The following is a 50,631-nucleotide window of genomic DNA, read 5'->3' as shown; positions in this document are numbered from 1 at the left end:
GAATTTCTTGACGACCATAGAGCGTTGGAACCACCTGATCCCATCCCGAACTCAGAAGTGAAACGATGCATCGCCGATGGTAGTGTGGGGTTTCCCCATGTGAGAGTAGGTCATCGTCAAGATTAAATTCCGAAACCCCAATTGCGAAAGCAGTTGGGGTTTTGTTTTGCCTGCAGGAAAATGGATCGTTTGAATTCTATGCAGCGGCCTGGTGCATGGCTATTATTCGGGCCTCATTTTGAGGCGAGATCAGCATGCTGACGTTGTTGAACCTTCTGAAGGATGGTCGATTCCATTCCGGTCAGGCCTTGGGTGTTGCCCTGGGAATTAGTCGAAGTGCGGTGTGGAAGCAGCTTCAGCATCTGGAAGCAGAGCTTGGGTTATCCATACATAAAGTTCGAGGGCGGGGCTATCAATTGGCCTCGCCGCTGACGCTGCTTGACTCGCGCGAAATAGAGGAAAGTATTGCTGACTGGTCTGTCAGTGTCTTTGATTCCATCGACTCAACTAATGCGGAATCGCTGCGCGCGATAGATCGAGGACGGGTGGCGCCCTTTCTTATACTGGCTGAACGGCAGAGTTCCGGGCGAGGGCGCAGGGGGCGTAAATGGGTGAGTCCATTTGCCGAAAACCTTTATTACAGTCTCGTGTTGCGCATCGATGGTGGGATGCGTCAGCTCGAGGGGCTAAGTCTTGTTGTCGGTTTGGCGGTCAGGCAGGCCTTGCATGTGCTAGGGGTGCCAAGTGCAGGGCTGAAGTGGCCCAATGATGTATTGGTCGGACGAAAAAAAATCGCCGGGATCCTGCTAGAGCTGGTTGGTGATCCAGCAGACGTTTGCCATGTAGTGTTGGGCATAGGCATCAATGTCAACATGCAGGCTACGGACGAAGTCGATCAGCAATGGACTTCAATGCGCCTAGAGTCGGGCAAGTCTTGTGATCGCAATGCTCTGGCGGTTGAGCTGAGTAAGCAGTTGCAACTCTATCTGCAGCGTCACCAATCGGGCGGCTTTTCTGCGCTTCAGGCGGAGTGGGAGGCGAGCCATTTGTGGCAAGGGCGGCCGGTTTCTCTCACTGCCGGTGTCAATAAGGTAGATGGTGTGGTGCTGGGAATCGATAATCAAGGCGCGCTGCGGCTAAAGGTGGATGGTGTGGAAAAGGTCTTTAGTGGTGGTGAGCTCAGCTTGAGGTTGCGTGATGATTCTTGAGCTCGATTGTGGAAACAGTTTTATTAAGTGGCGGGTACTGAATGCCGAGCTGAGAGTCTTGGTCGCGGAAGGTGTGGTCGATTCTGATGGGGCATTGGTTGAGGGGCTTCGATCGCTTGAGAAAATATCTCTCGATAAATGTCGCCTTGTCAGTGTAAGAACTGAAGATGAAACTAATTTGCTGATTGGCTTGCTCAGGCGTGAATTCGGCATTTCCGTCGTCTGTGCGGCGCCTGCTCGCGAGATGTCCGGTGTAAAGAATGGTTACGACGATTATGAGCGTCTTGGCCTCGATCGCTGGCTGGCGATGCTTGGTGGTTTTCACTTGGCTAAAGGGGCTTGTCTTGTTCTAGATTTCGGGACAGCGGTGACTGCCGATTTCATCTCGGCGGACGGTGATCATCTGGGGGGCTTCATTTGCCCTGGCATGCCGCTAATGCGTAATCAGCTACGTACTCATACTCGAAAAATCCGCTATGGGGATCTCGCGGCGGAGCGAGCGTTGACCAGTCAGGCTCCTGGGCGCAACACGGCTGAGGCTGTAGAGCGTGGCTGTTCGTTGATGCTCAGAGGGTTCGTATTGACGCAGCTGGAGATGGCGCATTCCTACTGGGGTGATGACTACAGTGTCTTCATTACGGGGGGTGATGCCGAACTGGTCTCGGATGTTGCGCCTGGCGCTCGGGTTGTTTCCGATTTGGTGTTCGTGGGTTTGGCTATGGCGTGTCCTTTGTCCTGAGGTTTGTATGCGTTGGTTGTTCCTTCTGCTTCTGGTACTCAATGTTTTTTATTACGTCTGGCATCAGCAGGAGGCCCCGCTACGCGCAAAGGATGTCACGCCGCTCAGTCTTTATCGTGGCTCGCAACAGGATATTCGCTTGCTGAGTGAGGCTGGTGGTGATGCTCCCCGTGAAAAAAGGACTGGTGGAAAGTCTGATGAGCAGTGTCTTTACGTAGGTGGTTTGGCGCGTCCCGAGTCCGCTCGGGCGTTAGAGCAGCGTTTGACGGAGCTTGGAGCAAAAGCTCTTCCTTCGTCAAAAGAGTCTTCCGGCGGCTCATATTGGTTCCAGCTTGCGCCCGAAACCCAGCGTTTACTGGGTGATGCTCAGCTACGAAACCTTTCCAAGGAATTCAATGGGTTAAAACATAAAATAATGCCGTGCGAGGGGGTTGCACCTACTGAATAGTTTGCATAGAATGGCGCCCGCTCCACAGCGAAGACCTGAAAAGGTTGATGTGATAGAGTGATGTCAACGCAGCTAACCTCAGGTTTTTAAATGAGAAAATGCTTGACAGAGGGTTGGCATAGTATAGAATGCCGGCCTGATTAGGAGGGGTTCCCGAGCGGCCAAAGGGATCAGACTGTAAATCTGACGTCTACGACTTCGAAGGTTCGAATCCTTCTCCCTCCACCAGATTTTAGCGTGAGCTGCAGGCTCCGCGGGTATAGTTTAGTGGTAGAACCTCAGCCTTCCAAGCTGATGATGCGGGTTCGATTCCCGCTACCCGCTCCAAGTTTGCAGGTTGTGCAAAGTGTTACGCTCTTGTAGCTCAGTTGGTAGAGCACACCCTTGGTAAGGGTGAGGTCAGCGGTTCAAATCCGCTCAAGAGCTCCATATAACAAGGCAGATATGAAAATATCTGCCTTTGTTTTAATGGCTTAAGTTGTTTGCTCAATTTCTTCTGTTAGGGGTGATATCGATGGCTAAGGAAAAATTTGATCGTTCCCTGCCGCACGTCAACGTTGGCACCATCGGTCACGTAGACCACGGTAAAACCACGTTGACCGCTGCTCTGACTCGCGTCTGCTCCGAAGTTTTCGGTTCGGCCGTAGTTGAGTTCGACAAGATCGACAGCGCGCCAGAAGAAAAAGCTCGCGGTATCACCATCAACACCGCGCACGTTGAGTACAACTCGAACATTCGTCACTACGCTCACGTTGACTGCCCAGGTCACGCTGACTACGTGAAGAACATGATCACTGGTGCTGCGCAGATGGACGGCGCGATCCTGGTTTGCTCGGCCGCTGATGGTCCGATGCCACAAACCCGTGAGCACATCCTGCTGTCCCGTCAGGTAGGCGTTCCGTACATCGTGGTTTTCCTGAACAAGGCTGACCTGGTAGACGACGCTGAGCTGCTGGAACTGGTTGAGATGGAAGTTCGCGACCTGCTGTCCACCTATGACTTCCCAGGCGACGACACTCCGATCATCATCGGTTCTGCTCGTATGGCGCTGGAAGGCAAAGACGACAACGAAATGGGCACCACCGCTGTTAAGAAGCTGGTGGAAACTCTGGACAGCTACATCCCAGAGCCAGAGCGTGCTATCGACAAGCCGTTCCTGATGCCAATCGAAGACGTGTTCTCGATCTCGGGTCGCGGTACTGTTGTAACTGGCCGTATCGAGCGCGGTATCGTTCGCGTTCAGGACGCCCTGGAAATCGTTGGTCTGCGTGACACCACCACCACCACCTGCACCGGTGTTGAGATGTTCCGCAAGCTGCTGGATGAAGGTCGTGCTGGCGAGAACTGCGGCGTTCTGCTGCGTGGTACCAAGCGTGACGACGTTGAGCGTGGTCAGGTTCTGGTTAAGCCGGGTTCGGTTAAGCCGCACACCAAGTTCACCGCAGAAGTTTACGTTCTGAGCAAGGAAGAGGGCGGTCGTCACACTCCGTTCTTCAAAGGCTACCGTCCACAGTTCTACTTCCGTACTACTGACGTGACTGGTAACTGCGAGCTGCCAGAAGGCGTTGAAATGGTAATGCCAGGTGACAACATTCAGATGACTGTTACCCTGATCAAAACCATCGCGATGGAAGACGGTCTGCGTTTCGCAATCCGTGAAGGCGGCCGTACCGTTGGTGCTGGCGTCGTGGCTAAGATCATCGAGTAAACAGTTGTAATGTCTTTTTCAGGCCGGCATAATGGTCGGCCTGATTTTGTTTTAGGTCAGTAGCTCAATTGGCAGAGCGACGGTCTCCAAAACCGTAGGTTGGGGGTTCGATTCCCTCCTGACCTGCCAGATTCACTTGGTGTGTCTGGCTTTCTTTTCACAGGATCTTCATAGATGACTCCTAAAGCTGAAGCTCAAGGCTCTCGCTTCGATTTACTCAAGTGGCTCGTCGTAGTCGCTTTGGTAATTGTTGGCGTTGTCGGTAATCAGTATTACGCTGCTTCGCCGATCCTGTACCGTGTACTCGCATTGCTTGTCATTGCTGCTGTAGCCGCCTTTGTAGGTCTGCAGACTGCCAAGGGCAAGTCTTTCTTTGTACTGGTTAAGGAAGCTCGCACCGAGATTCGTAAAGTCGTATGGCCAACTCGCCAAGAAACCACGCAGACCACGCTGATTGTTGTGGCTGTTGTTCTGGTTATGGCGTTGCTGTTGTGGGGGCTTGATTCCCTGCTCGGCTGGCTTGTTTCCTTGATTGTCGGCTAAGGGTGTCCCGTGGCTAAGCGTTGGTACGTTGTGCATGCTTACTCGGGTTACGAGAAGCATGTAATGCGTTCGTTGATCGAGCGTGTAAAGCTGGCTGGCATGGAAGATGGCTTCGGCGAAATTCTGGTTCCCACTGAAGAAGTGGTTGAAATGCGTAATGGCCAGAAACGCAAAAGCGAGCGCAAATTCTTCCCAGGTTATGTGCTGGTTCAGATGGATATGAACGAGGGTACTTGGCACTTGGTCAAGGATACTCCTCGGGTGATGGGTTTTATCGGCGGTACTGCTGATAAGCCGGCACCAATCACCGATAAAGAAGCTGAGGCGATTTTGCGTCGCGTTGCCGACGGTAGCGACAAGCCGAAGCCGAAGACGTTGTTCGAGCCAGGCGAAACCGTTCGAGTCAATGACGGGCCGTTCGCTGACTTTAACGGCGTTGTTGAAGAAGTTAACTACGAAAAGAGCCGGATCCAAGTGGCAGTGCTCATTTTCGGACGCTCTACTCCGGTAGAGTTGGAGTTCAGTCAGGTCGAAAAGGTCTAGCTGAGCAAGCATCCCAACCCCGCAGCCCTAGGCTGTGGGGTTTTGTCGTCACTGGGATAAACGCGCAAGTAACCGGGGAGCCTTTCGAGGCGTTCGAACCCGTAATTGGAGTGCCTCATGGCCAAGAAGATTACCGCTTACATCAAGCTGCAAGTGAAGGCCGCTCAGGCTAACCCAAGTCCACCTGTTGGTCCTGCTCTGGGTCAGCACGGCGTGAACATCATGGAATTCTGCAAAGCTTTCAACGCCCGTACCCAGGGTCTGGAAGCTGGTCTGCCGACTCCAGTGATCATCACGGTCTACAGCGACCGTAGCTTCACTTTCGAAACCAAATCCACCCCTGCTTCGGTTCTGCTGAAGAAGGCGGCCGGTCTGACCAGCGGTTCCGCTCGTCCGAACACCGTTAAGGTTGGCACTGTTACCCGTGCTCAGCTGGAAGAAATCGCGAAAACCAAAAACGCGGATCTGACTGCAGCTGATATGGATGCAGCCGTGCGTACTATCGCCGGTTCTGCTCGTAGCATGGGCCTTAACGTGGAGGGTGTGTAATGGCTAAGCTGACCAAGCGTCAAAAGGCTATCGCCGGCAAAATCGAAGCAGGCAAGGCTTACAACATTGTAGACGCCGCTGCACTGCTGGCCGAGCTGTCGACTGTCAAGTTCAGCGAGTCGTTCGACGTAGCTGTAAACCTGGGCGTAGACCCGCGTAAATCCGACCAGGTTGTTCGTAGCGCTACTGTGCTGCCACACGGCACTGGCAAGACTGTTCGCGTTGCTGTGTTCACCCAGGGTCCAGCTGCTGAGGCCGCTCTGGCTGCCGGCGCTGACCGTGTAGGTATGGACGACCTGGCTGCCGAAATGAAAGGCGGCGACCTGAACTATGACGTAGTGATCGCATCCCCGGATGCCATGCGCGTTGTAGGTCAACTGGGTCAGATCCTCGGTCCACGTGGTCTGATGCCTAACCCGAAAGTCGGCACTGTTACCCCAGACGTCGCTACCGCGGTTAAAAATGCCAAGGCTGGTCAGGTTCGTTATCGCACCGACAAAAACGGCATCATTCACACTTCCGTTGGCAAGATCGGCTTCGATGCCGTCAAGCTGAAGGAAAACGTTGAAGCCCTGATCGCTGATCTGAAGCGTATCAAGCCAGCTTCTTCGAAAGGTATCTACGTCAAGCGCGTTACCCTGAGCACCACTATGGGCCCAGGTCTGGTCATCGATCAGAGCTCGCTGGACGCATAAGACAAAAATTGGCGCAGTTGACTGCGCCAATTGAAAGATTGGGGTCCCTGCCTGGCGGGGGCTATCCAAGACCGTAGGCGACGCAAGTCTTAAACCTCAAGCCTACGCAGATGGTGCTCCCGGTTCCTTACCGAATCAGACACCAAAACGACATTCGGTTTCGATCGAATGAAACGGTAACAAGCAGGAGTTAAACCCGTGGCAATTAATCTCGAAGACAAGAAGGCCATCGTCGCTGAAGTCAACGAGGCTGCCAAAGTCGCTCTGTCCGCTGTCGTGGTTGATGCCCGTGGCGTAACAGTAGGCGCAATGACCGGACTCCGTAAAGAGGCTCGTGAAGCTGGCGTTTACGTACGTGTTGTACGTAACACCCTGCTCAAGCGCGCTGTTGCTGACACTCCTTACAGTGTCCTCAACGACGTGTTCACCGGCCCGACCCTGATTGCATTCTCCAACGAACACCCGGGCGCTGCTGCTCGTCTGTTCAAGGAATTTGCCAAGGGTCAGGACAAGTTCGAGATCAAGGCAGCTTCGTTCGAGGGCAAGTTCCTCGCAGCGAATGAGATCGACGTGCTGGCAAGCCTGCCAACTCGCGACGAAGCTATTGCGAAACTGATGAGCGTGATTCAAGGCGCTACCAGCAAGCTGGCTCGTACTCTGGCGGCAATTCGCGATCAGAAAGAAGCAGCTGCAGCCTGAGGCTGAGCGTTTCCACTCTCGCGTATTTTTGTTTATTTCGACGGCCGTACAGGCTGTCCACCAAATCAGGAATTGAGTCATGTCTCTGACTAACGAACAAATCATCGAAGCAATCGGCCAGAAAACCGTTCTGGAAGTTGTTGAGCTGATCAAAGCAATGGAAGAAACCTTCGGCGTGACCGCTGCTGTTGCTGCTGCTGGTCCAGCTGCTGCTGCCGCTGTTGTTGAAGAGCAAACCGAGTTCAACGTTGTTCTGGTTGAAGCCGGCGAGAAGAAAGTAAACGTGATCAAGGCAGTTCGTGAACTGACCGGTCTGGGCCTGAAAGAAGCCAAAGAGAAAGTCGACGGCGCTCCTCAGGTTGTAGCTGAAGGCGTTTCGAAAGAAGCTGCTGAAGACGCTAAGAAGAAGCTGGAAGAAGCAGGCGCTAAAGTCGAGCTGAAGTAAGCATCGACTTTGCTCCTCCAGCCCGAGCGTCAAGCGACAGGCTGATGGCTGGTGGCTCTTGCCACCGGCCTTTTTCCGTTATTGGCAGCCGACTGGGTCGGTGTCGATAACGAGCTGTAACCACCCGATGCGGTGGCGCAAACCATGGGGTTTGCACGATTTTCTGGCTGCTCCCGTCGGGAGGGGCCAAACAAGCAGGTGACCAAGCTGGGGAACGCTGATGGCTTACTCATATACTGAGAAAAAACGTATCCGCAAGGACTTTAGCAAGTTGCCGGACGTCATGGATGTGCCTTACCTCCTGGCCATCCAGCTGGATTCGTATCGTGAATTCTTGCAAGCGGGAGCGACTAAAGATCAGTTCCGCGACGTGGGCCTGCATGCGGCCTTCAAATCCGTTTTCCCGATCATCAGCTACTCCGGCAATGCTGCGCTGGAGTACGTCGGTTATCGCCTGGGCGAACCGGCATTTGATGTCAAAGAATGCGTATTGCGCGGTGTAACTTTCGCCGTACCTTTGCGGGTAAAAGTGCGCCTGATCATTTTCGACAAAGAATCGTCGAACAAAGCGATCAAGGACATCAAAGAGCAAGAAGTCTACATGGGTGAAATCCCATTGATGACTGAGAACGGTACCTTTGTAATCAACGGTACCGAGCGTGTTATCGTTTCCCAGCTGCACCGTTCCCCGGGCGTGTTCTTCGACCACGACCGTGGCAAGACGCACAGCTCCGGCAAACTGCTGTACTCCGCGCGCATCATTCCTTACCGCGGTTCGTGGCTGGACTTCGAGTTCGACCCGAAAGACTGCGTATTCGTGCGTATCGACCGTCGTCGCAAGCTGCCAGCCTCGGTACTGCTGCGCGCGCTTGGTTATACCACCGAGGAAGTGCTGGACGCGTTCTACACCACCAACGTATTCCACGTGAAAGGCGAAGGCCTGAGCCTGGAGCTGGTGCCTCAGCGCCTGCGTGGTGAAGTTGCTGTTCTCGACATCCAGGACGACAAAGGCAAGGTGATTGTTGAGCAGGGCCGTCGTATTACTGCCCGCCACATCAACCAGCTGGAAAAAGCCGGGATCAAAGAGCTGGACGTGCCTCTGGATTACGTTCTGGGTCGTACCACCGCCAAGGCGATCGTGCACCCGGCTACCGGTGAGATCCTGGCAGAGTGCAATACCGAGCTGTCGACCGAGATCCTGGCGAAAATCGCCAAGGCCGGCGTCGTACGCATCGAAACTCTGTACACCAACGACATCGACTGCGGTCCGTTCGTCTCCGACACTCTGAAGATCGACTCCACCAGCAACCAATTGGAAGCGCTGGTCGAGATCTATCGCATGATGCGTCCAGGCGAGCCGCCAACCAAAGACGCTGCCGAGACCCTGTTCAACAACCTGTTCTTCAGCCCTGAGCGCTATGACCTGTCTGCGGTCGGCCGGATGAAGTTCAACCGTCGTATCGGTCGTACCGAGATCGAAGGTTCGGGCGTGCTGTGCAAGGAAGACATCGTCGCGGTACTGAAGACTCTGGTCGACATCCGTAACGGTAAAGGCATCGTCGACGACATCGACCACCTGGGTAACCGTCGTGTTCGCTGCGTAGGCGAAATGGCCGAGAACCAGTTCCGCGTTGGCCTGGTACGTGTTGAGCGTGCGGTCAAAGAGCGTCTGTCGATGGCTGAAAGCGAAGGCCTGATGCCGCAAGACCTGATCAACGCCAAGCCAGTGGCTGCGGCGGTGAAAGAGTTCTTCGGTTCCAGCCAGCTGTCGCAGTTCATGGACCAGAACAACCCGCTGTCCGAGATCACCCACAAGCGTCGTGTCTCTGCACTCGGCCCTGGCGGTCTGACTCGTGAGCGCGCGGGCTTCGAAGTCCGTGACGTACACCCGACTCACTACGGTCGTGTCTGCCCGATTGAAACGCCTGAAGGTCCGAACATCGGTCTGATCAACTCGCTGGCTGCTTACGCTCGCACCAACCAGTACGGCTTCCTCGAGAGCCCGTACCGCGTGGTGAAAGAGGGTGTGGTCACCGACGACATCGTGTTCCTGTCCGCCATTGAAGAAGCCGATCACGTGATCGCGCAGGCTTCGGCGACCATGAACGAGCAGAAAGTACTGATCGACGAACTGGTTGCCGTACGTCACCTGAACGAATTCACCGTCAAGGCGCCGGAAGACGTCACCTTGATGGACGTTTCGCCGAAGCAGGTTGTTTCGGTTGCAGCGTCGCTGATTCCGTTCCTCGAGCACGACGACGCCAACCGTGCGTTGATGGGTTCGAACATGCAGCGTCAAGCTGTACCAACCCTGCGCGCTGACAAGCCGCTGGTCGGTACCGGCATGGAGCGTAACGTGGCTCGCGACTCCGGCGTTTGCGTCGTGGCTCGTCGTGGCGGCGTGATCGACTCTGTTGATGCCAGCCGTATCGTGGTTCGCGTTGCCGATGACGAAGTTGAAACCGGCGAAGCTGGTGTCGACATCTACAACCTGACCAAATACACCCGCTCGAACCAGAACACCTGCATCAACCAGCGTCCGCTGGTGAGCAAGGGTGATCGTGTTCAGCGTGGCGACATCATGGCCGACGGTCCGTCCACCGACATGGGTGAACTGGCGCTGGGTCAGAACATGCGCATCGCGTTCATGGCATGGAACGGCTTCAACTTCGAAGACTCCATCTGCCTGTCCGAGCGTGTGGTTCAGGAAGACCGTTTCACCACGATCCACATTCAGGAACTGACCTGTGTGGCTCGTGACACCAAGCTTGGCCCAGAGGAAATCACTGCGGACATCCCTAACGTGGGTGAAGCTGCACTGAACAAGCTGGACGAAGCCGGTATCGTTTACGTAGGTGCTGAAGTCGGCGCAGGCGACATCCTGGTAGGTAAGGTCACTCCGAAAGGCGAGACCCAACTCACTCCGGAAGAAAAACTGCTGCGCGCAATCTTCGGTGAGAAAGCCAGCGACGTTAAAGACACTTCCCTGCGTGTGCCCACCGGCACCAAAGGTACTGTCATCGACGTACAGGTCTTCACTCGTGACGGCGTTGAGCGTGATGCTCGTGCCCTGTCGATCGAGAAGTCCCAGCTGGACGAGATCCGCAAGGATCTGAACGAAGAGTTCCGCATCGTTGAAGGCGCGACCTTCGAGCGTCTGCGTTCCGCTCTGGTAGGCCACAAGGCTGAGGGTGGCGCGGGCCTGAAGAAAGGTCAGGACATCACCGACGAAGTACTCGACGGTCTTGAGCATGGTCAGTGGTTCAAACTGCGCATGGCTGAAGATGCTCTGAACGAGCAGCTCGAGAAGGCCCAGGCCTACATCGTTGATCGTCGCCGTCTGCTGGACGACAAGTTCGAAGACAAGAAGCGCAAACTGCAGCAGGGCGATGACCTGGCTCCAGGTGTGCTGAAAATCGTCAAGGTTTACCTGGCAATCCGTCGTCGCATCCAGCCGGGCGACAAGATGGCCGGTCGTCACGGTAACAAAGGTGTGGTCTCCGTGATCATGCCGGTTGAAGACATGCCGCACGATGCCAATGGCACACCGGTCGACGTCGTCCTCAATCCACTGGGCGTACCTTCGCGTATGAACGTTGGTCAGATCCTTGAAACCCACCTCGGCCTCGCGGCCAAAGGTCTGGGCGAGAAGATCAACCGGATGGTCGAAGAGCAGCGTAAAGTCGCTGAACTGCGTACTTTCCTGGACGAGATCTACAACCAGATCGGCGGTCGTAACGAAGATCTGGACAGCTTCTCCGATCAGGAAATCCTGGATCTGGCGAAGAACCTGCGTGGCGGTGTTCCAATGGCCACTCCAGTGTTCGACGGTGCCAAGGAAAGCGAAATCAAGGCCATGCTGAAACTGGCAGACCTGCCAGAAAGCGGCCAGATGCAGCTGACCGACGGCCGTACCGGCAACAAGTTCGAGCGTCCAGTTACCGTTGGCTACATGTACATGCTGAAGCTGAACCACTTGGTAGACGACAAGATGCATGCGCGTTCTACCGGTTCGTACAGCCTGGTTACCCAGCAGCCGCTGGGTGGTAAGGCGCAGTTCGGTGGTCAGCGTTTCGGGGAGATGGAGGTCTGGGCACTGGAAGCATACGGTGCTGCTTACACTCTGCAAGAAATGCTCACAGTGAAGTCGGACGATGTGAACGGCCGGACCAAGATGTACAAAAACATCGTGGACGGCGATCACCGTATGGAGCCGGGCATGCCCGAGTCCTTCAACGTGTTGATCAAGGAAATTCGTTCCCTCGGCATCGATATCGATCTGGAAACCGAATAACACGTGACGCGATCGAGAGCGGGGCAGGATTGCCCGCTCTCTGCTCCGCCAGGAGGAAAGGCCTTGAAAGACCTACTGAATTTGCTGAAAAACCAGGGTCAAGTCGAAGAGTTCGACGCCATCCGTATCGGATTGGCCTCGCCTGAGATGATCCGCTCGTGGTCGTTCGGTGAAGTTAAAAAGCCGGAAACCATCAACTACCGTACGTTCAAACCTGAGCGTGACGGTCTGTTCTGCGCCAAGATCTTTGGCCCGGTAAAGGATTACGAGTGCCTGTGCGGTAAGTACAAGCGCTTGAAGCACCGTGGTGTGATCTGCGAGAAGTGCGGCGTTGAAGTTGCACTGGCCAAGGTTCGTCGTGAGCGCATGGCGCACATCGAACTGGCTTCGCCGGTTGCCCACATCTGGTTCCTGAAATCGCTGCCGTCCCGTATCGGCCTGCTGATGGACATGACCCTGCGTGATATCGAACGCGTTCTCTACTTCGAGAGCTATGTCGTTATCGATCCGGGCATGACCACTCTTGAAAAAGGTCAGTTGCTGAACGACGAGCAGTACTTCGAAGCGCTGGAAGAGTTCGGTGACGATTTCGACGCCCGCATGGGTGCTGAAGCTGTCCGTGAACTGCTGCACGCTATCGACCTGGAACACGAGATTGGCCGTCTGCGTGAAGAGATTCCGCAAACCAACTCCGAAACCAAGATCAAGAAGCTGTCCAAGCGTCTGAAGTTGATGGAAGCCTTCCAGGGTTCCGGCAACCTGCCAGAGTGGATGGTGCTGACCGTTCTGCCGGTTCTGCCGCCAGATCTGCGTCCACTGGTCCCGCTGGATGGCGGTCGTTTCGCGACTTCCGACCTCAACGACTTGTATCGTCGAGTGATCAACCGTAACAACCGTTTGAAGCGCCTGCTGGATCTGTCCGCTCCGGACATCATCGTGCGCAACGAAAAGCGTATGTTGCAGGAAGCTGTCGATGCACTGCTCGACAACGGTCGTCGTGGCCGCGCTATCACAGGTTCCAACAAGCGTCCTCTGAAATCCCTGGCTGACATGATCAAGGGTAAGCAAGGTCGTTTCCGTCAGAACTTGCTCGGTAAGCGTGTTGACTACTCCGGTCGTTCGGTAATTACCGTAGGTCCGACCCTGCGTCTGCACCAGTGCGGTCTGCCGAAGAAGATGGCTCTCGAGCTGTTCAAGCCATTCATTTTCGGCAAGCTGGAAATGCGTGGTCTGGCGACCACCATCAAAGCGGCCAAGAAAATGGTCGAGCGCGAGCTGCCGGAAGTTTGGGACGTTCTCGCTGAAGTTATTCGCGAACACCCGGTTCTTCTCAACCGTGCACCGACCCTTCACCGTCTGGGTATCCAGGCGTTTGAACCGGTACTGATCGAAGGTAAGGCTATCCAGCTGCACCCGCTGGTCTGCGCCGCGTACAACGCCGACTTCGACGGCGACCAAATGGCCGTGCACGTACCGCTGACGCTGGAAGCCCAGCTCGAAGCGCGTGCGTTGATGATGTCGACCAACAACATTCTGTCGCCAGCCAACGGTGAGCCAATCATCGTTCCGTCGCAGGACGTTGTATTGGGTCTCTACTACATGACTCGTGAAGCGATCAACGCCAAGGGCGAAGGTCGTGTGTTCGCGGATCTGCAGGAAGTTGACCGTGTGTTCCGTGCCGGCGAAGCCGCACTGCACGCCAAGATCAAGGTTCGTATCAACGAAACCGTGAACGATCGTGACGGCAACAGCGTGAACAACACCCGTATCGTCGACACCACTGTCGGCCGTGCGCTGCTGTTCCAGGTTGTGCCAAAAGGTCTGTCGTTCGACGTCGTCAACCTGCCGATGAAGAAAAAGGCGATCTCCAAGCTGATCAACCAGTGCTACCGCGTGGTTGGTCTGAAAGAGACCGTGATCTTCGCTGACCAGTTGATGTACACCGGTTTTGCCTACTCGACCATCTCCGGCGTTTCCATCGGTGTTAACGACTTCGTTATCCCGGACGAAAAAGCCCGCATCATCGGTGCTGCCACCGACGAAGTGAAAGAAATCGAGAGCCAGTACGCCTCCGGCCTGGTAACCCAGGGCGAGAAGTACAACAAAGTGATCGACCTTTGGTCGAAAGCGAACGACGAAGTCTCCAAGGCGATGATGGCCAACCTCTCGAAAGAGAAAGTCATCGACCGTCACGGCGACGAAGTCGAGCAAGAATCGTTCAACTCGATGTACATGATGGCCGACTCGGGTGCGCGGGGTTCCGCAGCACAGATTCGTCAGCTGGCCGGTATGCGTGGTCTGATGGCCAAGCCGGACGGTTCCATCATTGAAACGCCGATTACTGCGAACTTCCGTGAAGGTCTGAGCGTACTCCAGTACTTCATCTCGACTCACGGTGCTCGTAAAGGTCTGGCGGATACCGCGTTGAAAACTGCGAACTCCGGTTACCTGACTCGTCGTCTGGTAGACGTGGCGCAGGATCTGGTCGTGACCGAGATCGATTGCGGCACCGAACACGGTCTGCTGATGACTCCGCACATTGAAGGCGGTGACGTTGTAGAACCGTTGGGTGAGCGCGTATTGGGTCGTGTCATCGCCCGTGACGTATTCAAGCCGGGTACCGAGGACGTTATCGTTCCTGCAGGCACTCTGGTAGACGAGAAGTGGGTTGAGTTCATCGAGCTGAACAGCATCGACGAAGTGATCGTGCGTTCGCCGATCAGCTGCGAAACCCGCTATGGCATTTGCGCCAAGTGCTACGGCCGTGACCTGGCTCGTGGTCACCAGGTGAACATCGGTGAAGCGGTCGGCGTTATCGCTGCCCAGTCCATCGGTGAGCCGGGTACCCAGTTGACGATGCGTACGTTCCACATCGGTGGTGCGGCAAGCCGTACTTCCGCAGCCGACAGCGTTCAGGTGAAGAATGGCGGTACCGTCCGTCTGCACAACCTGAAACACGTTGAGCGTGTGGATGGCAACCTGGTTGCTGTGTCTCGTTCCGGTGAGCTGGCAATCGCTGACGACTTCGGTCGTGAGCGCGAGCGTTACAAGCTGCCGTACGGTGCCGTGATTTCGGTTAAAGAAGGTGACAAGGTCGACGCTGGCGCAATCGTGGCCAAGTGGGATCCGCACACTCACCCGATCGTTACCGAAATGAAAGGTACCGTGACCTACGTGGGCATGGAAGAAGGCATCACGATCAAGCGTCAGACTGACGAATTGACCGGTATGACCAACATTGAAGTACTCGATGCCAAAGACCGTCCGGCTGCCGGCAAGGACATCCGTCCTGCGGTGAAGATGGTTGATGACAACGGCAAGGATCTGTTGCTGCCAGGCACTGACGTTATCGCTCAGTACTTCCTGCCAGCCAACGCCCTGGTCGGTGTTGCGGACGGTGCGAAGATTGCGATCGGTGATGTTATCGCTCGTATCCCGCAAGAAACTTCGAAAACCCGTGACATCACCGGTGGTCTGCCGCGTGTTGCCGACCTGTTCGAAGCCCGTCGTCCGAAAGAAGCGTCGATTCTGGCTGAAGTCAGCGGCACCATCGCGTTCGGTAAAGAGACCAAAGGCAAGCGCCGTCTGGTCATTACCCCGAACGACGGTAGCGATCCGTACGAAGAGCTGATTCCGAAGTGGCGTCACCTGAACGTGTTCGAAGGCGAACAGGTAAACCGCGGCGAAGTTATCTCCGACGGTCCGAGCGATCCGCACGACATCCTGCGTCTGCTGGGTGTGAGCGCGCTGGCCAAGTACATCGTCAACGAGATCCAGGACGTTTATCGTCTGCAAGGCGTGAAGATCAACGACAAGCACATCGAGACCATCCTGCGTCAGATGCTGCGTAAAGTTGAGATCTCCGAGTCCGGCGATTCCAGCTTCATCAAGGGCGACCAGATGGAACTGACTCACGTTCTGGTAGAGAACGAGCGTCTGAATGCGGAAGACAAGTTTGTTTCCAAGTTCACCCGCGTTCTGCTGGGTATCACCAAGGCGTCGTTGTCGACCGAATCGTTCATCTCGGCGGCTTCCTTCCAGGAAACCACCCGCGTACTGACCGAAGCGGCGGTAACCGGCAAGCGCGATTACCTGCGCGGCCTGAAAGAAAACGTGGTCGTGGGTCGTCTGATCCCGGCCGGTACCGGTCTGGCTTATCACAGCGAGCGCAAGCGTCGTCGTGATGCGGACAAGCCGTTGCGCGTAAGCGCCAGTGAAGTGGAAGCTGCACTGACCGAAGCGCTGAACTCGAGCGGTAACTGAGTTCTGCGAAAAATGAGCTGAGGCCCTGATCAAGCCGTTCATCGAATCGAGACAATTTGTCGAGGTTCGACGAGCGGGGAGGTCGGGGCCTTGCCTTGACTGGGGGCAAGATCCTCTTTAGACTCTTGATCCCCTAAATTTGGCGGGAATTCGTTCCTGCCATTTTGCTTTTCTTGCAAGACAATAGCGTCGCAAGACAACAGTGGAGCTAGTAGATGGCAACTATCAACCAGCTGGTACGTCAGCCGCGTAAGCGTATCGTCGAGAAATCCGACGTGCCTGCGCTGCAGAACTGCCCGCAACGTCGTGGCGTGTGCACCCGTGTGTACACCACTACGCCGAAAAAACCTAACTCGGCACTGCGTAAAGTATGCCGTGTGCGTCTGACCAACGGTTTCGAGGTTTCCTCGTACATCGGTGGTGAAGGCCACAACCTGCAAGAGCACAGCGTGGTACTGATCCGCGGCGGTCGTGTAAAAGACTTGCCAGGTGTTCGTTACCACACCGTTCGCGGCTCCTTGGATACTTCCGGCGTTAAAGGCCGTAACCAGGGTCGTTCGAAGTACGGTACCAAGCGTCCGAAGTAATCGGCCGTTTTGCAGATTTTCATTTTATTGAGTCGATAAGAGTAAGGTCGGGCGCGCATCCACTGGATCTGTCCCGAGCTAACCTGAAGACCGTTTGAGGGCTTATCAATGCCAAGACGTCGCGTAGCAGCAAAGCGTGAGATTCTGGACGATCCGAAATACGGAAGCCAAATCCTCGCCAAATTCATGAACCACGTTATGGAAAGCGGCAAGAAAGCCGTTGCCGAGCGTATCGTTTATGGTGCCCTGGAAACCGTTGCGGCTCGCAAGACCGGCACCGATCCCCTGGAACTCTTCGAAAAAGCACTCGACGCCATCGCTCCGCTGGTCGAAGTGAAGTCGCGCCGCGTTGGTGGTGCTACTTACCAGGTTCCGGTCGAGGTTCGTCCGTCCCGTCGTAACGCTCTGGCAATGCGCTGGTTGGTAGACTTCGCCCGCAAGCGTGGCGAGAAGTCTATGGCTCTGCGCTTGGCTGGCGAGCTGCTGGATGCTGCTGAAGGTAAAGGTGCTGCTGTTAAGAAGCGTGAAGACGTGCACCGTATGGCCGAAGCTAACAAAGCTTTCTCGCACTACCGCTTCTAATTTTAGCTTCACTAATTTTGCGAGGGCTTTATGGCTCGTACTACTCCGATTAGTCGCTACCGTAACATCGGTATCGTCGCTCACGTGGATGCTGGTAAAACCACCACCACCGAGCGCGTCCTTTTTTACACTGGCAAAAGTCACAAAATGGGCGAGGTGCATGATGGCGCCGCGACCACAGACTGGATGGTTCAGGAGCAGGAGCGTGGTATTACCATTACTTCTGCTGCCATTACCGCCTTCTGGAAAGGTTCCGAGAAGCAGTACCCACACGAGCATCGCTTCAACGTAATCGATACCCCGGGTCACGTAGACTTCACCATTGAAGTAGAGCGTTCCCTGCGCGTACTCGACGGCGCTGTCGTTGTGTTCTGCGGTACTTCGGGTGTTGAGCCTCAGTCGGAAACCGTATGGCGTCAGGCCAACAAATACGGCGTTCCACGTCTTGTTTACGTAAACAAGATGGACCGTGCTGGTGCAAACTTCCTGCGTGTGATCGGTCAGATCAAACAGCGTCTGGGTCACACTCCGGTGCCGATCCAGCTGGCTATCGGTTCGGAAGACAACTTCCAGGGCCAGATCGACCTGATCAACATGCAAGCTGTCTACTGGAATGACTCTGACAAGGGTATGGTTCCGGTTCGCAAGGAAATCCCTGCGGACATGCTCGAGCTGGCTGAAGAGTGGCGCAACAACATGGTTGAAGCCGCCGCCGAAGCCAACGAAGACCTGATGAACAAGTACCTGGAAGGTGAAGAGCTGTCGATCGCTGAGATCAAGGCTGCTTTGCGTGCACGTACTATCGCCGGCGAAATCGTTCTGGCTGTTTGCGGTTCTTCGTTCAAGAACAAGGGCGTTCCCCTGGTTCTCGACGCCGTTATCGACTTCCTGCCTGCTCCGACCGACATTCCTGCTATCAAGGGTTCCAACCCTGATAACGAGGAAGAAGAGATGGAGCGTCATGCAAGCGACGACGAGCCGTTCGCGGCCTTGGCGTTCAAGATCGCTACCGACCCATTCGTGGGTACCTTGACCTTCGTCCGCGTTTACTCGGGTGTGTTGAACTCCGGCGACGGCGTGATCAACTCGGTTAAAGGCAAGAAAGAGCGCGTGGGTCGTATGGTGCAAATGCACGCAAACGCCCGTGAAGAGATCAAGGAAGTGCGCGCTGGCGACATCGCGGCCCTGATCGGCATGAAGGACGTCACCACTGGTGAAACCCTCTGCAACGCTGACAAGCCAATCATCCTGGTTCGCATGGACTTCCCGGAGCCGGTTATTTCGGTTGCCGTAGAGCCTAAAACCAAGGATGACCAGGAAAAAATGGGTATCGCTCTGGGCAAACTTGCTCAGGAAGACCCGTCTTTCCGTGTTAAAACTGATGAAGAGACTGGTCAAACGATCATCTCCGGCATGGGCGAGCTGCACCTGGACATCCTGGTTGACCGGATGCGCCGTGAGTTCAACGTCGAAGCCAACATCGGCAAGCCGCAGGTTTCGTACCGTGAGCGCATCACGAAGAACTGCGAAATCGAAGGCAAGTTCGTTCGTCAGTCCGGCGGTCGTGGCCAGTTCGGTCATTGCTGGATTCGCTTTGCTCCTGCTGACGAAGGTGAGGAAGGTCTGCAATTCCTGAACGAAGTAGTGGGTGGTGTGGTTCCTAAGGAATACATCCCGGCTATCCAGAAGGGTATCGAAGAGCAGATGAAGAACGGCGTTGTTGCCGGCTATCCGCTGATCGGCCTGAAGGCTACCGTGTTCGATGGTTCTTACCACGACGTCGACTCCAACGAGATGGCGTTTAAAGTGGCTGCTTCCATGGCGACCAAGCAACTGGCCCAGAAGGGCGGTGGTGAGTTGCTCGAGCCGATCATGGCGGTAGAGGTTGTTACGCCTGAAGACTATATGGGTGATGTGATGGGCGACCTTAACCGTCGTCGCGGCATGATCCAGGGTATGGAAGACACAGTGTCCGGCAAGGTTATCCGTGCCGAAGTTCCACTGGGTGAGATGTTCGGTTATGCGACCGACGTTCGTTCCATGTCCCAGGGTCGCGCAAGCTACTCTATGGAATTCAAAAAATACGAGACGGCTCCGTCGCACATCGTCGAATCCGTTACCAAAAAACAAGGCTGATTCAGCCCCTTTAGGCTAGGAGTTAATTGTCGTGGCTAAAGAAAAATTTGATCGTTCCCTACCGCACGTAAACGTTGGCACCATCGGCCACGTTGACCACGGTAAAACCACTCTGACCGCTGCTCTGACTCGCGTCTGCTCCGAAGTTTTCGGTTCGGCCGTAGTTGAATTCGACAAGATCGACAGCGCACCAGAAGAAAAAGCTCGCGGTATCACCATCAACACCGCGCACGTTGAGTACAACTCGAACATTCGTCACTACGCTCACGTTGACTGCCCAGGTCACGCTGACTACGTGAAGAACATGATCACCGGTGCTGCTCAAATGGACGGCGCTATCCTGGTTTGCTCGGCCGCTGATGGTCCGATGCCACAAACCCGTGAGCACATCCTGCTGTCCCGTCAGGTAGGCGTTCCGTACATCGTGGTTTTCCTGAACAAGGCTGACCTGGTAGACGACGCTGAGCTGCTGGAACTGGTTGAGATGGAAGTTCGCGACCTGCTGTCCACCTATGACTTCCCAGGCGACGACACTCCGATCATCATCGGTTCTGCTCGTATGGCGCTGGAAGGCAAAGACGATAACGAAATGGGCACCACCGCTGTTAAGAAGCTGGTGGAAACTCTGGACAGCTACATCCCAGAGCCAGAGCGTGCTATCGACAAGCCGTTCCTGATGCCAATCGAAGACGTGTTCTCGATCTCGGGTCGCGGTACTGTTGTGACCGGTCGTATCGAGCGCGGTATCGTTCGCGTTCAGGACGCCCTGGAAATCGTTGGTCTGCGTGACACCACCACCACCACCTGCACCGGTGTTGAGATGTTCCGCAAGCTGCTGGACGAAGGTCGTGCTGGCGAGAACTGCGGCGTTCTGCTGCGTGGTACCAAGCGTGACGACGTTGAGCGTGGTCAGGTTCTGGTTAAGCCGGGTTCGGTTAAGCCGCACACCAAGTTCACCGCAGAAGTTTACGTTCTGAGCAAGGAAGAAGGCGGCCGTCACACTCCGTTCTTCAAAGGCTACCGTCCACAGTTCTACTTCCGTACTACTGACGTGACTGGTAACTGCGAGCTGCCAGAAGGCGTTGAAATGGTAATGCCAGGTGACAACATTCAAATGACTGTTACCCTGATCAAAACCATCGCGATGGAAGACGGTCTGCGTTTCGCAATCCGTGAAGGCGGCCGTACCGTTGGTGCTGGCGTCGTAGCTAAAATCATCGAGTGATCTCTTTATTGAGTCAGCTCTGATGAGTTGAAAAAGCCCCCGCTTAGCGGGGGCTTTTTTATTGGGTTGACACCTATCTGGGGCGTCTATAGAATTGCGCCTCCTTTTAACGGGCGTATTGCGCCCGGTGGGAATAGCAGCCGGAGTCTGAAATCCAATGCAAAATCAGCAAATCCGTATCAGGTTGAAGGCTTTTGACCATCGCCTGATCGACCAATCAACCCAGGAAATCGTGGAAACCGCGAAACGTACTGGTGCTCAAGTGCGTGGTCCAATTCCACTGCCTACCCGTAAAGAGCGGTTCACCGTTCTGGTTTCCCCGCACGTCAACAAAGACGCGCGTGACCAGTACGAAATCCGCACTCATAAGCGCGTTCTGGACATCGTTCAGCCAACGGATAAAACCGTTGATGCACTTATGAAGCTTGATCTTGCGGCCGGTGTGGAAGTGCAGATCAGCCTCGGCTAAGACTCGGTCTTGGTCGTGTAACGCTCTGAAATGGGCGGCCATAGCGGGTGAAAGCCCCGTACACTCATGAGGTTTACAACATGACTATTGGTGTAGTCGGTCGTAAAGCGGGTATGACCCGTATTTTCACCGAAGAAGGTGTCTCCATTCCGGTCACGGTCATTGAGATCGAGCCGAATCGCGTCACCCAGTTCAAAACTGAAGAAACCGATGGCTATCGTGCAGTGCAAGTCACTGTCGGCGAGCGTCGTGCTTCCCGTGTTACAGCTGCTCAAGCTGGCCACTTCGCCAAGGCGAACGTTGCCGCTGGTCGTACCGTAATGGAATTCCGTCTTGAAGAAGGCGAGTACCAGGCCGGCGATCTGATCAACGCTGAAATCTTCGCTGCTGGTCAACTGGTTGATGTAACCGGTCAGTCCAAAGGTAAAGGCTTCCAGGGTACGATCAAGCGTTGGAACTTCCGCGGGCAAGATAACACCCACGGTAACTCCGTATCCCACCGCGTCCCAGGCTCTATCGGCCAGTGCCAGACTCCTGGTCGTGTATTCAAGGGCAAAAAAATGTCCGGTCATATGGGCGCTGAGCGCGTGACCGTGCAGTCCCTGGAAGTAGTGCGCGTGGACGCTGAACGCAATCTGTTGTTGGTCAAGGGCGCTGTACCTGGCGCTACTGGCGGCAACCTGGTTGTACGTCCGGCAGCCAAGGCTCGCGGTTAAGGGGAAGCTGACATGCAATTAAATGTAAATGACGCTCAAGCGATCGAAGTTTCCGAACTGACATTTGGCGGCGAGTTCAACGAGACGCTGGTTCACCAAGCAGTCGTGGCCTACATGGCTGGCGGCCGTCAGGGTAGCAAGCAGCAGAAGACCCGTTCCGACGTTCGTGGTGGCGGCAAGCGCCCATGGCGTCAGAAAGGTACTGGCCGTGCTCGTGCCGGTACTATTCGCAGCCCAATCTGGCGCGGCGGCGGCACCACCTTTGCAGCTCGTCCACAGGATCACTCCCAGAAGCTGAACAAGAAGATGTATCGCGCAGCAATGCGTTCCATCCTTGCTGAGCTGGTGCGTACTGATCGTCTGGTCGTGGTTCAGGACTTCGCAGTTGAAACTCCGAAAACCAAAGACCTGCTGGGCAAACTGAACAACATGAGCCTGACCGATGTTCTGATCGTGTCGGACGCTGTTGATCAGAACCTGTACCTGGCTGCTCGCAACCTGCCACACGTTGATGTACGTGACGTGCAAGGTTCCGATCCAGTTAGTCTGATCGCATACGACAAGGTGTTGATCACCGTGTCGGCCGTGAAGAAATTCGAGGAGCTGCTGGGATGAACCAGGAACGCGTATTTAAAGTTCTGCTTGGCCCGCACGTTTCCGAGAAGGCTACGGTTCTGGCAGACAAGAAAGGCCAGTTCGTTTTCAAGGTTGCTACTGATGCAACCAAGCTGGAAATCAAGAAGGCCGTCGAAAGCCTGTTCAGCGTGAAAGTTGAGCGTGTTACTACCCTGAATGTTCTGGGTAAGAGCAAGCGCACCGCTCGCGGTCTGGGCAAGCGTAATGACTGGAAGAAGGCAGTTATCTCCCTTCAGCCAGGCCAAGATCTCGATTTCAGCAGCAGTGCTGAGTAAGGAAGGGGTGCATCATGGCAATCGTTAAATGCAAACCGACTTCCCCTGGCCGCCGTTTTGTGGTCAAGGTGGTCAACCAGGAGCTGCATAAAGGCGCTCCTCACGCACCGCTGCTCGAGAAAAAATCGAAGTCTGGTGGTCGTAACAACAATGGCCGTATTACCACTCGTCACATCGGTGGTGGTCATAAGCAGCATTATCGTCTGGTCGACTTCCGTCGCAACGACAAGGATGGCATCGCTGCCACTGTCGAGCGTATCGAATACGATCCAAACCGTACTGCTCACATCGCTCTGCTGCTGTACGCAGATGGCGAGCGTCGCTACATCATCGCCCCTAAAGGCGTGAGCGCTGGCGACCAGCTGATCGCAGGTGCTCTGGCACCGATCAAGCCGGGCAACGCTCTGCAACTGCGCAACATTCCAGTTGGTAGCACCGTACACGGCATCGAACTGAAGCCAGGTAAAGGCGCGCAAATCGCTCGTTCCGCTGGCGCTTCGGCTCAGCTGATCGCTCGTGAAGGCGTTTACGTGACCCTGCGTCTGCGTTCGGGTGAAATGCGTAAAGTACTGGCTGAGTGCCGTGCGACCCTGGGCGAAGTCTCGAACTCCGAGCACAGCCTGCGTTCGCTGGGTAAAGCTGGTGCCAAGCGCTGGCGTGGCGTTCGCCCAACCGTTCGTGGTGTTGCCATGAACCCGGTTGACCACCCACATGGTGGTGGTGAAGGTCGTACCTCTGGTGGTCGTCATCCGGTATCGCCATGGGGCTTCCCGACTAAGGGCGCGAAGACTCGTGGTAATAAGCGTACCGACAAAATGATCGTCCGTCGTCGCAAGTAAATAGAGGGATACGACAGTGCCACGTTCTCTGAAAAAAGGTCCTTTTATTGATCTTCACCTACTGAAGAAGATCGAAGTGGCGGCGGAAAAGAACGATCGCAAACCAATTAAGACTTGGTCGCGTCGTTCGATGATCCTGCCACAAATGGTCGGTCTGACCATCGCAGTACACAACGGTCGTCAGCACGTCCCAGTTCTCGTTAACGAAGACATGGTCGGCCACAAACTGGGCGAGTTCGCCGGTACCCGCAACTATCGCGGGCACGTGGCAGACAAGAAAGCCAAGCGTTAAGGGGTAAGGAAATGGAAGTAGCCGCTAAGTTGTCGGGCGCTCGAATCTCCGCCCAGAAAGCCCGCTTGGTCGCCGACCAGATCCGCGGGAAGAAGGTGGGCGAAGCGCTCAACCTGTTGGCTTTCAGCAGTAAGAAAGCCGCCGAGATCATGAAAAAAGTGCTGGAGTCGGCCGTAGCCAACGCCGAGCATAACGAAGGCGCAGACGTTGATGACCTGAAGGTCAGCACCGTTTTCGTCAACGAAGGGCGTTCGCTGAAGCGCATCATGCCACGTGCCAAAGGCCGTGCTGATCGCATCGTCAAGCGGTCTTGCCATATCACTGTCAAGGTTGCTGACAAGTAACGGAGTCGAAGAGATGGGTCAGAAAGTACATCCCATTGGCATTCGCCTGGGAATCGTCAAGGAGCACACCTCCGTCTGGTACGCAGACGGTCGGACTTATGCGGACTACTTGTTCGCTGATCTGAAGGTGCGTGAATACCTCCAAGACAAACTAAAAAGCGCGTCCGTAAGCCGTATCGATATCCATCGTCCGGCTCAAACTGCACGCATCACCATCCACACCGCTCGTCCAGGTATTGTTATCGGGAAGAAAGGTGAAGATGTTGAGAAACTGCGTCAGGACCTGACCAAGCAAATGGGTGTGCCTGTGCACATCAATATCGAAGAGATCCGCAAGCCGGAGCTCGACGGTATGCTGGTTGCGCAGAGCGTAGCTCAGCAGCTGGAGCGTCGTGTAATGTTCCGTCGCGCCATGAAGCGCGCTGTACAGAACGCCATGCGCATTGGTGCCAAAGGCATCAAAATCCAAGTGAGCGGTCGTCTCGGCGGTGCTGAAATCGCACGTACTGAATGGTATCGCGAAGGTCGTGTGCCACTGCACACCCTGCGTGCCGACATCGACTATGCCAACTACGAAGCTCACACCACTTACGGTGTGATCGGTGTAAAGGTTTGGATCTTCAAAGGCGAAGTAATTGGTGGTCGCCAAGAAGAGCTGAAGCCACAAGCACCAGCGCCTCGTAAAAAAGCTGCTAAGTAAGGGGTACGCCAAATGTTGCAACCTAAGCGTACGAAGTTCCGTAAGCAGATGACCGGCCACAACCGTGGTCTGGCACTGCGCGGTAGCAAAGTCAGCTTCGGCGAGTTCGCGCTGAAGTCTGTAGCTCGTGGTCGTCTCACCGCTCGTCAGATCGAGTCAGCGCGTCGTGCACTGACCCGTCACGTAAAACGTGGCGGCAAGATCTGGATCCGTGTATTCCCGGACAAGCCGATCTCCAAGAAGCCTCTCGAGGTTCGTATGGGTAAAGGTAAGGGTAACGTGGAGTACTGGGTTGCCCAGATTCAGCCAGGCAAAGTCCTGTATGAAATCGAGGGTGTTTCTGAAGAGCTGGCGCGTGAGGCTTTCGCCCTGGCTGCTGCAAAGCTGCCGCTCGCCACCTCCTTTGTTAAACGGACGGTGATGTGATGAAAGCGAATGAACTTCGTGAAAAATCCGCACAGCAGCTGAACGAGCAACTGCTCGGCTTGCTGCGCGACCAGTTCAATCTGCGTATGCAGAAAGCAACTGGCCAGTTGGGGCAGTCTCATCTGCTCTCGCAAGTTAAGCGTGACATCGCTCGCGTGAAGACTGTGCTCAACCAGCAGGCAGGTAAGTGATCATGGCTGAAGCCGAAAAAACTGTCCGTACGCTGACTGGCCGTGTTGTCAGCGACAAGATGGACAAAACCATCACCGTTCTGATCGAGCGTCGCGTTAAGCACCCGATCTACGGTAAATACGTTAAGCGTTCGACTAAGCTGCACGCGCACGACGAAACCAATCAGTGCCACATCGGCGACAAAGTCACTATTCGTGAAACTCGTCCGATGGCCAAGACCAAGTCTTGGGCGCTGGTTGATGTTCTCGAACGCGCTGTGGAAGTCTAAGGGCTAGGGGTCGGAGAAATTATATGATTCAGACTCAATCCATGCTCGATGTGGCCGATAACAGCGGCGCTCGCCGTGTTATGTGCATCAAGGTGCTGGGTGGCTCCCATCGTCGTTACGCTGGTATCGGTGACATCATCAAAGTTACCGTGAAGGAAGCAATTCCTCGCGGTAAGGTGAAAAAAGGCCAAGTGATGACTGCTGTTGTAGTCCGCACTCGTCACGGCGTACGTCGTGCTGATGGCTCCATTATCCGCTTTGATGGCAACGCTGCTGTTCTTCTGAACAACAAGCAAGAGCCGATCGGCACCCGTATCTTTGGGCCAGTGACCCGTGAACTTCGTACTGAGAAGTTCATGAAGATCGTCTCGCTCGCCCCAGAAGTGCTGTAAGGAGATCCGACATGCAAAAGATTCGTCGTGACGACGAGATCATCGTGATCGCCGGCAAAGACAAAGGTAAGCGCGGTAAGGTGCTGAAGGTTCTTGCTGACAACCGTCTGGTTGTTGGTGGTCTGAACCTGGTCAAGCGTCATACCAAGCCTAACCCGATGTCGGGCGTACAGGGCGGTATCGTCGAGAAAGAAGCGCCACTGCACGCTTCCAACGTCGCCATCTTCAACGGCGAAACCAACAAGGCTGACCGCGTTGGTTTCAAAGTAGAAGACGGTAAGAAAATTCGTGTCTTCAAGTCGACCCAAAAAGCGGTTGATGCTTGAACACTGCTAGGTAGAAGACCATGGCACGACTAAAAGAGATTTACCGGAAGGAAATCGCTCCGAAACTTAAGGAAGAACTTAAGCTTTCGAACGTGATGGAAGTTCCGCGCGTTACCAAGATCACCCTGAACATGGGTCTGGGCGAAGCGATCGGCGACAAAAAAGTCATCGAGCACGCTGTTGCTGACCTGGAAAAGATCACCGGCCAGAAAGTCGTTGTGACCTACGCTCGCAAATCCATCGCTGGCTTTAAAGTCCGTGAAGGTTGGCCGATCGGCGTCAAAGTGACCCTGCGCCGTGAGCGTATGTACGAGTTCCTGGATCGTCTGCTGTCGATCTCCCTGCCTCGGGTTCGCGACTTCCGCGGCCTGAATGCCAAGTCCTTTGATGGTCGTGGCAACTACAGCATGGGCGTGAAAGAGCAGATCATTTTCCCGGAAATCGACTACGACAAGATCGATGCTCTCCGCGGTCTGGACATTACCCTGACCACCACTGCTAAGAACGATGACGAAGGCCGCGCTCTGCTGCGTGCTTTCAAATTCCCGTTCCGCAACTGATTGGAGTAGGAAAATGGCCAAGAAGAGCATGAAAAACCGTGAGCTGAAGCGTCAGCTCACCGTTGCTAAATACGCCGTCAAGCGTGCAGCGCTGAAAGCTATCATCGTCGATCTGAACGCAAGTCCAGAAGCGCGTTGGGAAGCTACCGTAGCTCTGCAGAAGCAACCGCGTGACGCAAGCGCCTCGCGCATGCGTAACCGTTGCCGTCTGACCGGTCGTCCGCACGGCGTTTACCGCAAGTTCGGCCTCGGCCGTAACAAACTGCGTGAAGCGGCAATGCGTGGTGACGTACCAGGCCTGGTTAAAGCCAGCTGGTAATTGCTGTCAAAGCCTTGATGGTCGGGGTCGCAAGAACCTGACCATCGGTGGCCTTGAACTTGAATCAAGCCCCTTTTGGGGCTTGATTCATTTCTGGGGTGTGTCTAGAATGACCGGCTCGCCTGAGCCCGTGTTTTTTACGCCCGGAATTCCTCGGCGACAAGTAGTAGCCGCAAGGCTAATTTTTCTGTATTAGGAGCGTCTAGCCCATGAGTATGCAGGACCCGTTAGCGGACATGCTAACTCGAATCCGTAATGCCCAGATGGCTGAAAAGTCCGTCGTAAGCATGCCGTCTTCCACGTTGAAGGTGGCTGTAGCAAAAGTCCTGAAGGACGAAGGTTACATCGCGGGTTATCAGATCAGCAGCGAAACCAAGCCGCTGCTGTCCATCGAGCTGAAATACTTCGAAGGCCGTCCGGTCATCGAAGAAGTGAAGCGCGTTAGCCGTCCAGGCCTGCGTCAGTACAAGTCCGTCGAAGATCTGCCAAAGGTACGTGGTGGTCTCGGTGTGTCTATCGTCTCCACCAACAAAGGTGTGATGACTGATCGTGCTGCGCGCGCTGCCGGTGTCGGCGGCGAAGTTCTTTGCACTGTGTTCTAAGGGGGGATAAGCATGTCTCGCGTCGCTAAGAACCCCGTTAAGCTGCCAGCCGGTGTCGAAGTAAAATTCGCAGGCCAACAGCTTTCGGTGAAGGGTGCCAAGGGTACTCTTGAACTGAACGTCCATTCGTCCGTTGAAGTCGTTGAAGAAGCTGGTGAGCTGCGTTTTGCTGCTCGCAATGGCGATCAACAGACTCGCGCAATGGCCGGTACCACTCGTGCGTTGGTAAACAACATGGTCCAGGGCGTAAGCCAAGGCTTCGAGCGCAAGCTCCAGCTGGTCGGTGTTGGTTACAAAGCGCAAGCAAAAGGTCAGGTGCTGAACCTGGCTCTTGGCTTCTCGCACCCAGTGGATTACGAACTGCCGGAAGGCATCACCGCTGAGACTCCTAGCCAGACCGATATCCTGATCAAGGGCATCGACAAGCAGCTGGTAGGTCAAGTGGCCGCCGAGATCCGCGACTTCCGTCCACCAGAGCCGTACAAAGGCAAAGGTGTGCGCTACGCGGACGAAGTCGTCCGTCGTAAAGAAGCCAAGAAGAAGTAGGGCATAGCAAATGACCGACAAAAAAGTTACTCGACTGCGTCGCGCTCGCAAAGCACGCCTGAAAATGCACGAACTCGAAGTCGTGCGTCTCTGCGTGTTCCGCTCTTCGCAGCACATCTACGCCCAGGTCATTTCGGCCGACGGCAACAAAGTCCTGGCAAGCGCCTCGACTTTGGATAAAGAACTGCGTGATGGCGCCACTGGCAACATCGACGCGGCCACTAAGGTTGGCCAGCTGGTCGCTACGCGTGCTAAGGCCGCTGGCGTCTCGCAGGTGGCTTTCGACCGCTCTGGCTTCAAGTACCATGGCCGCGTGAAAGCGCTGGCTGATGCTGCTCGTGAAGCTGGGCTGGAGTTCTAAGTTATGTCAAATAACGACCAAAAGCGCGACGAAGGCTACATCGAGAAGCTGGTTCAAGTTAACCGCGTAGCCAAAACCGTTAAAGGCGGCCGTATCTTCACTTTCACCGCGTTGACCGTGGTTGGTGATGGTAAAGGGCGTGTTGGCTTCGGCCGTGGCAAGTCGCGTGAAGTGCCTGCTGCGATCCAGAAGGCAATGGAAGCTGCTCGCCGCAACATGATCCAGGTTGATCTGAACGGCACCACTCTGCAGTACGCAATGAAGTCCGCCCATGGCGCTTCGAAGGTGTACATGCAGCCTGCTTCTGAAGGTACCGGTATCATCGCTGGCGGCGCTATGCGTGCTGTCCTCGAAGTTGCTGGCGTTCAGAACGTTCTGGCCAAGTGCTACGGCTCGACTAACCCTGTAAACGTGGTTCACGCCACTTTCAAGGGTCTGAAGGCTATGCAATCTCCTGAGTCCATCGCTGCCAAGCGTGGCCTGTCTGTATCGGAGATCAAGTAATCATGGCTACCGTTAAAGTTACGCTGATCAAAAGCATGACCGGCCGCATCCCTAACCACAAACTGTGCGTTAAGGGTCTGGGTCTGCGTCGCATCGGTCACACTGTAGAAGTCCAGGATACTCCCGAGAATCGCGGGATGATCAACAAGGCTTACTACATGCTGCGTGTCGAGGGTTAATCGATGAAACTCAATGATCTGAGTCCAGCGCCGGGTTCCCGTCGCGAAAAGCATCGTCCGGGCCGTGGTATCGGTAGTGGTTTGGGTAAGACTGGTGGCCGTGGTCACAAAGGTCAGACTTCCCGCTCCGGTGGCACCATTGCTCCAGGCTTTGAAGGCGGTCAACAGCCGCTGCATCGTCGCCTGCCGAAGTTCGGTTTCGTTTCCCTGAAAGCCATGGACCGCGCAGAAGTGCGTCTGTCCGAGCTGGCTAAAGTGGAAGGCGATATCGTCACCGTGCAGTCCCTGAAAGATGCCAACGTGATCAACGTCAACGTACAGCGTGTGAAAATCATGCTGTCCGGTGAAGTGACTCGCGCTGTCACTATCGGCAAGGGAATCGGCGCCACCAAAGGTGCGCGTGCGGCTATCGAAGCAGCTGGCGGCAAGTTCGAGGAATAAATGGCTAAGCAAGGTGCTCTCTCTGCGCTCGGCAAAGGCGGTATGTCTGAACTTTGGGCTCGTCTGCGTTTTCTGTTCCTGGCGATTATCGTCTACCGAATAGGCGCACACATCCCGGTTCCAGGTATCAACCCGGACCGACTCGCAGACCTGTTTCGACAGAATGAGGGGACCATTCTTAGCTTGTTCAACATGTTTTCCGGCGGCGCGCTGGAGCGGATGAGCATCTTTGCACTGGGGATCATGCCGTATATTTCGGCATCGATCATCATGCAACTGATGACCGCCGTCAGCCCGCAGCTGGAGCAGTTGAAGAAGGAAGGTGAAGCTGGCCGTCGCAAGATCAGCCAGTACACCCGCTACGGCACCGTCGTCCTCGCTCTCGTTCAGGCCATTGGCATGTCCATTGGTCTGGCAGGGCAGGGCGTTGCGTTCACTGGTGACTTTGGCTTCCATTTCGTCGCGGTCTCCACGTTTGTGGCTGGCGCGATGTTCATGATGTGGCTGGGTGAGCAGATTACTGAGCGTGGTGTAGGCAACGGTATCTCGATGTTGATTTTTTCGGGTATCGTCGCCGGTCTTCCGAGAGCAATCGGGCAGTCTTTTGAGTCTGCGCGTCAGGGCGATATCAACATCTTCGCCTTGGTTGCCATCGGTTTGCTGGCAGTAGCGATTATCGGTTTCGTGGTGTTCATTGAGCGTGGTCAGCGTCGTATCGCTGTTCACTACGCCAAGCGTCAGCAGGGCCGCAAGGTTTTTGCTGCGCAGACAAGCCACTTGCCGCTGAAGGTGAACATGGCCGGTGTTATTCCGGCTATTTTCGCGAGCAGCATTTTGCTGTTCCCGGCTTCGTTGGGTGCCTGGTTTGGTCAGTCTGAAGGTATGGGCTGGTTGCAGGACATCTCGCAGTCGATCGCTCCTGGTCAGCCGTTGAATATTCTGCTGTTTAGTGCAGGGATTATTTTCTTCTGCTTCTTCTATACGGCGTTGATGTTCAATCCGAAAGACGTAGCGGAAAACCTGAAGAAGTCCGGTGCCTTTATTCCGGGCATCCGTCCAGGTGAGCAGTCCGCACGCTATATTGATGGCGTTCTGACTCGCTTGACCATGTTCGGTGCTCTTTACATGACGGCCGTGTGCTTGTTGCCCCAGTTCCTGGTGGTTGCAGCAAACGTTCCGTTCTACCTTGGCGGGACCTCGTTGCTGATCGTGGTCGTGGTTGTGATGGACTTCATGTCCCAAGTACAATCGCACCTCGTTTCGCACCAGTACGAATCCCTGATGAAGAAAGCCAACCTGAAGGGTTACGGCAGCGGCATGTTGCGCTGAGTACCCATAAGGTTCGAGGAGTTGGTGATGAAAGTTCGTGCATCGGTGAAAAAGCTGTGCCGTAACTGCAAGATTATTCGCCGCGAAGGTGTTGTTCGAGTAATTTGCAGCGCGGAACCGCGTCACAAACAGCGCCAAGGCTGAGTGTGATTGTGCTTCAAGCCCGGTAGCTAGTGCGCTACCGGGTTGATTATTTGTTATTACAGCGATATTATCTCGCGCCCTATTTCTTGGCTTCCGGGGCGTAGGTAGCTGTCAATTGGAGTCCCACTGAATGGCCCGTATTGCAGGCGTTAACATTCCAGATAACAAGCATACTGTTATCTCGCTGACCTACATCTATGGTGTTGGTCGCACTACTGCACAGAAGATCTGTGCAGAGACTGGGGTAAACCCAGCCGCAAAGATCAAGGATCTGAGCGACGAGCAGATTGAACAGCTGCGTGGCGAAGTGGCGAAGTTCACCACTGAAGGTGACCTGCGTCGCGAAATCAACATGAAAATCAAGCGCTTGATGGACCTCGGTTGCTATCGCGGTCTGCGTCATCGTCGTGGTCTGCCAGTACGCGGTCAGCGTACCAAGACCAACGCGCGTACCCGTAAAGGTCCGCGTAAGCCGATCCGCAAGTAATCGCCCCAGCGAATCGACAGGAATTTAATCATGGCAAAACCTGCTGCTCGTCCTCGTAAAAAAGTTAAAAAGACAGTGGTTGATGGCATCGCCCACATCCATGCCTCTTTTAACAACACCATCGTGACCATCACCGACCGTCAAGGTAACGCTCTTTCCTGGGCTACCTCCGGTGGTTCGGGTTTCCGCGGTTCCCGCAAGTCCACCCCGTTCGCTGCTCAAGTAGCTGCTGAGCGTGCTGGTCAAGCTGCGCTGGAATACGGCCTGAAAAACCTCGACGTGAATGTCAAGGGCCCAGGTCCAGGTCGTGAATCCGCAGTCCGCGCTTTGAACGGCTGTGGCTACAAGATCGCCAGCATCACCGACGTGACGCCAATCCCGCACAACGGGTGCCGTCCGCCGAAGAAGCGCCGCGTGTAATCCAGGAGATTGTAAAGAATGGCTCGTTACATTGGTCCAAAATGCAAACTCGCTCGTCGCGAAGGCACCGATCTCTTCCTGAAGAGCGGCGTGCGCGCGATCGAATCGAAGTGCAACATTGAAGCAGCACCTGGTATCCACGGCCAACGCCGCGGTCGCCAGTCCGATTACGGCACCCAACTGCGCGAAAAGCAGAAGGTCCGTCGTATTTACGGCGTTCTCGAGCGTCAGTTCAGCGGCTACTACAAAGCTGCTGCCAGCAAGAAAGGTGCAACTGGTGAAAACCTGCTGCAACTGCTCGAATGCCGTCTGGACAACGTTGTATACCGTATGGGCTTCGGTTCGACTCGTGCCGAATCCCGTCAGCTGGTATCGCACAAGTCGATCAGCGTTAACGGCCAGACCGTAAACGTTCCGTCCTACCAGGTTCGTGCTGGTGACGTGGTTGCTGTTCGCGAGAAGGCAAAGAACCAACTTCGCATTGTCCAAGCTCTCGAGCTGTGCGCCCAACGTGGTCGCGTAGAATGGGTAGAGGTAGATGCTGAGAAGAAGTCGGGCGTTTTCAAGAACGTTCCTGCTCGCAGTGATCTGTCCGCCGACATCAACGAAAGCCTGATTGTCGAGCTCTACTCCAAGTAAGTAAGGGCTAGAAAATAGGTGCATCCATGCAGATTTCGGTAAATGAGTTCCTGACACCCCGCCACATTGATGTGCAGGTTGTCAGTCCAACCCGCGCCAAGATCACTCTCGAGCCTCTCGAGCGTGGTTTTGGCCACACCCTGGGCAACGCGCTGCGCCGCATCCTGTTGTCCTCAATGCCCGGCTGCGCAGTAGTCGAGGCCGAGATTGACGGTGTGCTCCACGAGTACAGCGCCATCGAAGGTGTACAGGAAGACGTAATTGAAATCCTGTTGAACCTTAAAGGTCTGGCCATCAAGCTGCACGGTCGTGACGAAGTTACGCTGACCTTGTCGAAGAAGGGTTCGGGGGTGGTTACCGCTGCCGATATTCAGCTGGATCATGATGTCGAGATCGTTAATCCCGATCACGTAATCGCTAACCTGGCGTCTAACGGCGCCCTGAACATGAAGCTCACTGTAGCTCGTGGTCGTGGTTATGAACCAGCCGACTCGCGTCAGAGCGATGAAGACGAAAGCCGCAGCATCGGTCGCTTGCAGCTTGACTCTTCGTTCAGCCCGGTTCGCCGTATCGCATACGTGGTGGAAAACGCCCGTGTCGAGCAGCGTACCAACCTGGACAAGCTGGTTATTGATCTGGAAACCAACGGTACCCTGGATCCTGAAGAGGCTATCCGCCGCGCTGCAACCATCCTGCAACAGCAGTTGGCTGCGTTCGTCGACCTCAAAGGTGACAGTGAGCCAGTGGTTGTCGAGCAGGAAGACGAGATCGATCCGATCCTGCTTCGCCCGGTTGACGATCTGGAACTGACTGTACGTTCGGCTAACTGCCTTAAGGCGGAAAACATCTACTACATCGGCGACCTGATTCAGCGTACCGAAGTAGAGCTGTTGAAGACTCCGAACCTGGGCAAGAAATCCTTGACTGAAATCAAGGACGTTCTGGCCTCCCGCGGTCTGTCCCTCGGCATGCGCCTCGACAACTGGCCGCCTGCAAGTCTTAAGAAGGACGACAAGGCGACTGCCTGATCGTCGTAATCACCGAACGTAGTGTTTGGTAAGGAATGAACCATGCGTCATCGTAAAAGTGGGCGTCACCTGAGCCGCACCAGCTCGCACCGCAAGGCCATGTTCCAAAACATGGCGGTGTCGCTGTTCGAGCACGAGCTGATCAAAACTACTCTGCCAAAAGCCAAAGAACTGCGCCGCGTTGCCGAGCCGCTGATCACTCTGGCCAAGACAGACAGCGTTGCTAACCGTCGTCTGGCTTTCGACCGTACTCGTTCGAAAGCTATCGTTGGTAAGCTCTTCAACGACCTGGGCAAGCGTTACGCTACCCGTGAGGGTGGCTACCTGCGCATCCTCAAGTGCGGTTTCCGCGCTGGCGACAACGCGCCTATGGCGTACGTCGAACTGGTTGATCGTGCTGTCGGCGGTGAAGCTGTATCCGCTGAGTAAGACGTCAGTCTTAAACAAGGAACCGGGCCTAGTGCCCGGTTTTTTGTGCCTGTAAGAAATGCGCTGTTCGTACAAGCTTCTACCCTGTTTGGGTCTGCACTATGTGCGGGGATTCGGTGTTAGTTTTTCTCTATTGATGACCATAAGTTAATGAATTTGTGGCTGTCATACTGATGATCGATACTCCCCAACAAGCCGATTAGCCGGCAGTTCAAGACCGATAGAGGATGAAGATCGCATGAGCCAGAACAAGACGCTTACGACCGCCAGTGGCGCACCTGTCGCCGATAACCAGAACTCTCGCTCCGCTGGCCCTCGTGGCCCGTTGCTGCTCGATGACTTCCACTTGATCGAGAAGCTTGCCCACTTCAACCGGGAAAACATTCCTGAGCGTCGTGTACACGCCAAGGGGTCGGGTGCCTACGGCACTTTCACCGTTACCCGTGACATTACTCAGTACACCAGCGCCAAACTGTTTTCTGCCGTCGGCAAGCAAACCCCGACATTCCTGCGCTTCTCCACCGTCGGTGGTGAGCGTGGCTCGGCTGACACCGAGCGCGATCCGCGTGGTTTCGCCCTCAAGTTCTATACCGAAGAAGGCAACTGGGACATCGTTGGCAACAACACCCCGGTGTTCTTCATCCGTGATCCACTGAAATTCCCTGACTTTATCCACACCCAGAAGCGACTGCCGCAAAGCAACCTGAAAAGCGCGCAGATGATGTGGGACTTCTGGTCGCATTCGCCTGAAGCGCTGCACCAGGTCACGATTCTGTTCTCTGATCGCGGTATTCCGGACGGATATCGCCATATGCACGGTTTCGGCAGCCACACCTACAGCCTGATCAGTGCTCAGGGCGAGCGTCACTGGGTGAAGTGGCACTACAAGACCAAGCAAGGGATCAAGAACCTTGCGCCGGCAGACGCTGCACGCCTGGCGGGCACTGATCCGGATTACGCACAGCGTGACCTGTTCGAAGCCATCGAGCGTGGTGACTTCCCGAAATGGAGCGTATGCATCCAGATCATGACCGAAGCCCAGGCCGCTGCGCACTATGAGAATCCGTTCGACGTGACCAAGACCTGGTCGCAAAAGGAGTTTCCACTGATCGAAGTGGGTGAACTGGAACTGAACCGTAACCCGCTCAACTACTTTGCCGAAGTCGAGCAAGCCGCGTTCGGCCCGAGCAACATGGTGCCTGGCGTAGGTCTGTCGCCAGATCGCATGCTGCAAGGTCGGGTATTCGCGTACGCCGATGCCCACCGCTACCGCGTAGGTACCAATCACCAGCAACTGCCAGTGAACGCCCCACGCAGCCCGGTGAATACTTACCAGCGCGACGGTTCGATGGCATTTGGCAGTAACGGTGGCGCAGCGCCGAACTATGAGCCGAACAGCTACGTAGAGTCGCCGAAACAAGCGCCGCACTATGCCGAGCCTGCACTGGCCCTGAACGGCGCGGCTGATCGCTACGATCACCGCGAAGACACCGACTACTACAGCCACGCTGGCGCGCTGTTCCGCTTGATGAGCGACGAACAGAAAGCGTTGCTGGTCAGCAACATCGCCGGGGCGATGGCGGGGGTGTCGAGTGACGTCGTCGATCGTCAGCTGCAGCATTTCTACAAGGCCGATCCGGCGTACGGAGAAGCAATCGCAAAGCTGCTCAACGTACAGCTTAACGAAGTCTAAACGAGAAGCAGAACCGCCCTCATTTGGGCGGTTTTTGCGTTATTTAGGCTGCTTTTCTCAGAATATCTTCGCTTTTATTGCGCGAAGTGAGTGACCTTCCAGTCAGGTTGGTTCAAACTACAGACTTTCAAGCAGGGAGATGTAGGGCGATGCAAGGCCACCCAGACGTTATCGATTACCTCAACACGTTGCTGACCGGCGAACTGGCCGCGCGTGACCAATATTTCGTTCACTCGCGGATGTATGAGGACTGGGGATTCACCAAGCTCTACGAACGAATCAACCACGAGATGGAAGAAGAGGCCGGTCACGCCGATGCGCTGATGCGCCGGATTCTGATGCTCGAAGGCACTCCGCGCATGCGCCCGGATGACCTGGATGTCGGTACCACGGTAGAGACCATGCTCGAAGCGGATCTGCGCCTTGAGTACAAGGTTCGTGCTGCACTGTGCAAAGGCATCGAGCTGTGTGAAAAGAATGGCGACTATGTAAGCCGCGATATCCTCAAGCTTCAGTTGCATGACACCGAAGAAGATCACACCTACTGGCTTGAGAAGCAGTTGGGCCTGATCAAACTGATCGGTATCCAGAACTACCTGCAGTCCCACGCGTCCTGATTGCAGCCGGTACAAAAAAGCCCCTGTCACTGATGAAGTGACAGGGGCTTTTTCATGCCCGGCGATCAGGCCCGATCGCGGATCAACAGCGGCTTGAGGTAATGCCCGGTGTGAGACTGCTTCATCTCGGCCACTTCCTCCGGCGTACCGGTGGCGATGATCTGGCCACCTTTCGAACCGCCCTCGGGGCCGAGATCCACCAGCCAGTCGGCGGTCTTGATCACGTCGAGGTTGTGCTCGATCACCACCACGGTGTTGCCGTGGTCGCGCAGGCGATGCAGTACGTCGAGCAGTTGCTGGATATCCGCGAAGTGCAGACCGGTGGTCGGCTCATCGAGGATGTACAGGGTTTTGCCGGTATCGCGCTTGGACAGTTCGCGGGACAACTTGACCCGCTGGGCCTCACCACCCGACAGCGTCGTGGCCGACTGCCCGAGCTTGATGTACGACAGGCCCACATCCATCAGCGTTTGCAGCTTGCGCGCCAGCGCCGGCACCGCGTCGAAGAACTCCCGCGCTTCCTCGATAGTCATCTCGAGGGTTTCGTGGATGCTCTTGCCCTTGTATTTGATCTCCAGGGTTTCGCGGTTGTAGCGCTTGCTCTTGCACACGTCACACGGAACGTAGATGTCCGGCAGGAAATGCATTTCCACCTTGATCAAACCGTCGCCCTGGCAGGCCTCGCAACGCCCGCCCTTGACGTTGAACGAGAAACGCCCCGGCCCGTAACCACGGGAGCGGGACTCGGGCACGCCGGCGAACAGTTCGCGAATCGGCGTGAACAGGCCGGTGTAGGTCGCCGGGTTGGAGCGCGGCGTGCGGCCGATCGGGCTCTGGTCGATGTCGACGACCTTGTCCAGATGTTCCAGGCCCTTGATGCTGTCGTGGGCTGCCGCTTCCAGGGTGGTCGCGCCATTGAGTGCCGTGGCGCTCAGCGGGAACAGCGTGTTGTTGATCAGCGTCGATTTGCCGGAGCCGGAGACGCCGGTCACGCAGGTCAGCAGGCCGATCGGGATTTCCAGGTCGACGTTGCGCAGGTTGTTACCCCGCGCGCCCTTGAGCGACAGCACCTGCTTCTTGTTGCGTGGCGTGCGCTTGGCCGGCACTTCGATCTTGACCCGGCCCGACAGGTATTTACCGGTCAACGAATCCGGGTGCGCCATGACTTCGGCCGGCGTGCCTTCGGCGACGATCTGTCCGCCATGAACACCGGCGCCCGGGCCGATATCCACTACGTAGTCGGCCAGTCGAATCGCATCTTCGTCGTGCTCGACCACAATCACCGTGTTGCCGATGTCGCGCAGGTGCTTGAGGGTGCCGAGCAGCCGATCGTTGTCGCGCTGGTGCAGACCAATCGACGGCTCATCGAGGATGTACAGAACACCCACCAGGCCCGCGCCGATCTGACTGGCCAGACGAATCCGCTGCGCCTCGCCGCCAGACAACGTATCGGCACTGCGATCCAGGGACAGATAGTCCAGGCCGACGTTGACCAGAAACTGCAGGCGCTCGCGGATTTCCTTGAGAATCTTGTCGGCGATTTCGCCACGGCGGCCGGTCATCTTCAGCGCGCCGAAGTAATCGCAGGCGTCGCCGATCGGCAGGTTGGTTACCGCCGGCAGGGTTTTCTCGCCGACCCACACGTGTCGCGCTTCGCGACGCAGGCGGGTACCACGGCAATCCGGGCACGACTGGGTGCTGAGGAACTTCGCCAGCTCTTCACGCACACTGGCCGATTCGGTTTCGCGGTAGCGGCGCTCAAGGTTCGGCACGATGCCTTCGAACGGGTGCGAGCGTTTGACGATGTCGCCCCGGTCGTTGAGGTATTTGAAATCGACGTTCTGCGAACCGCTGCCGTGCAGGATGAACTTCTGCTGATCGGCCGGCAGCTCGTTGAACGGCTGCTCCAGGCTGAAGCCGTAATGCGCGGCCAGTGATCCGAGCATCTGGAAGTAATAGACGTTGCGCCTGTCCCAGCCACGGATCGCGCCTTCGGCCAGGGTCAAATCACCGTTGACCAGTCGCTTGATGTCGAAAAACTGCTTCACCCCCAGACCGTCGCAGGTCGGGCAGGCGCCGGCCGGGTTGTTGAAGGAAAACAGCTTGGGTTCCAGCTCGCTGATTGCGTGGCCGCAGATCGGGCAGGCGAAGCGCGCGGAGAAGATCATCTCTTCGCCCGGCTCGTCGTCCATCGGCGCCACCAGGGCGATGCCGTCGGCCAGCTTCAGTGCGGTTTCGAAGGATTCCGCCAGACGCTGCTGCAGGTCGGCGCGTACCTTGAAACGGTCGACAACGACTTCAATCGTATGCTTCTTCTGTTTATCCAGTTTCGGCAGTTCGTCCAGCTCACAGAGCCGGCCGTTGACCCGGGCCCGGACGAAGCCCTGGGCACGCAGTTCTTCGAACACCGACAGGTGCTCGCCCTTGCGCTCGCGGATCACCGGCGCCAGCAGCATCAGCTTGCTGCCTTCCGGCTGGGCGAGTACCAGGTCGACCATCTGGCTTACAGTCTGCGCTTCCAGCGGAATGTCGTGATCCGGGCAGCGTGGCGTACCGACGCGGGCATAGAGCAGACGCAGGTAGTCGTAGATTTCGGTGATCGTGCCGACCGTGGAACGCGGGTTGTGCGAGGTCGACTTCTGTTCGATGGAGATCGCCGGCGACAGGCCTTCGATGGTGTCGACGTCGGGTTTTTCCATCATCGACAGGAACTGCCGGGCATAGGCCGACAGGGATTCGACATAGCGGCGCTGACCTTCGGCGTACAGCGTGTCGAAAGCCAGGGAAGACTTGCCGGATCCGGACAGGCCGGTGATGACGATCAGTTTGTCCCGTGGCAGGGTCAGGTCGATGTTCTTCAGGTTGTGGGTGCGGGCCCCACGAATCAGGATCTTGTCCAAAATGGCCTCGCTCGGCGGGCGTCGAAAACACAGGAGTATACGGCCAAATACTGGATGGATGCACACTATCAAGTGAAGGGTTTTTTGCCTTACATGAAGAGAGTTTCATCTGTACGCGTCAAAGCGTCGCGATATACCCCGTCTCTCGATGGGACTGGTAGAATCGCCGCCGGTTCACACGAGGTTTTTCCATGCACGATCCCCACAGCGAACGCATGAGTGGCAGCGAGACCCGCGCGGCGAGCGGTCTGGCCCTGGTGTTCGCCTTCCGTATGCTTGGCATGTTCATGGTGTTGCCGGTACTGGCGACCTACGGCATGGATCTGGCGGGAGCGACCCCGGCCCTGATCGGGCTGGCGATCGGCGCTTACGGCCTGACCCAGGCGATTTTCCAGATTCCGTTCGGGATCATTTCCGACCGCATCGGCCGGCGTCCGGTGATTTACCTGGGGCTGATCGTCTTCGCCCTCGGCAGTGTGCTGGCGGCTCAGGCCGATTCGATCTGGGGTGTGATCGCCGGGCGGATTCTGCAGGGCGCCGGGGCGATTTCTGCGGCGGTCATGGCCCTGCTCTCCGACCTGACCCGCGAACAGCACCGCACCAAAGCCATGGCCATGATCGGCATGACCATCGGCCTGTCGTTCGCCGTGGCCATGGTGGTCGGCCCGCTGCTGACCCGTGCGTTCGGCCTGTCCGGCCTGTTTCTCGCCACCGGCGGCATGGCCCTGGTCGGGATCGTGATCGTGATGTTCATGGTGCCGAAGTCCACCGGGCCGCTGAGTCATCGCGAGTCCGGCGTTGCACGCCAGGCGTTGATGCCGACGCTCAAGCACCCGGACCTGCTGCGGCTGGACCTGGGCATTTTTGTGTTACATGCGATGTTGATGTCGAGCTTCGTCGCACTGCCCCTGGCGCTGGTCGAAAAGGCCGGTCTGCCCAAGGAGCAGCACTGGTGGGTGTACCTCACCGCACTGCTGATTTCCTTCTTCGCCATGATTCCGTTCATCATCTACGGCGAGAAGAGACGCAAAATGAAACGAGTTCTGCTCGGCGCCGTGATGACGCTGATGCTGACTGAGCTATTCTTCTGGCAGTTCGGCGACAGCCTGCGGGCTCTGGTGATCGGGACGGTGGTGTTCTTCACCGCGTTCAATCTGCTGGAGGCATCGCTGCCGTCGCTGATCAGCAAGGTTTCACCGGCAGGTGGCAAGGGCACGGCCATGGGCGTGTACTCCACCAGTCAGTTCCTCGGTTCGGCACTCGGCGGTATTCTCGGCGGCTGGATGTTCCAGCATGGCGGTCTGTCGGTTGTGTTCCTCGGATGTGCCGGGCTGGCTGCACTTTGGCTGGCCTTTGCTGTTACCATGCGCGAACCTCCCTACGTGACGAGCCTGCGCCTGCCGTTGTCGCCCGAAGCGATCCGCGAAGCGGGTCTGGTCGAGCGTCTCAAGGCCCTCGTAGGGGTAACTGATGCAGTGATAGTCGCTGATGAAGCGGCGATCTACATCAAACTGGACACCGAATTAATGGATCGCACCACTCTCGAACGCCTGGTGAACAACCCGGCGCAGACTGCGTGCGAAGCCTAGGAGAACGTTATGGCCCGTGGGGTTAACAAAGTCATTCTGGTCGGTACTTGCGGCCAGGATCCCGAAGTACGCTACCTGCCCAACGGTAACGCCGTGACCAACCTGAGTCTGGCGACCAGCGAGCAGTGGACCGACAAGCAGACCGGTCAGAAGGTCGAGAAGACCGAGTGGCACCGCGTATCGATGTTCGGCAAGGTTGCCGAAATCGCCGGCGAATACCTGCGCAAAGGTTCGCAGGTCTACATCGAAGGCAAGCTGCAGACCCGTGAGTGGGAAAAAGACGGTATCAAGCGTTACACCACCGAGATCGTGGTCGACATGCAAGGCACCATGCAACTGCTCGGCGGCCGTCCACAACAAGGCGACCAACAAGGCGGTGGCAACAACTATCAGCAGCAGGCGCCACGCCAACAGGCTCCGCGTCCGCAGCAGTCGGCACCTCAGCAGCGTTCGGCCCCGGCTCCACAGCAGGCCGCACCGCAACCGGCTCCGGATTTCGACAGCTTCGATGACGACATTCCGTTCTGATTCGCTGCTGTATCTGCGCTAAATAAAAAAGGCCCGTCGCTGAACACGACGGGCCTTTTTCATGCGCGCAGGTTTTTTAATCAAGAATCAGATGTGGCAAAAACCGGCTCGAATCCTTGGTGATAAGACTGTTGTCTTCGCGCACGCCAATCCCCGCCGCCTGATCGCCGATCACCCAGGAGCCGATCAGCGTGTAGCTGTCGTCGAACTTCGGCAAAGGGGCAAATTCCTGCAGGATGAAGGGCGCATCGGTGTAGGGCCCATCCTCTTTGACGATCAAGCCTTCAGCGGTCTGCAACTCGATATTGGCGCCTTCCCGGGAGAAGTACGGTTTGCGCACCCAGCCCTTGGGCACCGCACTGCCCGGGTTCGGATCGAGGTGAGCAGCCAGCAGATTCGGGTGGCCTTTATGAAACTCCCATAGCAGGGGCAGGGCGCCCTTGTTGGATAGGATCGACTTCCACGCCGGTTCGAAAAACTGGGTGTCGCACTCGGCAATCGCCGCGCCGAACGGTTCGTGGAAGATGAACTCCCAGGCGTGCAGCTTGAACAGGTGCGGAATCCAGCGATCTTCGAGATCCACGAAACGACCGTCAGCGCTCAGGCCGATGTCTTCGATGTCGATGTGCCGCGATTCGATGCCGACCTTCTCTGCGATCAGCCGCAGATAATCCGTGGTGCCCTTGTCTTCGACCGAGTCTTTCATCGAGGCGAAGTAAAACGGCCGCGTGAGTTTCAGTTCGGCGAAGGCCTCGTGCAGCCGGGTGTCGATGCTGTTGAACTGGTCGGCATGGCGCGGCAGCATCCCGCGCTCGATGCATTGCTCCAGCCAGCCCCACTGAAACGCCGCCGCTTCATAAAGGCTGGTGGGCGTGTCGTAGTTGAGTTCGAGCAGTTTCGCCGGGCCGTTGCCGTTGTAGGAGAAGTCCATGCGCCCGTACAGATGTGGATGACCTTCCAGCCAGGACGTTCGGATCATGTCGTAGTACGACGCCGGAATGCTCAGGCGATCCAGCAGTTCTTCGCTGTGCACGACGCGGTCGACCAGGTCCATGCACATCTCGTGCAGTTCAGTGGTCGGATCCTCCAGGTCGTTTTCGATCTGTGCGAGCGTGAACTGGTAGTAGGCGCGCTCGTCCCAGTACGGCTCGTCGTCGATGGTGTGAAACAGAAAGCCGAGGCTTTCGGCGGTCTGCTTCCAGTCGTGGCGCTCGGCGCAGTGGATCTTCTTCATGGTCAGCTGCTCGAACGGCCCCAGCCGCCCCAACCACTGCGTGCGCTGGACTGGCTGCCGAAGCCGCCACGGGAGGTGGACGCAGCGACGTTGACCGGTTTGCGGTAATCGCTGTCGTAGTCCCGCTGGCTGCGGCTCGGCGCCGATTCGATGCGACGGTTCAGCGTGGAGGTGTCGTAGGTCTGGCGGGTATTGCGCTCACGATAAACCGGCCGCGAGTCGATCGCGCGGTTGTTGCTCATGGCATTGCCGATCAGCCATCCGGTGAGCCAGCCGTTGCCTGCACCGCTGGACGAGTGCGAAGTGCTCGTCTGATTGCTCTGCACGGCGGCCGCGTCGCCGGCGGGCATCTGGGCATTGGCGATCGCATCGAGGTTCTGCGCCGGCTCACCGTCCTGCGGCACTTTGAAGCCACCGAGTTTCGGTACGAAACGGCCGGCGGAATTTTTCTGACACCAGTCGGCGGCGAAGTCTGCGTCGCAGGCAGCCTTGTCGTCGTAGGCCGGGGAGATCCGCCGGTGTTCGGCCAGGGCTGCGACGTAGGCGTTCGAGCAGACATCCGGCGCCACTTCGGCGTCGACGCATTGTTCGACGCTCTGGAAGTTGCGTTGCTGCTCCTGGGCGGCCACTTCAGCGGAAATCGCCAGGGCTACCGAAGCGGCCAGCGACAGTTGAACGTACTTGCTTCGTTTCATCTCAGGCTTCCTGCCGATCAGTAGGACGGGGTCATGCACGCGGCGTTGAGCATGCCGACGCTGATCGCCACCGCCGCCACATAGATGCCGGCGGCGATTTCACCGTTAACGATGCGCTGGGACGTGCCCTTGAGCACCAGCCCGGTCGCCAGGAAAGCCAGCAATTGCACCGCGGCCGCGATCACCGCCCAGAGAACGAAGTCGAGGACGTTGATCGAATGAGCGATCACGTTGCTGGCCGGAATCGCGAAGCCGATGATTGCGCCGGACAGGGCAATGGCGGCGGCGCTGTTGCCAGCACGGATCAGCTCGAATTCCTTGTGCGGCGTGATACGGGTGTAGACGAACTGAAACAGCATGAACAGCAGCACGGCGCCGATCAGGTAGGCGACGAAACCGACCAGCGCGGCTTTGTTCAGGGAGATGGACAACGCTTCCAGCATGGAAAACTTCCTTTTAGATGGTGCTCAAATCAGTGGTGTACAGCGAGATGCCCAGCGAAGTGCTCAGGCTGACGGTGCCTTCTTCGTCCTGCTCGACGGAGAACAGCAAGAGCTCGCGGCGATCGGTCAGGCCGGTCTCCCGGGCGTAGAGCATCGAGTGATGGTTGATGGTGTACGACTCGTCGGGGTTGATCACCTGTTCGGTGAGCGGCACCAGTTCGGTCTGGCCGCGTTCGGTGCCCCATTCACGGGTGTATTCGACACCTTCGTGGCGATAGGTCGGCAGGCCGATCAGGCTGTTCGGCCCGGCCAGGCGCTGCAGTTCGGCGTCACTGTTGACCGTCACATAGCTGACGTAATTGAACAGCGTCACCGATTCGATCTGATCGTCGCCCGTGACATGGATCTGTACCCAGAATTCTTCATCGTTCAGGTAGTAGCGATGCAGTTTGTTCGACTGTCCGAGGTCGATCCAGCCGGCGCTCCAGATCGCCTGGGCGTCGGGAACCCGCACTGAAGTGCTGCCGTCGAGCAACAGGCCGAGAGTCGTGTCGAAGCGGATCGCCTTGCCCTGCGCCAGTCCGAGGGGGCCGCCGGTAGACCCGGACGCCGGCGCAGCCGACTGCCAGTTGCTGGTGCCGAGCAAATCTTTGAACCATCCCATGGGTACATTCCTTGAAGCGGGTGGAGGTATTCGGTGGCAAAAACGCCGCTAGTGTACCGGGCGCGCGGCGAACGAGCAGGCAAAAAAGAAGGGCACCCGGTGCCCTTCCTTACTCCCGCCGCCGTTACTGGGCGGACTTCTGCTTCAGACGCTCGAGGATGGCGTTGGCGCTGCCTTCGTTCGGCGTGATACCGGCTTCGCGCAGCTTGCGATCCAGGTCGTTGCCGGTCGACGCGTCGGCCAGCTCGTCGGCAGCGCTCAGCTCGGCAGCGCGTTGCTGCTGCTTGGCTTGCAGACGGTTCAGGGTGCCGACGGCGGTTTCCAGCTTGCCGTTGGCGCCGCCGCTGGCGATCGAAGCACTGACCTGAGCCTTTTGCACGCTGTCACGGGCCTTGGCCATGTCGACTTGCTGGCGCAGGCTCTTGATCCGCGCTTCGGCCTTGTTGATGTCCTTGCGCATGTTGTCGGCGTAGGTGCCGAATTCGTCGCTTTGTTTCTTCTCGACGCCCAGGTCGTTGGTCAGGGTCGAGATCGCTTCGGCCACTTCCAGTGCCAGGTCCTCGCGGCCGGCGTTCAGGGCGGAAACGGCCTTGGCTTCCAGGTCCCTGATCTTGGCTTCGTACTCGCTCACGCGATCGGCGGAGAGTTTGTGCTTGGCCATGATGGTGACCAGTTCGCGACGGGCGTTGGACAGCGCGCTGTCGGCGTCACGGATTTCCTGATCGAGGATGCGCAGGGCCTGTTGATCGGCGATCGCTTCGCCGACTTCGTTGGCGCCGCCGCGCAGCGCGGTGAACAACTTGCTCCAGATGGACTGAGTCATTGGATTTTCCCTGTTGATTACTTGAAGAAGTGTTCGAAGGCTTCGCTGGCGCGCTGCACGTTGTCGACCAGGGTTTTCACCTCGGTGACCACGTTGGTCAGGCTCGAGTCGGCACTCAGTGCACCGAACATGTTGTAGACGGTCTGGCCGTTGGGCATGGTCTCGATGCCGATCGACGACAGCGGGAACATTTCCCGGCTGCGCAGCACGGCGTCGTTGAACGCGCGCACGTCGGTGATCGAATCGATGTCCACCAGCACGGTGTCGACAATGATCTGCTGACCGGCGAGGGCGATGTGAATCGGCAGACCGCCGAATTCGTTCATTTCCAGCTTGAGGCTGGGTTCGGAGCTCTGGATCAGAGACAGCGTGATCTCTTGCGAAGCCACCTCGTCCAGCGCCTTGAAAGCGTTGTAGAGGCTATCGATGTTCCAGTTGTTGCCTGCGCTCATGTAATTCTCCGACATGAAAGAGCCAGCCAGAATCGGTTGGCGTAGCTGTTGCTCCATTTGCTTGAGCAAGCTTCGGTTTTCCGGAAGCACCCAAGTTTCGTGTTTCACATAACCGGCGGCAGCCAGGCCCGCGCGCATCTGCTTCATGTAGAAGCTCGACGGTTTTTTCGCGGACGGTGTCGAGCGCACTCCCTTTGGGCTCTCTGACTGGGTGGCAGGGGAGCGGCTTTTCATGGCGATGACTCCGTTATGAACATCTCACGCGTGAGCCACACTACAACCAAATCAAAATGCCATCAATGGCTCACGCGTGAGATTTTCTTGACCCACAAAAAAACGCCCGCAGCGAGGCGGGCGCAGGTATTTCCAGTTGTATCAGAGCAGAGCTCAGCGGCTGGCGGCGAGGAACTCGTCGGTGGACACCACGCTGGCGTAGGCAAACCCCAGCGCCGACATGAACGCCGCATGCACGTGGGCGGCGGGCACGGTCAGACCGTTGAATTCCAGGTCACGGCTGGCGCAGGCATCGTGGATCACCGTAACGGTGTAACCCAGATCGGCCGCCGCACGGGTGATGCCGTCGACGCACATGTGGCTCATGCTGCCGACCACCACCAGCTCGTTGATGCCTTGTTCGTCGAGGATCGATTGCAGCTCGGTTTCGCGGAACGAGTTGACGAAGTGCTTGAGCACCACCGGCTCATCGGCGCGGTTGAGCACTTTCGGATGCAGTTTCGCGCCTTCGGAGCCCGGGGTGAAAAACGGTGCCTCGGGCGAGGTGAATTCGTGGCGGATGTGCACCACCGAATCACCGGCTTCACGGAAGGCCGCGATCAGCCGGGCGGCGTTGTCGGCGGCGGCGTCGGCACCGACCAGCGGCCACTTGCCTTGGGGGAAGTAGTCGTTCTGGATATCGACTACGATGAGCGCTTGCTTGGCCATGGGTGTGTCCTCGAAGTGTGGGTTGGCGTGGGTTCAGTATTGGCGCTGGCCACGGTTTCGAGGATTGGCCGCACCGACAATACACAGGGGAAAACTGACAATGGGTGCAGAAAGGACCGTCGCGGAACTGGGCGTGCTGATGTATCCCGGGGCGCAGATGGCGGCGGTGCATGGCCTGACCGACCTGTTCGGGGTCGCCAACCGGATCGCCGCCGAACACCAGGCCACGCAATTGCCGCTGCTGCGGATCAGCCACTGGCAGGTCGATGACGACCACCCGCCCGTGCGGGTTTACGACAGTCATCCCGGAGCCGACTACGGTTTGCTGGCGGTGTTGATCCCGCCGTCGATTGCCGGTTTTTCCGCGGCACAGATGCCGGCCGGGCTGCAGCCCTGGCTGCGTGAACAACATGCTCGTGGCGCGACGCTTGGCGGGGTTTGTGTCGGCTCGTGGCTGCTGGCGGAGAGCGGGTTGCTCGATGGTCGCAGCGCTACCACGCACTGGACTTCGGCCAAGGCCTTCGCCGAGTGTTACCCGAAGATCAGGCTCAAGGCCGACACGCCGATTGTCGACGACGGTGACCTGATAACGACGGCGGGGCTGATGGCCTGGTCAGAGCTTGGTTTGCGTCTGGTGGACCGATTGCTCGGGCCGAGCATCGCCAGCAGCACCGCGCGGTTTCTGGTGGTGGAGCACAGCGACAGCGCCAGTGCGTGCGGCAGCAATTTTGCGCCGATCCTCAATCATGGCGACGGGCCGATTCTTCAGGTTCAGCATTGGCTGCAGGGCACCGGCGCGACCGATGTCTCGCTGACGGCGATGGCCGAACGTGCGGGTCTGGAGGAGCGAACATTTCTGCGCCGGTTCCGTGCGGCGACCGGCTTGAAACCCACCGAATACTGTCAGCACCTGCGGGTCGGCAAGGCCCGGGAAATGCTCGAATTCACCAATGGCACCATCGATCACATTGCGTGGACGGTGGGCTATCAGGATCCGGGCGCCTTTCGCGCGACGTTCAAGAAAATCACCGGGCTGGCGCCGAGTGAATATCGCGCGCGATTCGGCGTCAGTCCGCCGCCTACCGTGGCGAAGTAAAACGTACCCGTCGTGCAAAATGCCGGACCCTGCAGCGCGGTCGTGCAGATTGAAACGGGCGCGGTGCCAGTACGGGTTTTTCAAGTGGCTGATTTTCAGAGTGTTTCAGGCGAGCCCCGGTTGGCCTGATCTCTGCACCCTCTGACCTACATTCAACCCGCCGTTGGAGGGGGACGCATGACCCCGACATCCCGCAGGAAAGTGGTCGTCGCCCATTCGGTCCGGCCCGGCGCACCACAACATGAAGTGCAGACCAACAAGGCCCTCGCGCGATGGCTGGCGCAGATCCTCGGCCTCAAGTTCGGCGGCAGTTACGACGCTGAAAAACATCGCGGCCGGGATATTTATCTGCTGCCGACCCAGACCCTCGTTGGCGCTGCGGCCCGCGAACTGGGCGTGAGCGGCCCGGACGATTTGTGGGGCGGTTTTGTCGAGCACGATTTCATCTGCACCAAAGCCATCAGCCACGGTTTGCGCAGCCATCAGGCCCATGCGCCGCAAGGCTGGTCGCCATTGTTTTCCGAGCGGGTGCGCACCGTGGTGCTGGACGGGCTCAGTGTTTTTGCGCTGGAGGATGCACGGCCCGCCGCCGAACATCTGTTGTACAGCGGCCCGATCCGGATCAAGCCCATCCACGCCTGTGCCGGGCGGGGTCAGGAAGTGATCAAGAGTCTCGATGCGTTCGATGAAATCCTCGCCCGACCCGAGGCTGAAGAATTGTTCAGCGATGGCGTGGTGCTGGAGCAGGATTTGAGTCAGGTAGTTACCCACAGCGTCGGCCAGTCGTTCATCGGCGGCAGGGTGCTGAGTTACTGCGGTGATCAATACTTGACCAAGGACGCCCACGGCGAAGAGGTGTACGGCGGCTCGAACCTGCTGGTGGTGCAGGGCGGTTACGAGGATCTGCTGACGCTGGATCTGCCCGACGACGTGCGTCTGGCCATTCAGCAGGCGCAGGTGTTCGACCGGGCGGCGGACGAAGCCTATCCGCATTTCTATGCCTCGCGGCGCAATTACGACATCGCCCAGGGCCTGGACAGCGAAGGCCGGCCGCGCAGTGGCGTGCTCGAGCAGTCCTGGCGCATGGGCGGCGCCAGCAGCGCGGAAGTGGCGGCGCTGCAAAGTTTCGTCAACGATCCCTCGATGCGCGCGATCCGCGTGTCGTCGGTGGAAACCTATACCGATCAGGACCTGCCGGCGGATGCCATCGAGGTGTATCGCGGGCCGGCAGAGAACAGCGACTTTCTCCTCAAATACGTAACGGTCAAATCCTATGACGGCTAGAAGCGAAAGCATTCAAATCGACATTGATGATGAACAGATGAGCGGGACGTTTCTCAGTCCCAAATCGAAAGTCCCCGGCGTGTTGTTCGTGCACGGCTGGGGCGGCAGTCAGGAGCGGGATCTGGAACGGGCCAAAGGCATCGCCGGCCTGGGTTGTGTGTGCCTGACGTTCGACCTGCGCGGGCACACCGGCGGCACCGGCATTCCGCTGAGCCGGGTCACCCGCGAAGACAACCTGCGTGACTTGCTGGCGGCCTACGATCGGCTGCTCGCCCATCCGGCACTGGACACTTCGGCCATTGCGGTGGTGGGCACCAGCTATGGCGGTTACCTCGCTTCAATTCTGACCTCGCTGCGCCCGGTGCGCTGGCTGGCGCTGCGGGTGCCGGCGCTGTACCGCGACGAGCAATGGCACACGCCCAAGCGCGAGCTGGACAAGGCCGATCTGCGCGATTATCGCAGCACGCTGATCCGCGCCGACAGCAACCGCGCCTTACACGCCTGCTCGCAATTCACCGGGGACGTGCTGCTGGTGCAGTCGGAAACCGATGAGTACGTGCCCCATGCGACGATCATGAGTTACCGCGCCGCATGCCAGCAGACCCATTCGCTGACCCACCGCATCATCGACGGCGCCGACCATGCCCTGAGCGATCCGACCTCTCAGCAGGCCTACACCTCAATCCTGGTCGACTGGATCACCGAGATGGTGGTGGGTGAGCGGTTGAGCATCATTCAGTCCACATGAGTTCGCGTCGGCCGGTCAGGCGCTAAGGATCACTTGGGTTTCTTCTCGATCCGCAACGCCTTGGCCTTGGCTTCTACCACCAGATACATGACCACGGTGATCAGCAGCGGCAGCAGGAAATAAATCGCCCGATACGCCAGCAGCCCCGCCACCAGACTGCCGCGTGAGGCCTCGTGTTGCAGCAGCGCCACGAACACCGCTTCCAGTACGCCGAGCCCGGCGGGAATGTGGGTGATGACCCCGGCAATCGCACTGATCAGCAGCACCCCGAGCACCAGCGGATAGTCGAGCTTGCTCGGCAGCAAGGTGAAAATCACCGCCGCCATCAACGACCAGTTGAGCGCCCCGAGCAGCAATTGCAGAACCGCCATGCGCAGCGATGGCAGGTTGATTTCC

General features: G+C 57.0%; 60 protein-coding genes, 4 tRNA genes and 1 rRNA gene (1 of these 65 only partly in view). 56 read left to right on the top strand and 9 right to left on the bottom strand.

The window, feature by feature from the left end:
- Positions 1-6 precede the first annotated feature (6 nt).
- The 51 genes from rrf to bfr all read left to right on the top strand — a co-directional run bounded on the left by rrf (position 7) and on the right by bfr (position 36,837).
- A 5S ribosomal RNA gene (rrf, locus tag CAF80_RS25670) occupies positions 7-122 on the top strand.
- Between the two features lie 132 nt (positions 123-254).
- A complete protein-coding gene (gene birA, locus CAF80_RS25665; RefSeq protein WP_074692372.1) occupies positions 255-1,208 on the top strand; it encodes a bifunctional biotin--[acetyl-CoA-carboxylase] ligase/biotin operon repressor BirA in 954 nt (317 codons plus the stop codon).
- Positions 1,198-1,947, top strand: coding sequence for a pantothenate kinase (locus CAF80_RS25660; RefSeq protein WP_039773325.1), 750 nt, complete (start codon positions 1,198-1,200; stop codon positions 1,945-1,947). The genes birA and CAF80_RS25660 overlap by 11 nt, the downstream gene beginning before the upstream one ends.
- 7 nt (positions 1,948-1,954) lie before the next feature.
- Positions 1,955-2,395: a hypothetical protein gene (locus tag CAF80_RS25655; protein ID WP_074692370.1), complete on the top strand. Its 441-nt coding sequence runs from the start codon at positions 1,955-1,957 to the stop codon at positions 2,393-2,395.
- Positions 2,396-2,538: 143 nt separating this feature from the next.
- Positions 2,539-2,623: transfer RNA gene (locus CAF80_RS25650), tRNA-Tyr, on the top strand.
- A 25-nt stretch (positions 2,624-2,648) separates the two neighbouring features.
- Positions 2,649-2,722, top strand: a tRNA-Gly gene (locus CAF80_RS25645).
- Positions 2,723-2,748: 26 nt separating this feature from the next.
- Positions 2,749-2,824 (top strand) — tRNA-Thr (locus tag CAF80_RS25640).
- A gap of 85 nt (positions 2,825-2,909) precedes the next feature.
- Positions 2,910-4,103 carry an elongation factor Tu gene (gene tuf, locus CAF80_RS25635; protein WP_010220303.1) on the top strand — a complete coding sequence of 398 codons (1,194 nt, stop codon included), beginning with the start codon at positions 2,910-2,912 and terminating at the stop codon, positions 4,101-4,103.
- A gap of 53 nt (positions 4,104-4,156) precedes the next feature.
- Positions 4,157-4,232: transfer RNA gene (locus CAF80_RS25630), tRNA-Trp, on the top strand.
- Positions 4,233-4,277: 45 nt separating this feature from the next.
- A complete protein-coding gene (secE, locus tag CAF80_RS25625) occupies positions 4,278-4,646 on the top strand; it encodes a preprotein translocase subunit SecE (RefSeq protein WP_007957600.1) in 369 nt (122 codons plus the stop codon).
- Positions 4,647-4,655: 9 nt separating this feature from the next.
- Positions 4,656-5,189 carry a transcription termination/antitermination protein NusG gene (nusG, locus tag CAF80_RS25620; protein WP_007957598.1) on the top strand — a complete coding sequence of 178 codons (534 nt, stop codon included), beginning with the start codon at positions 4,656-4,658 and terminating at the stop codon, positions 5,187-5,189.
- Positions 5,190-5,306: 117 nt separating this feature from the next.
- A complete protein-coding gene (gene rplK, locus CAF80_RS25615) occupies positions 5,307-5,738 on the top strand; it encodes a 50S ribosomal protein L11 (protein ID WP_003228756.1) in 432 nt (143 codons plus the stop codon).
- The gene (gene rplA / locus CAF80_RS25610) at positions 5,738-6,433 is read left to right on the top strand and encodes a 50S ribosomal protein L1 (protein ID WP_003228754.1); all 696 of its coding nucleotides are present in this window, start codon (positions 5,738-5,740) and stop codon (positions 6,431-6,433) included. The genes rplK and rplA overlap by 1 nt, the downstream gene beginning before the upstream one ends.
- A gap of 198 nt (positions 6,434-6,631) precedes the next feature.
- Entirely contained in the window at positions 6,632-7,132 is a 501-nt protein-coding gene (gene rplJ, locus CAF80_RS25605; RefSeq protein WP_007957597.1) for a 50S ribosomal protein L10, read from the top strand.
- A gap of 79 nt (positions 7,133-7,211) precedes the next feature.
- Complete coding sequence (gene rplL, locus CAF80_RS25600; RefSeq protein WP_007957596.1) at positions 7,212-7,577, top strand: 50S ribosomal protein L7/L12; 366 nt, start codon at positions 7,212-7,214, stop codon at positions 7,575-7,577.
- Between the two features lie 220 nt (positions 7,578-7,797).
- Complete coding sequence (gene rpoB / locus CAF80_RS25595) at positions 7,798-11,871, top strand: DNA-directed RNA polymerase subunit beta (RefSeq protein ID WP_039772428.1); 4,074 nt, start codon at positions 7,798-7,800, stop codon at positions 11,869-11,871.
- A 63-nt stretch (positions 11,872-11,934) separates the two neighbouring features.
- Positions 11,935-16,134, top strand: a complete 4,200-nt coding sequence (gene rpoC, locus CAF80_RS25590; RefSeq protein WP_007957594.1) for a DNA-directed RNA polymerase subunit beta' — start codon at positions 11,935-11,937, stop codon at positions 16,132-16,134.
- A 215-nt stretch (positions 16,135-16,349) separates the two neighbouring features.
- A complete protein-coding gene (gene rpsL, locus CAF80_RS25585) occupies positions 16,350-16,721 on the top strand; it encodes a 30S ribosomal protein S12 (protein ID WP_003186084.1) in 372 nt (123 codons plus the stop codon).
- A 108-nt stretch (positions 16,722-16,829) separates the two neighbouring features.
- Positions 16,830-17,303: a 30S ribosomal protein S7 gene (gene rpsG, locus CAF80_RS25580; RefSeq protein ID WP_007957592.1), complete on the top strand. Its 474-nt coding sequence runs from the start codon at positions 16,830-16,832 to the stop codon at positions 17,301-17,303.
- A gap of 30 nt (positions 17,304-17,333) precedes the next feature.
- Positions 17,334-19,439, top strand: coding sequence for an elongation factor G (gene fusA, locus CAF80_RS25575; protein ID WP_074692362.1), 2,106 nt, complete (start codon positions 17,334-17,336; stop codon positions 19,437-19,439).
- Positions 19,440-19,470: 31 nt separating this feature from the next.
- Entirely contained in the window at positions 19,471-20,664 is a 1,194-nt protein-coding gene (gene tuf, locus CAF80_RS25570) for an elongation factor Tu (protein ID WP_010220303.1), read from the top strand.
- 157 nt (positions 20,665-20,821) lie between these two features.
- A complete protein-coding gene (gene rpsJ, locus CAF80_RS25565; RefSeq protein ID WP_003186070.1) occupies positions 20,822-21,133 on the top strand; it encodes a 30S ribosomal protein S10 in 312 nt (103 codons plus the stop codon).
- 80 nt (positions 21,134-21,213) lie between these two features.
- Positions 21,214-21,849: a 50S ribosomal protein L3 gene (rplC, locus tag CAF80_RS25560; protein ID WP_007955641.1), complete on the top strand. Its 636-nt coding sequence runs from the start codon at positions 21,214-21,216 to the stop codon at positions 21,847-21,849.
- A 12-nt stretch (positions 21,850-21,861) separates the two neighbouring features.
- Positions 21,862-22,464, top strand: a complete 603-nt coding sequence (gene rplD, locus CAF80_RS25555) for a 50S ribosomal protein L4 (RefSeq protein ID WP_003228735.1) — start codon at positions 21,862-21,864, stop codon at positions 22,462-22,464.
- The gene (gene rplW, locus CAF80_RS25550) at positions 22,461-22,760 is read left to right on the top strand and encodes a 50S ribosomal protein L23 (RefSeq protein ID WP_002555488.1); all 300 of its coding nucleotides are present in this window, start codon (positions 22,461-22,463) and stop codon (positions 22,758-22,760) included. Before rplD ends, rplW begins: the two co-directional genes overlap by 4 nt.
- Before the next feature lie 14 nt (positions 22,761-22,774).
- The gene (gene rplB / locus CAF80_RS25545; protein WP_003186055.1) at positions 22,775-23,599 is read left to right on the top strand and encodes a 50S ribosomal protein L2; all 825 of its coding nucleotides are present in this window, start codon (positions 22,775-22,777) and stop codon (positions 23,597-23,599) included.
- Between the two features lie 16 nt (positions 23,600-23,615).
- Complete coding sequence (gene rpsS / locus CAF80_RS25540) at positions 23,616-23,891, top strand: 30S ribosomal protein S19 (RefSeq protein ID WP_011336172.1); 276 nt, start codon at positions 23,616-23,618, stop codon at positions 23,889-23,891.
- Between the two features lie 11 nt (positions 23,892-23,902).
- The gene (gene rplV / locus CAF80_RS25535; protein ID WP_003103908.1) at positions 23,903-24,235 is read left to right on the top strand and encodes a 50S ribosomal protein L22; all 333 of its coding nucleotides are present in this window, start codon (positions 23,903-23,905) and stop codon (positions 24,233-24,235) included.
- A gap of 13 nt (positions 24,236-24,248) precedes the next feature.
- Complete coding sequence (rpsC, locus tag CAF80_RS25530) at positions 24,249-24,935, top strand: 30S ribosomal protein S3 (protein WP_003176422.1); 687 nt, start codon at positions 24,249-24,251, stop codon at positions 24,933-24,935.
- A 12-nt stretch (positions 24,936-24,947) separates the two neighbouring features.
- Complete coding sequence (rplP, locus tag CAF80_RS25525) at positions 24,948-25,361, top strand: 50S ribosomal protein L16 (RefSeq protein ID WP_003228729.1); 414 nt, start codon at positions 24,948-24,950, stop codon at positions 25,359-25,361.
- On the top strand, positions 25,361-25,552 hold the full coding sequence (rpmC, locus tag CAF80_RS25520; RefSeq protein ID WP_002555481.1) for a 50S ribosomal protein L29: 192 nt from the start codon (positions 25,361-25,363) through the stop codon (positions 25,550-25,552). Before rplP ends, rpmC begins: the two co-directional genes overlap by 1 nt.
- 2 nt (positions 25,553-25,554) lie before the next feature.
- Positions 25,555-25,821: a 30S ribosomal protein S17 gene (gene rpsQ, locus CAF80_RS25515; RefSeq protein WP_003194644.1), complete on the top strand. Its 267-nt coding sequence runs from the start codon at positions 25,555-25,557 to the stop codon at positions 25,819-25,821.
- Positions 25,822-25,844: 23 nt separating this feature from the next.
- The gene (rplN, locus tag CAF80_RS25510; protein WP_002555479.1) at positions 25,845-26,213 is read left to right on the top strand and encodes a 50S ribosomal protein L14; all 369 of its coding nucleotides are present in this window, start codon (positions 25,845-25,847) and stop codon (positions 26,211-26,213) included.
- 11 nt (positions 26,214-26,224) lie between these two features.
- A complete protein-coding gene (gene rplX / locus CAF80_RS25505) occupies positions 26,225-26,539 on the top strand; it encodes a 50S ribosomal protein L24 (RefSeq protein WP_003186046.1) in 315 nt (104 codons plus the stop codon).
- A gap of 20 nt (positions 26,540-26,559) precedes the next feature.
- On the top strand, positions 26,560-27,099 hold the full coding sequence (gene rplE / locus CAF80_RS25500) for a 50S ribosomal protein L5 (RefSeq protein ID WP_003210069.1): 540 nt from the start codon (positions 26,560-26,562) through the stop codon (positions 27,097-27,099).
- A 13-nt stretch (positions 27,100-27,112) separates the two neighbouring features.
- Positions 27,113-27,418: a 30S ribosomal protein S14 gene (gene rpsN, locus CAF80_RS25495; protein WP_007955639.1), complete on the top strand. Its 306-nt coding sequence runs from the start codon at positions 27,113-27,115 to the stop codon at positions 27,416-27,418.
- Positions 27,419-27,627: 209 nt separating this feature from the next.
- Entirely contained in the window at positions 27,628-28,020 is a 393-nt protein-coding gene (gene rpsH, locus CAF80_RS25490) for a 30S ribosomal protein S8 (protein ID WP_003228724.1), read from the top strand.
- 12 nt (positions 28,021-28,032) lie between these two features.
- On the top strand, positions 28,033-28,566 hold the full coding sequence (rplF, locus tag CAF80_RS25485; protein ID WP_011336170.1) for a 50S ribosomal protein L6: 534 nt from the start codon (positions 28,033-28,035) through the stop codon (positions 28,564-28,566).
- 10 nt (positions 28,567-28,576) lie between these two features.
- On the top strand, positions 28,577-28,927 hold the full coding sequence (rplR, locus tag CAF80_RS25480; RefSeq protein WP_003186037.1) for a 50S ribosomal protein L18: 351 nt from the start codon (positions 28,577-28,579) through the stop codon (positions 28,925-28,927).
- Between the two features lie 3 nt (positions 28,928-28,930).
- Positions 28,931-29,431, top strand: a complete 501-nt coding sequence (rpsE, locus tag CAF80_RS25475) for a 30S ribosomal protein S5 (protein WP_039771985.1) — start codon at positions 28,931-28,933, stop codon at positions 29,429-29,431.
- Between the two features lie 2 nt (positions 29,432-29,433).
- On the top strand, positions 29,434-29,610 hold the full coding sequence (rpmD, locus tag CAF80_RS25470) for a 50S ribosomal protein L30 (RefSeq protein ID WP_003176408.1): 177 nt from the start codon (positions 29,434-29,436) through the stop codon (positions 29,608-29,610).
- 3 nt (positions 29,611-29,613) lie between these two features.
- Positions 29,614-30,051, top strand: coding sequence for a 50S ribosomal protein L15 (rplO, locus tag CAF80_RS25465; protein WP_003228720.1), 438 nt, complete (start codon positions 29,614-29,616; stop codon positions 30,049-30,051).
- Complete coding sequence (secY, locus tag CAF80_RS25460; protein ID WP_003228718.1) at positions 30,052-31,380, top strand: preprotein translocase subunit SecY; 1,329 nt, start codon at positions 30,052-30,054, stop codon at positions 31,378-31,380.
- Between the two features lie 27 nt (positions 31,381-31,407).
- The gene (rpmJ, locus tag CAF80_RS25455) at positions 31,408-31,524 is read left to right on the top strand and encodes a 50S ribosomal protein L36 (protein WP_002555468.1); all 117 of its coding nucleotides are present in this window, start codon (positions 31,408-31,410) and stop codon (positions 31,522-31,524) included.
- A 130-nt stretch (positions 31,525-31,654) separates the two neighbouring features.
- Entirely contained in the window at positions 31,655-32,011 is a 357-nt protein-coding gene (gene rpsM, locus CAF80_RS25450; protein ID WP_009045849.1) for a 30S ribosomal protein S13, read from the top strand.
- A 30-nt stretch (positions 32,012-32,041) separates the two neighbouring features.
- A complete protein-coding gene (rpsK, locus tag CAF80_RS25445; RefSeq protein WP_002555466.1) occupies positions 32,042-32,431 on the top strand; it encodes a 30S ribosomal protein S11 in 390 nt (129 codons plus the stop codon).
- Between the two features lie 18 nt (positions 32,432-32,449).
- Positions 32,450-33,070 carry a 30S ribosomal protein S4 gene (rpsD, locus tag CAF80_RS25440; protein ID WP_011336168.1) on the top strand — a complete coding sequence of 207 codons (621 nt, stop codon included), beginning with the start codon at positions 32,450-32,452 and terminating at the stop codon, positions 33,068-33,070.
- Between the two features lie 26 nt (positions 33,071-33,096).
- Positions 33,097-34,098 (top strand): DNA-directed RNA polymerase subunit alpha, encoded by a 1,002-nt coding sequence (gene rpoA, locus CAF80_RS25435; RefSeq protein ID WP_003186012.1) that lies wholly within the window; start codon positions 33,097-33,099, stop codon positions 34,096-34,098.
- A gap of 42 nt (positions 34,099-34,140) precedes the next feature.
- Entirely contained in the window at positions 34,141-34,527 is a 387-nt protein-coding gene (gene rplQ / locus CAF80_RS25430; RefSeq protein ID WP_007955635.1) for a 50S ribosomal protein L17, read from the top strand.
- A 238-nt stretch (positions 34,528-34,765) separates the two neighbouring features.
- Positions 34,766-36,220, top strand: a complete 1,455-nt coding sequence (locus CAF80_RS25425; protein ID WP_074691683.1) for a catalase — start codon at positions 34,766-34,768, stop codon at positions 36,218-36,220.
- A gap of 149 nt (positions 36,221-36,369) precedes the next feature.
- Positions 36,370-36,837 (top strand): bacterioferritin, encoded by a 468-nt coding sequence (bfr, locus tag CAF80_RS25420; RefSeq protein WP_007955633.1) that lies wholly within the window; start codon positions 36,370-36,372, stop codon positions 36,835-36,837.
- 65 nt (positions 36,838-36,902) lie between these two features.
- Here bfr and uvrA read toward each other — a convergent pair whose 3' ends face one another.
- Complete coding sequence (uvrA, locus tag CAF80_RS25415) at positions 36,903-39,737, bottom strand: excinuclease ABC subunit UvrA (RefSeq protein ID WP_074691680.1); 2,835 nt, start codon at positions 39,735-39,737, stop codon at positions 36,903-36,905.
- Between the two features lie 191 nt (positions 39,738-39,928).
- On the opposite strand from uvrA, the gene CAF80_RS25410 reads away from it, so the two are divergent.
- Positions 39,929-41,326 (top strand): MFS transporter, encoded by a 1,398-nt coding sequence (locus CAF80_RS25410; protein ID WP_039771979.1) that lies wholly within the window; start codon positions 39,929-39,931, stop codon positions 41,324-41,326.
- A 9-nt stretch (positions 41,327-41,335) separates the two neighbouring features.
- A complete protein-coding gene (locus tag CAF80_RS25405; RefSeq protein ID WP_003228709.1) occupies positions 41,336-41,854 on the top strand; it encodes a single-stranded DNA-binding protein in 519 nt (172 codons plus the stop codon).
- A gap of 76 nt (positions 41,855-41,930) precedes the next feature.
- Here the strand turns inward: CAF80_RS25405 and CAF80_RS25400 are convergent, their stop codons facing one another.
- The 7 genes from CAF80_RS25400 to CAF80_RS25370 all read right to left on the bottom strand — a co-directional run bounded on the left by CAF80_RS25400 (position 41,931) and on the right by CAF80_RS25370 (position 47,107).
- Positions 41,931-43,088 (bottom strand): glutathionylspermidine synthase family protein, encoded by a 1,158-nt coding sequence (locus CAF80_RS25400; RefSeq protein ID WP_085668111.1) that lies wholly within the window; start codon positions 43,086-43,088, stop codon positions 41,931-41,933.
- Positions 43,089-43,090: 2 nt separating this feature from the next.
- On the bottom strand, positions 43,091-43,783 hold the full coding sequence (locus tag CAF80_RS25395; protein ID WP_011336163.1) for a DUF1190 domain-containing protein: 693 nt from the start codon (positions 43,781-43,783) through the stop codon (positions 43,091-43,093).
- A 17-nt stretch (positions 43,784-43,800) separates the two neighbouring features.
- Positions 43,801-44,226 (bottom strand): DUF350 domain-containing protein, encoded by a 426-nt coding sequence (locus CAF80_RS25390; RefSeq protein ID WP_064599775.1) that lies wholly within the window; start codon positions 44,224-44,226, stop codon positions 43,801-43,803.
- 13 nt (positions 44,227-44,239) lie between these two features.
- A complete protein-coding gene (locus CAF80_RS25385) occupies positions 44,240-44,890 on the bottom strand; it encodes a DUF2491 family protein (RefSeq protein WP_085668110.1) in 651 nt (216 codons plus the stop codon).
- Positions 44,891-45,014: 124 nt separating this feature from the next.
- Positions 45,015-45,713 carry a PspA/IM30 family protein gene (locus tag CAF80_RS25380; RefSeq protein ID WP_064599771.1) on the bottom strand — a complete coding sequence of 233 codons (699 nt, stop codon included), beginning with the start codon at positions 45,711-45,713 and terminating at the stop codon, positions 45,015-45,017.
- A gap of 17 nt (positions 45,714-45,730) precedes the next feature.
- Positions 45,731-46,399 carry a YjfI family protein gene (locus CAF80_RS25375; protein ID WP_039771966.1) on the bottom strand — a complete coding sequence of 223 codons (669 nt, stop codon included), beginning with the start codon at positions 46,397-46,399 and terminating at the stop codon, positions 45,731-45,733.
- Positions 46,400-46,552: 153 nt separating this feature from the next.
- A complete protein-coding gene (locus CAF80_RS25370) occupies positions 46,553-47,107 on the bottom strand; it encodes a cysteine hydrolase family protein (RefSeq protein WP_085668109.1) in 555 nt (184 codons plus the stop codon).
- 100 nt (positions 47,108-47,207) lie between these two features.
- On the opposite strand from CAF80_RS25370, the gene CAF80_RS25365 reads away from it, so the two are divergent.
- The 3 genes from CAF80_RS25365 to CAF80_RS25355 all read left to right on the top strand — a co-directional run bounded on the left by CAF80_RS25365 (position 47,208) and on the right by CAF80_RS25355 (position 50,235).
- Positions 47,208-48,203 (top strand): GlxA family transcriptional regulator, encoded by a 996-nt coding sequence (locus tag CAF80_RS25365; RefSeq protein WP_085668108.1) that lies wholly within the window; start codon positions 47,208-47,210, stop codon positions 48,201-48,203.
- 177 nt (positions 48,204-48,380) lie between these two features.
- The gene (locus CAF80_RS25360) at positions 48,381-49,487 is read left to right on the top strand and encodes a DUF3182 family protein (RefSeq protein ID WP_085668107.1); all 1,107 of its coding nucleotides are present in this window, start codon (positions 48,381-48,383) and stop codon (positions 49,485-49,487) included.
- Positions 49,477-50,235, top strand: a complete 759-nt coding sequence (locus CAF80_RS25355; RefSeq protein ID WP_085613353.1) for a S9 family peptidase — start codon at positions 49,477-49,479, stop codon at positions 50,233-50,235. Before CAF80_RS25360 ends, CAF80_RS25355 begins: the two co-directional genes overlap by 11 nt.
- Before the next feature lie 29 nt (positions 50,236-50,264).
- On the opposite strand, the gene CAF80_RS25350 is transcribed toward CAF80_RS25355, so the two are convergent.
- Positions 50,265-50,631: the final stretch of a lysylphosphatidylglycerol synthase domain-containing protein gene (locus CAF80_RS25350; protein ID WP_074691660.1), read on the bottom strand. 620 nt of this gene lie beyond the right edge of the window; the window shows 367 of its 987 coding nt (coding positions 621-987); its start codon lies beyond the right edge, outside the window; it ends in the stop codon at positions 50,265-50,267.

Origin of the sequence: Pseudomonas sp. B34(2017), assembly GCF_002112915.1 — a bacterium.
Taxonomy (GTDB): domain Bacteria; phylum Pseudomonadota; class Gammaproteobacteria; order Pseudomonadales; family Pseudomonadaceae; genus Aquipseudomonas; species Aquipseudomonas pharyngis.
Note: the sequence above shows the minus strand (reverse complement) of the source record. Positions and strands in the feature narration are given on the sequence as shown.

Excerpts from the sequence above, each read along its gene's own strand:
- rplL (WP_007957596.1), top strand. The coding sequence starts at position 7,212 with ATGTCTCTGACTAACGAACAAATCATCGAAGCAATCGGCCAGAAAACC.
- birA (WP_074692372.1), top strand. The coding sequence starts at position 255 with ATGCTGACGTTGTTGAACCTTCTGAAGGATGGTCGATTCCATTCCGGT.
- rplK (WP_003228756.1), top strand. The coding sequence starts at position 5,307 with ATGGCCAAGAAGATTACCGCTTACATCAAGCTGCAAGTGAAGGCCGCT.
- CAF80_RS25390 (WP_064599775.1), bottom strand. The coding sequence starts at position 44,226 with ATGCTGGAAGCGTTGTCCATCTCCCTGAACAAAGCCGCGCTGGTCGGT.
- rpsN (WP_007955639.1), top strand. The coding sequence starts at position 27,113 with ATGGCCAAGAAGAGCATGAAAAACCGTGAGCTGAAGCGTCAGCTCACC.
- rplP (WP_003228729.1), top strand. The coding sequence starts at position 24,948 with ATGTTGCAACCTAAGCGTACGAAGTTCCGTAAGCAGATGACCGGCCAC.
- tuf (WP_010220303.1), top strand. The coding sequence starts at position 2,910 with ATGGCTAAGGAAAAATTTGATCGTTCCCTGCCGCACGTCAACGTTGGC.
- rpsC (WP_003176422.1), top strand. The coding sequence starts at position 24,249 with ATGGGTCAGAAAGTACATCCCATTGGCATTCGCCTGGGAATCGTCAAG.
- rpsQ (WP_003194644.1), top strand. The coding sequence starts at position 25,555 with ATGGCTGAAGCCGAAAAAACTGTCCGTACGCTGACTGGCCGTGTTGTC.
- rplX (WP_003186046.1), top strand. The coding sequence starts at position 26,225 with ATGCAAAAGATTCGTCGTGACGACGAGATCATCGTGATCGCCGGCAAA.
- CAF80_RS25405 (WP_003228709.1), top strand. The coding sequence starts at position 41,336 with ATGGCCCGTGGGGTTAACAAAGTCATTCTGGTCGGTACTTGCGGCCAG.
- rpsE (WP_039771985.1), top strand. The coding sequence starts at position 28,931 with ATGTCAAATAACGACCAAAAGCGCGACGAAGGCTACATCGAGAAGCTG.
- CAF80_RS25365 (WP_085668108.1), top strand. The coding sequence starts at position 47,208 with ATGGGTGCAGAAAGGACCGTCGCGGAACTGGGCGTGCTGATGTATCCC.
- CAF80_RS25355 (WP_085613353.1), top strand. The coding sequence starts at position 49,477 with ATGACGGCTAGAAGCGAAAGCATTCAAATCGACATTGATGATGAACAG.
- rplE (WP_003210069.1), top strand. The coding sequence starts at position 26,560 with ATGGCACGACTAAAAGAGATTTACCGGAAGGAAATCGCTCCGAAACTT.
- rpsG (WP_007957592.1), top strand. The coding sequence starts at position 16,830 with ATGCCAAGACGTCGCGTAGCAGCAAAGCGTGAGATTCTGGACGATCCG.
- rpsM (WP_009045849.1), top strand. The coding sequence starts at position 31,655 with ATGGCCCGTATTGCAGGCGTTAACATTCCAGATAACAAGCATACTGTT.
- rplF (WP_011336170.1), top strand. The coding sequence starts at position 28,033 with ATGTCTCGCGTCGCTAAGAACCCCGTTAAGCTGCCAGCCGGTGTCGAA.
- rplD (WP_003228735.1), top strand. The coding sequence starts at position 21,862 with ATGCAATTAAATGTAAATGACGCTCAAGCGATCGAAGTTTCCGAACTG.
- rpmC (WP_002555481.1), top strand. The coding sequence starts at position 25,361 with ATGAAAGCGAATGAACTTCGTGAAAAATCCGCACAGCAGCTGAACGAG.
- rplB (WP_003186055.1), top strand. The coding sequence starts at position 22,775 with ATGGCAATCGTTAAATGCAAACCGACTTCCCCTGGCCGCCGTTTTGTG.
- CAF80_RS25395 (WP_011336163.1), bottom strand. The coding sequence starts at position 43,783 with ATGAAACGAAGCAAGTACGTTCAACTGTCGCTGGCCGCTTCGGTAGCC.
- rpmD (WP_003176408.1), top strand. The coding sequence starts at position 29,434 with ATGGCTACCGTTAAAGTTACGCTGATCAAAAGCATGACCGGCCGCATC.
- CAF80_RS25410 (WP_039771979.1), top strand. The coding sequence starts at position 39,929 with ATGCACGATCCCCACAGCGAACGCATGAGTGGCAGCGAGACCCGCGCG.
- rplC (WP_007955641.1), top strand. The coding sequence starts at position 21,214 with ATGACTATTGGTGTAGTCGGTCGTAAAGCGGGTATGACCCGTATTTTC.
- rplQ (WP_007955635.1), top strand. The coding sequence starts at position 34,141 with ATGCGTCATCGTAAAAGTGGGCGTCACCTGAGCCGCACCAGCTCGCAC.
- rpsK (WP_002555466.1), top strand. The coding sequence starts at position 32,042 with ATGGCAAAACCTGCTGCTCGTCCTCGTAAAAAAGTTAAAAAGACAGTG.
- fusA (WP_074692362.1), top strand. The coding sequence starts at position 17,334 with ATGGCTCGTACTACTCCGATTAGTCGCTACCGTAACATCGGTATCGTC.
- CAF80_RS25425 (WP_074691683.1), top strand. The coding sequence starts at position 34,766 with ATGAGCCAGAACAAGACGCTTACGACCGCCAGTGGCGCACCTGTCGCC.
- secY (WP_003228718.1), top strand. The coding sequence starts at position 30,052 with ATGGCTAAGCAAGGTGCTCTCTCTGCGCTCGGCAAAGGCGGTATGTCT.
- CAF80_RS25660 (WP_039773325.1), top strand. The coding sequence starts at position 1,198 with ATGATTCTTGAGCTCGATTGTGGAAACAGTTTTATTAAGTGGCGGGTA.
- rplW (WP_002555488.1), top strand. The coding sequence starts at position 22,461 with ATGAACCAGGAACGCGTATTTAAAGTTCTGCTTGGCCCGCACGTTTCC.
- rpsJ (WP_003186070.1), top strand. The coding sequence starts at position 20,822 with ATGCAAAATCAGCAAATCCGTATCAGGTTGAAGGCTTTTGACCATCGC.
- rpsH (WP_003228724.1), top strand. The coding sequence starts at position 27,628 with ATGAGTATGCAGGACCCGTTAGCGGACATGCTAACTCGAATCCGTAAT.
- rplR (WP_003186037.1), top strand. The coding sequence starts at position 28,577 with ATGACCGACAAAAAAGTTACTCGACTGCGTCGCGCTCGCAAAGCACGC.
- rpsD (WP_011336168.1), top strand. The coding sequence starts at position 32,450 with ATGGCTCGTTACATTGGTCCAAAATGCAAACTCGCTCGTCGCGAAGGC.
- rpoA (WP_003186012.1), top strand. The coding sequence starts at position 33,097 with ATGCAGATTTCGGTAAATGAGTTCCTGACACCCCGCCACATTGATGTG.
- CAF80_RS25655 (WP_074692370.1), top strand. The coding sequence starts at position 1,955 with ATGCGTTGGTTGTTCCTTCTGCTTCTGGTACTCAATGTTTTTTATTAC.
- CAF80_RS25380 (WP_064599771.1), bottom strand. The coding sequence starts at position 45,713 with ATGACTCAGTCCATCTGGAGCAAGTTGTTCACCGCGCTGCGCGGCGGC.
- rplN (WP_002555479.1), top strand. The coding sequence starts at position 25,845 with ATGATTCAGACTCAATCCATGCTCGATGTGGCCGATAACAGCGGCGCT.
- CAF80_RS25400 (WP_085668111.1), bottom strand. The coding sequence starts at position 43,088 with ATGAAGAAGATCCACTGCGCCGAGCGCCACGACTGGAAGCAGACCGCC.
- rplO (WP_003228720.1), top strand. The coding sequence starts at position 29,614 with ATGAAACTCAATGATCTGAGTCCAGCGCCGGGTTCCCGTCGCGAAAAG.
- rpsL (WP_003186084.1), top strand. The coding sequence starts at position 16,350 with ATGGCAACTATCAACCAGCTGGTACGTCAGCCGCGTAAGCGTATCGTC.
- CAF80_RS25360 (WP_085668107.1), top strand. The coding sequence starts at position 48,381 with ATGACCCCGACATCCCGCAGGAAAGTGGTCGTCGCCCATTCGGTCCGG.
- rpmJ (WP_002555468.1), top strand. The coding sequence starts at position 31,408 with ATGAAAGTTCGTGCATCGGTGAAAAAGCTGTGCCGTAACTGCAAGATT.
- bfr (WP_007955633.1), top strand. The coding sequence starts at position 36,370 with ATGCAAGGCCACCCAGACGTTATCGATTACCTCAACACGTTGCTGACC.
- CAF80_RS25375 (WP_039771966.1), bottom strand. The coding sequence starts at position 46,399 with ATGAAAAGCCGCTCCCCTGCCACCCAGTCAGAGAGCCCAAAGGGAGTG.
- secE (WP_007957600.1), top strand. The coding sequence starts at position 4,278 with ATGACTCCTAAAGCTGAAGCTCAAGGCTCTCGCTTCGATTTACTCAAG.
- rpoB (WP_039772428.1), top strand. The coding sequence starts at position 7,798 with ATGGCTTACTCATATACTGAGAAAAAACGTATCCGCAAGGACTTTAGC.
- rplV (WP_003103908.1), top strand. The coding sequence starts at position 23,903 with ATGGAAGTAGCCGCTAAGTTGTCGGGCGCTCGAATCTCCGCCCAGAAA.
- rplA (WP_003228754.1), top strand. The coding sequence starts at position 5,738 with ATGGCTAAGCTGACCAAGCGTCAAAAGGCTATCGCCGGCAAAATCGAA.
- CAF80_RS25370 (WP_085668109.1), bottom strand. The coding sequence starts at position 47,107 with ATGGCCAAGCAAGCGCTCATCGTAGTCGATATCCAGAACGACTACTTC.
- CAF80_RS25385 (WP_085668110.1), bottom strand. The coding sequence starts at position 44,890 with ATGGGATGGTTCAAAGATTTGCTCGGCACCAGCAACTGGCAGTCGGCT.